The organism is Mesorhizobium sp. M1338 (assembly GCF_040318045.1).
Lineage (GTDB): Bacteria > Pseudomonadota > Alphaproteobacteria > Rhizobiales > Rhizobiaceae > Mesorhizobium.
This window is the reverse complement of sequence record NZ_JAMYLL010000046.1, coordinates 1-43,417: the sequence shown is the minus strand read 5'-3', so window position 1 is coordinate 43,417 and position 43,417 is coordinate 1. Positions and strand designations below refer to the sequence as shown.

Below are 43,417 nucleotides of genomic sequence, written 5' to 3'. Positions count from 1 at the left end.
CGATTGAAACGAAAAGTGGCGGCGTGGGACGACGAATTCCTCGTAAGCGTCATCTCACGATAATTAACTCACCCGATTCCCCTGCAGGAGTATCGACGCCCCTCTCTCCCGGCACGACAGCGCCGCACGTCTGACCCAGCCTGAAAAATCCAGATCCCAATGCGCCACCACCATGCAGTCATCCATTACCGTGCGCTCGACTTCTGGATGGCGCGCGGCCGTTCTCGTCATCATCTGCCTGCAGCTTCTGGTCATCAACAACCTCTCATTTGGGCCGCGCTGGCTGGCCCCGGCGCTGGAGGCCGCCCGAAACGCAAAGTAGCCCGCCCGGCGTGAGCCGAGGCGGGCAAAAAGTGCAGCCGGAGCCAGCAGCTATTCCTCTGGCGCCGGCCTGACTCTCCGCACCACAAACTCGAACAGGACGTCCGAGATCCACATGGCGCAGACGCCGATCAGGAAGGCGGCGGCCAGCGTGGTGGTGTCGTCGGCGGGATCGGGCATCGGCAGGCCGGTGATCCTGGCATAGGAGACCGCCGGCAGCGTCAGATAGGCCGCGGCAAGCGCGCCGCAGATCGGCGAGGCCACCATTTCGCGCAGCTTGTAGCGATGCCGCGACAGCGCCCGCAGAACGCCGCCGGCAAGGCCCGCCGCGACGACCGGCCCCTTGATGCCAAGCAGGTCGAAAAGATCGTTCATCACGGCCTCCATCCACAGAGCTTCCGGCCCTTTTCGTTGTGAGCCAGGATCGCCGCCACCGACGCAGCGGAAAGGATCGCCACCTCTGCCTGTGTCGGCCGGATGGGATGCCCGGCCGCGCAGAACGACCCGCCTGATGTGGTGCAGCCGGCCAGCGTGAGCGAGAGCGCTATGATTTTGACCATCTGCCCAGCCTCCCCCGGTTGTCGTCCAGCGTCCGGCCGGCGACGGCGTCGTCGATCTTCTGGGCTTCGGTGCGGGCCGCGGCGTCGGCGGCATCCTGCCTGGCCTTCTGGCTGGCCTTGCCCTTGGCGTAGGCAGTCCAGAGACCGGCGAGCGCGGCACCTATTGCAAGGAGATATGGCCAGACCTGGCCAAGCAGTGCGAGCGTTCCCATCTCATGTCTCCTTGGCCGGCGGCGCGACCATACCGCGCGGACCGTCACGCACGGCGTTGATGACGATCTTGGCAAGGGCGATAGCGCCGCTGATCTGAAGCGCGGTGCGATCGGTGACGCCGAACATCGTCCAGTCGAAGCCGACCAGGGCGCCACCGCAAATGATGGCGATCAGCGTGTTGAGGAGATTGTGCAGCGCGTTGGTGTTGAACCATGCCATCAAAAGATGCTCCCGAAAAAACCGGTGACGTGGTGCCAGAAGGCCGCGAGCGCTCCGGCCATGAGGACGAGAATGCCGGCCGCGGCCGCCGTCTTGCCGCCGGATGGCCGTGAAGGCGGCCCGGGCTGATCCGTCGGCGCCCCATTAGCGGACGTTTCGACCCTGGGTGGCTGCGATGACGGAACAGGCGCGGATGCGGCCACCGGTGCCGCGGGACGTTGCGCCGACATCAGCAGGGCTTGAGCTCGCACCGACTTGATGCGATCGGACCAGCCGCGCCCGAATGTTGCCCATGTCGGCAGCCGTTTGAGAAACGCCAGCCGCGCATCGCAAAGCGCATCGATGATGACGCCGGCCGGCTTTGCCTCGACTGCCGCGAGGGTCGCCGGTCCGATCCGGCCGTCCTGGGCAACGCCCACGGCCGCCTGCAAATATTTCGCCGCCCGGCCAGGCCCGCTGTTCACCGCGAAATCGAACACGGCAAAGTCGACGCCGTCAGGCAGTTCGGCGCCGAGCGCGGCGTCCCAGTAGAAGCGGCGGTAGATCGTGGCAAGCTGCGCGTCGCCGATGCTGCGGAGGTCCGCCTTTGTCGCGTCGGCCTTCACGTAGCGTCGGAAGTTCGCGAGCGTGACACCCTTCATGGTGGCGCCGCCGGGATCGGCCGGATTGTCCGACCAACCGCCTTCCGATTTGAGGACGAGCGCAAGCGCCCGCGCGAAGTTGCGGTCCATGGAGATGGTTCCTTTCGGATCGGTTTTTGCCAGGCTGGGAGGGTGGACACGATGGTTCGATTTGCTCACGACATGTCCCGGCCAGGGATGGACCGGAGGATCATGGCGTTGATTGGCGCAGCCATACTGGTGGACATGGCCGTGGTGTTCTGGTCAGGACGCAAATCCTGAGGAGAGGGGCAAGATGACGGACAACGTCGAAGGTGCGATCACCGACGCCTGCAAAATCGCAGCGGCCGGACGCAACCTGCCGGGCTCGTAGTGAGGCGCATCGCAGCAATATCTTTCGTGCTTGTTGTTCTCGCGCTATGCGCCACGGCCTCAGCCATCTACTCAAGGCTGAAGGACGGGCTTTCCGTAGCCTGTTTCATCGCTTGGAATGATTTCGGCTGCCGTTGCGATCGGATCGGTATCCGGGCTCATTTGGCAGTTTACGCAGTCTCAAATGCGACCTTCGCTGGACGGGTTCTTTTGGCTCGCTCCTCGTGCTGCCAATTTCGGTGACCCTTTATGCCTCAGCTGCGTGGACGGTCGCCTGGTACTTTCTTGGCTGGCAATGACGATCCGCACGCATCGAGCACAACAGAGCAGGTGCTGCACGCAAGCCCTCGTCACTGCCCGGCCGCCGTCCGATTTGAGAACGGTCGCAAGAGCCGGCGCGGGTTGGTCCATGGTGATGGTTCCTTGAAGATTGAATATGTTCTGCGGGGCCGATAGAGGATTTCACGGTCGAAGAGATGCGACACGAGAAAGCAGCCCACAGCACCTCAATCGATGCGCAGAGCGATGCTCAAGCGGTGATTAGGCTAGACCGAAGGGCAGCGCGAGAACTGAGCAAGCCGTGGATATGAGTTAGGCGCCTTGCCAACGACTGGACGAGTGAGTTTCACTACGCGGATCGGTCTGCCGAAAAAACCGGCGCGGCGCGGTTATACGGGCATACAGCGTCACGAGCACCACCGGCAGCAAAAGCATCGGCATCATGGCGACTCGGTTGTAGTAAGGTAGTCCGCTCGCCAACATGTATATAACAGTCATGAGGACACAATACTTTCCCAAGCGCTCATCAGACTTCTTTGCCGCCCTCTTAATCAATAAGACACTGGCGATGCATTGGACTAACGAATAGGCAAAAAACAGCGCCTTGAACCCTATTCGATAGCTCATAAACATGTCGGAGGAGTACTGAGTGTATAGGCCAGCCTGCGCCAAAATCGGAGTAATTATTACATTCGAAATATCAGGAACAAAATCTGTAATGTAACCCGCGAAAATCAAGGTAACTGCGCCAACGATCAATTTTCCTGAACGTGGAACAAAATCTGCCAAGACATAGATCGCAACGAATAGAGCAGCGCTATAGTGGCTGCCGATCGCCAAGGCGGCAAAGAGGATGGCTCGGTATTTCTTGCCGTCATTAATCGCGAGGAAGAACGCGAGAATGAAGATAAGCGAAAACCCTTGACGCAACGTGTTTTGGCCCAGTTGCTCGAACCATGGCAGCATGATCAGGCCGACAGCCGATATCGCACCAAGGACTACGCTATCGCTTTGTCTGACCGAGTAAAGATAGTAGACTGAGACCATGACCATGCTGTTGGCTAGCATGCTGTCAGAAATCGAAAACCCTAGGTTGGCGTATAGCCAATGCATGGCGATGAACACAGGTTCATGCGCCACAGCCGTCATATAGACTAGGAACGTTGCTCTTGTCGCATAGGCGAAATCTCTCGAGTAGGCGACGATATCACCTTCCAAGGCATACGAGGCATAATTCGCATAGTCGGTTCGAGAAACCGCGAAGAAGAGCACCGGGGCAAGAAAGAGCAACTTTGGGAACCAGAATTGGCGAATGGGCCGCATTCGAAACGCCTTTTCGATTCTTGGCGACACGTGCAATAAACACCTTCATTATTGTCATGTGAAACGCAAGATGCCGACGCCCTCCAAATTAAGTTGCCGGCCAGCGCTACGTGGGCCCGCCAAACATGGTCCTCGTGGTGATCGCCAAGCACGCCGCCCGTGGATCAACGTTGAAAGCACCTTCGGTGCTTGCCGACCGGCGGTCCCGATTGCGGGCGTCAAAACTCAATGAACTCAACTGTCACGCAAAGCCCTATCAGAGTTCTGCCTGCGCCGACTGAATTTGAGTTGACGAATATGACGTCGCCCGGCTCCAGGTCAGCGCCGGCTGAGTTGGCAGCAACAGCGCCGTCGCGCATGACGAGCGCCGTCAGCCCTGTTGCGCTGGTATCAATGGTCGACACGTTTGCCGAAGCACCTGCCCGGAAGCGTCGCAAGATCAGATTCCGATAATTGGCCGCATCGGCGGCAGCATCGGCAGTCGCTTGGTAGCTGGCCCGAACAACCCGGCCACGGCGACGCGCTACGAACACGCCCTTGTTTATCAACCCGGTTGCAGCATAATCGCCTAGCTGAGCGGCGATGCTTTCGCCGAATATGTACTTCTGCGCGTCACCTTGGAGTGTAACCACTCCCTTGACGTGATTGGTTTTCCCCCATCTAAGGGAATATGGATAAAGCAGATATTCCCACTTCACCGCGCCACCAAATGGCCGCCAAACCACAGTGCCATCGGCGATCCTATGATCCGTCCCAGCCGGACCACCTGCAACCGCCGAAGTGCCTGCCGTCACGCAGATGAAATACGCGTCACCGTTCGATCGCAATGCATCCACAGTGTAAACGGTCGACGCCGCCCACACCGCAATCGATGCCGAGCCGTCATCTGCGACAGAAAGCGCCGTTCCGGTTGGCCCGCCACTGCTGGCCGATTTCCCCTCGGCTGTCGCGCGATAGAAATTCCCGCCGTTGGTCACAATAGCGTTGCGCTTGTAGATCGTGTCACCAGCCCAAGCCGCTATGGCGGTGCTGTCGCCGTTCAACACCACGTTACCGCCGATATCGCACTCGTCGACGGAAGCGCGTCCGGCACGAGTGGCAAGCCCTGTGATTGTTAGATCCGTAAGTGCACCACCAAGCGTGTTGTTTCCCCGCGTTATCAGCCGCCTAACCTTTGCCTGTGAAGGTGTCGAAATATTCAGGCCGCCTTTGTCAGATGCCTCAATGCGTAGTCCGTCGATATCGACATCGAGATCAGACCAGGCGATCTGATCGGCATTCGACGCGGCCGAAATGCAGTTCACGGCATGGTTGAAGCCGCATTGCGCCCGGCGGGAGGTGATGTCCTTGAGCTTCAGGTTGACCGCCTCGCGAATATCGAAGTAGCCGTGATCGTCGAGCACAATGTTTTGCAGGGTAATGTCCTGCACCGGGGCCGCACCGGCATGATTCCCTGCCGACCAATCCCACCCGATGTAAAAAGCCGGAGTGGCCGCTGAGCCGACCGCCGAACCCGAGATGTTTGACAGAAGGATGCGCTTCCCAACCTGGAAATTCCTGACAATCGTGCCTGCAACATATTCCGCAAACGTATCGGGCGTCGTCGTTTTGTAGTTTATTGTGACGATGTTTCCAGTGTTGTTGACTGAAAAATCACCGATCGAAGCATCGACTTGATCGTTGACGTCGATGCACTGGTTCACGCGCGCGGTCGACTTGAACACTCCATTGCGGATGACAACACGTTGGCTGGCACCGTCGAGATCGATCGCTTCCGAGAAATCTTCGAAAAGGAAATTCGTCATCACGAAGCCATCGACATAGCGAACATTGAAGCCGCCCGTCACCTTCTGATGACGATGTCCGTCAACCTGCACATTTTTGCTGTTCTGGATGTGGGCGTAGTAGCCACGCCGGTTGCCGCTGGAACCGCTCTTAGTATCCAGAAACCTCAGTCCGTCGACGCCGACCGCATAGACAAAGCGTTGGTTGCTGTTCGTTGCATCGGAATTATTTTCAGGGTCGAAGGTAAGACTGTCAAACGTAATGTTCTTCCGGGCGCCGACGATCATGTTCTTGTCGGTCGAGAAGACCGGCTGGACATCCGCCGCGATAGCGCTGGCCCGGCTCACACCGTGCAATACCGCCTCATGGCCATTGAAAGTGACGTTGTCCGCAGTTAGAGCGACCGCACGATAGACGTTCACCGTAGGGAAATTGCCGAAGGTGAAAGGCGAGACTGAACCTGGCACCATCTTGTAGGAACCGGCTGGCAACCTGACCCCGCCCAGCGCCAGGTCGTGTGCCGCTTGCACGGCCGGCGCATCGTCATTGGAGTTATTCTTACGAGCGCCTTTCTGTGAAGCAAGCGGCGTGTCTGCCAACGTATACCCCGCCAGCGTCACGCCATCGCTCAAGGTGATCACCAGATCCCCGGCCGAGGTGGCGTTCCTGCGGTAAACGGCGCCACTGCCCGCAACCTGATGGCTGTCGTAGAACGCGGTGCGGATGTAGGTCGGGGCGATAACCGGCGAAAACGCTTGGGCCGCTGCAAGCGTCGCGAATTGCGGATCGATCACCGTTGTCATGGCCTCGGCCGCGACATTGGCCGCCGCCTGGGTCTGGTCGATGATGCCCTGCGTGGCGTCCCGAATATCGCCGACGATGTCATCGGACTGATAGAAGCTGAGGACGATGCTGCTGGTTCCAATGACGGGGTCCAGCGTCTGGAAGGCAAAGCTGCCCTCACCCCGTCAACGACTTTCTGAGAAAAAATTCCTATCTCGGTCGACCCCCCTGCCCGACCGGGGCCCGCAAGCCGTGGAATTCTCCGGCCGGCTGGCCATGAGCCGGCATCCGTGAAATCATTAGCGGAAGCTTATGGAATGATTCCCGTCGCGCGGCCTTGTGGGAGAGGACGATGGACAGACCAGCCATGGCATCCGTGTTCAGGATGCGGCATGCATCGGCCACGGTTTCCGGGGTGCGCAGCACCGGCCAGGGCCAGGCCGATCCGGTCATCCGCGTGCGTTCGCTCGGCGAAGCGATCCGCTTCGTCGCCCACGCCTACCCCCAATACGACATCAGCGCCGTCGCCATCAGCTGCGGCGATCCTTCGGTCACGCGCCTCGGCAGCCTGGAGGTGAAGGCGCTGTGGCGCGAATATGGCGAGCGCCTGACGCAGGAATAGACGGGTTCCGCGCCGCCTTCCGGATCGGAAACGCCGCTGGCGCGTTTCAACTGCGATCAATGGAGGGAAAATCGCCATGAACGTCGCCAACCTGCAACTCGAAGGCCTGCTCATGGCCGTCGCATCGATCAACCACGTCCTGGTTCGAAAAGGCATACTGACGGCCGAGGAGATCGACATCGCCTTGCGCAAGGCCGAGGCCAGCGAAACCAGCCAGGAGCGATCCGAAGGCATGTCGGCGTCCAGCCGCGATGCCGTCAACTTTCCGATACGGCTGCTGGAGCTCGCCAACCAGTGCCAGCCGGAGGCCGACATGCCCTCCTTTTCAAAACTGGCCCGCATGGTTGGCAAGGTGAAGGAGCCCTACAACGACCAGATGTGATCCTTCGCCTCAAGCCCTACCCGGCCATCCCAGATTGAGCGAAAGCACCTTGCCCGGCCCATGCACGGCGGCAAACAGCAATCCGGCCAGGAAGGAAAAATGGTCGACGAAGAAGCCGAACTCGGCCTGGTTGCCGGCCCAGTGGCTGGGTCCGTGGAACGCAAGGCCGAGGAACAGCACATAGGCGGCGGCCGCCAGGGCGGCTTGCGAGAAGAAGGCGCCGGTCAGGAAACACAGCACCAGGGCGACTTCCAGGATCGCCGCGCACCAGGCCAGGAACAGCGGAAACGGGAAGCCGGCGGCGGCGATGTAGCCGGCGGTCGCCTCCATGCCCATGAACTTGAAGGTCACGGCCATCAGGAAGACGGCGGCGAAGATCAAGCGGGCGATGAGAAGTGCCGCGGTCTGCCACGGCGATTGGGTGATTTGCGACTGTGTGATTTGCGACGGCATGGTCGTTCTCCAGGTTTGCAATGGGTTCCGACCCAAGGACGCGCGACCGACGCCAGGTCCGACACCCCCAGGCAGATTTTTGTCTGGAAGCCCACTTATCCGAGGTGCCTCTTTGAATCCATGCACCGTGCCGGCAAAACCGATTTTCGGTTTGCCGGCCGATCTCGCCGCGATGCGCCTTAAGCCGGCCTGAGGGCGGATTCGGCGCCGACGGTCCTTCCAGCATCCCGCAAATCATGAAACTTGTTGGTAACCGCGAAAATGCTATAGTTAGCTGGGGCTAATGCACAGGTATACCGGTGCAGTTATTCGGGGTGGGGTTGAAGTGGGCACAAGCGTCGGGTTCAGAAAAAAATCCCGTGGCGTCCGGTCGACGGCGCTGCAATGCAGCGGCTGCGGTGGCGCCGGCCAGGTCTTCCAGTGTCCGCGCTGGACGAGTTCCAACGGCCATTGCTGCCCCGCCGGTACGCACCAGCGCGGCTGCCCCGGCGTCAGCGCAGCATGCACCGAGTGCGACGGCGAGCGCTCGTCCGACGCCGGCCCCAGGCGCTCCTCGGCCTGATGCCAGGCGGTCGAAAACCGCCCGGCCTTATTGTCGTGCTTGTGGAACCCGCGGCGCCGATCTGTGTTATGTCCTGTTGATCGCGGGATCGGGCGCAGACGGCCGCGCGTTTCCCCGACAACAGAAAGCGAGGCCCGAGATGGCTGACGACAAGTCGAAGACGAAACAGGACCGCAAGCTGGTCTCGAGCGAAGAGCCCTACGAGGTCGCCGCCTTTGCCCGCAAATACGGCATTCCGCCAAGCGAGGCGCAGACCATCATCAAACGCTACGGTCCATCGCGCAAGAAGCTCGACGCCCATATGGCGGCCCGCGGCTAAAGCATGGCCGGACGGATCGGGATGGGGCTCGTCTCGGATGAGCCGATGGACGAGCATCTGTCCCGCCTGGCCGGCAGCGCCGCGGGCTGACAGAAACGGAGGTCACGACCATGTCCGACACCATACGCAGGACCGGCAGTTGCCTGTGCGGCGGCGTGCAGTTCTCGGTCATGGGAGCGCCGCTCCGCATTGGGCTTTGCCATTGCAAGGATTGCCGCAAGGCCGGCGGGTCGGCCTATTCGGCCTTTGCCATCTGGCCGCGCGAGGCCTTCGAGACCACCGGCCTCATCAGCAGCTACGGCACGCGCAGCTTTTGCCCGACCTGCGGCGGCCGCGTCGCCTGGGTCGACGACAACGAGGCCGAGGTGGCGATCGGCAGCCTCGACATCGCGCCGACCGATCTCGTGCCCGAATATGAATTGTGGACCTCGAGGCGCGAGACCTGGCTGCATGCCTTGCCCGGCACCGAACAGTTCGAGCATGACCGGCCGGTGGCCCAAGACGCCGAAGCGCCGACGCCGAGGGCGCTGTCGGACATCGATGCGGTTGAGTGAAATTTGATTTTGCCGGGCAGGGAACCCACCCCTGCTGGCGGCGTTATCCGGCGCCCCCATGACGGAGACGACCGTTGAACGACAAGATGTTTCCCCGACCCATCCGCCTGAAATTCGCCCCCGAGCGTGAGCGCGTCGTCCGCAGCGCCTGGGAAGGCCTGGAATGTCTCGGCGACTGGCCGGCCGGCCAGGGCCAGCGCTACCGGGCGGCGCTGCGCAGCTGTCGCGATGCATTGGATGGCTGGACGCCGCCGGAAAAGGCGATGTGGGCGATGATCGACGCCGCGCGCGAAGCAAAACTCCTCCAGTAGCGGGAAACAGGACATGTCCGATTTGATGCTGCCCACGCCGATACGGATCAAGCCGCATGGCTCGGACACGATCCGCGACGTCGCCACACTGAAGGATGCCAGCGAAATCCTCATCGACTGGCCGCAGGCAAAACGCGGCCCGTTTTACCAGGCCGCGCGCGAAAAGGTCGAGGCAGCGTTGGAAAGCAATGCCGGTGCCGCCGAGGCGCAGGAGGCGTTCGTTGCGCTCTGCAGCCACGCCGGCGTGCTGGTTCGGTAGAGGTGCGTCGAGGCTCGGCCGGTCCCAGAAGGTCGGTTGATCGAGACCGGGAAACTTGCCACGGCGAAACCGTCGCGGGTCTCCGGCGGACGAGACTGCCGGCGAGCCCTGCCTCTATTGCTTCGGCGGCTGGGGCGGCACGTCGCCGGGCTTGATCACCGGCGTCTTGCCTTCGTCGGGCGCCGGCGCGGCCATTCCCTGATCCCCCGTGGGGGGCGGTTTCAGCACACCGCCGCAATCGGTGAGCTTCTCCGTCAAATTGCCGCTGTCGGGCTGCTGCCCGGGCTGCTGTTTTGCACCTTGCTCCGTCTGCGCACGGCAATTGTCGGTCGCTGTGCTGTCGTCCTGCTGGTCGGTCTGGGCAGCCGCCGGTGCCGCCAGCGCCAGCATCAGGCCGCATGGTACGATCGCGAGAATTCTCATCCCGGGTCTCCGTTCCTGTGATGGCCGCCCGCGGCGGCCTTCCCTTCACAGGGACAACGCATGTCGAGGAAAAAGGTTGGCCGCTTCCCCGCGGGGGCGTGTTGCAACCAAATCCGTTCGCCGGCCGTTGCGCGTGCCGGAGGCGACCATGTTCGATGACTTTAAAAGTGGGGAGATCGACACCGGCGATGCCGTCATATTCTCGCTGCGTGCCGGCAGCGGGCCGCCGCTGCTGTTGCTGCACGGCTTTCCGCAAACGCATCTGATGTGGCGCGACATCGCGCCCATGCTGGCCAGCCGGTTCAGCGTCGTCTGCGCCGATCTGCGCGGCTATGGCGGCAGTTCCTGTCCGGCGTCGGCTCCCGATCACGCGCCCTATGCCAAGCGCGCCATGGCCGCCGACATGGTAGCGCTGATGGCAAAGCTTGGCTTCCCGAGCTTCATGGTCGCCGGCCATGATCGCGGCGGGCGTGTCGCCTACCGGATGGCGCTCGATCATCCAGACAGCATCGACAAGCTTGCCGTGCTCGACATCGTGCCCACGGCCGATGCCTGGGATCGGGCCGACGACAGGCTGGCGCTGGGCTACTGGCCATGGTCGTTGCTGGCACAGCCCGAGCCATTGCCGGAAAAAATCCTGGCGGGTGCCGCCGAGGCGATCGTCGACAATGCGCTCAGCGGCTGGGGCTCATCGCCCTCGGTGTTTCCACCCGAGGTGCGGCGGGCCTATATCGATGCCTTGCGCGCGCCTTCCCACATCCATGCCATCTGCGAGGAATACCGGGCGGCGGCCATGCTCGACCGTGAGCATGACCGTTCGGACAAGGCCACCGGCCGGCGCATCCGCTGCCTATTGCTGGCGCTGTGGAGCGGCCAGGGCGCGCTCGCGGACTGGTATGCCGGTGAAGGCGGGCCGCTGGCGCTGTGGCGCGGCTGGGCCGATGACGTGCGCGGCCAGGCGATGCCGGGCGGACATTTCTTTCCCGAGGAGAACCCGCCGCAGACCGCCGAGGCGCTGGCAAGTTTCTTCGGGGGCATTTCGCAGCGGTCGGGTTTACCTTCGCCCTCGCTTTGATGGGGCCGAAGCCGCGCCCCGTGCTGAATAGACCTCAAGGGCTGAAAGACGGCTCGGTGTCGGCAGCAGGGATTTCGGCGCCGAGCGGCGGAACGACGATCGATTCCAGCGGCGCCGTCAGCGACCAGCTGAGATGGCCCGGGCCGCGTTCCAGGACCGCCGAGCCGTTCAGCGACTGCGGCGCGACCCGCTCCAGGACGACGGTGCCGAAACCCTTGCGCGTGCCATCGTCCCGCCGGCTCCCTTCATACACCGGCATCGTCTCGTCCCAGACGAGATGGATTTCCCGCTTTCCCGGAACACCGTTGGCGATCTGCCAGGTGATCTCAAGCCGCCCGGCATCGCCTGCCAGCGCGCCATATTTGGAAGAGTTGGTGCCGAGCTCGTGAAACGCCATGCCGAGATTTTGCACGGCGTTCGGCTGCAGGGTCAAAAGCGGTCCGGAGAGCGATACCTGCTCCTCGCGGCCGAATGGCTTGAGCTGCTCCTGGACCAGGTCGAAGAGGCTGGCACCCGCCCAATCCGAGTTGACCAGCAGGTCGTGCGACCGCGACAGCGCCATGATGCGGGAGCGGATCAGCTCTTCGAACTCGCGCGGATCGGTCGAGCGTTTGCTCGTCTCCCTGATCATCGAGAGGATCACCGCGAACTGGTTCTTGACGCGATGGTTCACCTCGCGCAGCAAAAGCCGGATCCGGCGCTCGCTCTCCCTGGTCGCGGTGATGTCGCGGGCGATCTTCGAAGCACCGATGATCTCGCCCGATGCGTTCCTGATCGGCGAGATGGTGAGCGAGACGGCAATAAATCCACCATCCTTGCGTCGCCGGATCGTCTCATAGCTGGCCACGACTTCGCCATTGCGAACCCGGCCGATGATGTCGGCTTCCTCATCCCTGAGATGATCGGGAATGAGCATCAGCACCGATCGGCCGACAGCCTCCCCGGCGGCGTAGCCGAACATGCGCTGAGCCGCTCCGTTCCAACTGGTGATGATACTGTTCAGGTCCTTGCTGATGATGGCGTCGAAGGACGAATCGACGATCGCCGCCAGCCTTGCGTCGGCGGCGATTTCAATCGGGCCATCGATGTTTGCCAATTCCGTCATTGCCCCACCTTCCCCTAACCGCCTGGCGTCCCACACCGCTCTCGCAACCATGCGTCAGGCTTGCAGACGGATTTCCGCCGTGCCCTGCAATGCATGGCGGACATTTTGGTTGCAATGGGAAGGCAACATTCCGCATCGCGGCCGAAGCTGCTCGTCGAAACCGGGGCTGGCAGCTCGCCTCGGCCGTTCCAAATTCCGCGAGAGGTCAATCAGGGATGGCCCGTGCGGCCAGGTTCGATACCGGGCTCGTCTGGCGGAGCAACGGGCGATGGATCGGCCGAGGCGTCCCTTTGCGGGCAATCCTCGTAGCGGTGGTCGCGGCCGCCACAGAAGGAACAGCACATGGCTTCACGATCCTCGTTTCCGGGCCACCATTGCGGCGTCTCGTGGGGCTTCCGGCCGTCCATCCCCAGCAATGCGCGACGCGCCATTTGGTTGCCCCGCAAAGAAACGGCCAGTTGGCCGTTGCGGAACCACCGGCCGGGATGCGAGTTTCGCGTGATACGTCAGCTCGAGGGAACCGCCATGCCGATGCGCCGAATTGCTTTGATGACGGCAGCGATCCTGCTTGCCGCGACCGGCCTCGCCGAGGCCCGGCCCGACACCCGCACGATGAGCTGCGAGCAGCTCCGGCGGCTGATCCAGAGCCACCGCGCCGTGGTGCTGAGCACCGGCCCCAACACCTATGACCGCTACGTCAGGCAGTTCGGCAACGAATGCGACTGGCCGGAGGTGCCGATGTCGGCCTATGTCCCAACCCGTGACGGCCGCTGCCCGGCCTACCGCTGCGAGGAGCCTGTCAACAACTTCCCGAACTGATGCCGGCCACGCGCCTTTGCCGCGGCACTGCGTTGATCCCGGCGCGCGAACCGGCTACGGGTGTTGGCGCAGTTGCATCTTCCCGCTTCGTCTAATGGTAGGACAGCGCCCTTTGAAGGCGTGAATCGTGGTTCGAGCCCATGAGCGGGAACCAGCAATCAAGAACTTGGCGGGCCTTAACCGCACAGAGCAGATCGATTACATCGAAGCTGCGCGCATGAGACCGCTCCATCCGGCTTATTAGCAGATGCTTGTATTTCTTCTGAAGCAGGATCATCATCAAGCGGTTAGCGACCTGAAGGGGTGACGCGCCATGCAACTGAGTTGCTTTGACCAGGTTGGGGGCATCCTTGCATCAACGATGTTCCTCGACATCACGGCGGTTTTCATAATTTTGGCCGCCTTTGCCGCTGTACGGCTGGTTGCAATGTCGGGCGAAGGTTCTATCCAACAGCTCCAGACGGTGTAGCCCGCGAGGTGCTTCCCACCTGGAGAGGTATATGGCCGCGAGAAAGGCGATAGCGGTTAAGGACTGGTCTTGCGGCATGAGCGACGAGCTTGGCCGTGTGGTCCTGACCATCAACCCGACCGACGGTGAGCCAATCCTGGTTTTGATGACAATTTTCCAGGCGGCGAAAATGGCCGGGGAATTGCGATCCCCGAAACGCGTGCCCTTCTCACCTCGGTAACACCACGCCCGCGGGAAAGTGGCGATAGCAGCACCTTTCGATGACGTGAACCGTGGTTCGAGCCTATGGAACCAAAATCAATCACACACTCCAGTCCGGTTCGGGTCCGCTGACGTTTTTTAGCGACAGCGAAACCAAGGTCGCACGCCCACGTTGAGGCTCGTTCAACATGGGAGCTCAGGCAATGGATCCGGCAAGCGGGGCTGTGATGCTTTTGCTTTCGTGCGGCACCGGCGACGCCGCCATGTGCAAACCTATGGAAACGGCGCCTGCCCTTTACGCATCCCTCGATCAATGCCGGGCGTCTTTGGCCGGCAGGCTGGCAAGCTCGCCCAACGGCGAGATCGTCGGCCGGTGCCAGGCAATCGACGCGATCGCCACGGCTTCTCCACCGGCGGACTACACTACGGTCGTCGTCACGCGAGGAATAGATGCCGTGACGAGTTATGTCGTGCCACGCGGGGCGAAATGAACGGATAGCACTGAGCTAGCCGACCAACCTGGCTATTGGCTGACGGTTTGCGAGGCAACGAGGACAAAACTCGCCGGGGCGGCCCCAACGCCCTCCCCGGCGAGCCTGTTGCCCCGCTACGATGAACAATGGAGCAATTCCTGCTGTACGAATTCGGGCGCCACTAAGTTGCATCTGTTCCCCGAAACCATTTCGCGGAGCCCGCGTTGACGACCGGGGTCCGACACAGGAGAGACCACATGACCGTCAACTGCCGCATATCGATCGACAACCGACCTGAAGCCACCGATGCAATTTTCCAGGCGGTTCCCCGGATTGGCGAAAGCGTTTCCCTGTCGATCGATGGAAATACACAGGATCTGCGGGTATCACGTGTCGTGCATGTGACCAATGGCACGCTGGAGGGTGCCGCGATCATCGTCGAAGTGACGACCAACATTCTCTAGGCCAACATCCGCCACCAAGACGTCGGCCGGCGGCCCGTTGCTTCTTGCCAGGCGCCGGATCGCAAAAGTTGCGGTCAACCGCCGTGGTCTGCGGCGCCGTTGCCATCGGAGCTGCGCAGGATGCCGAAATCCTGCGACTTAACCCCTTGCTCCGCCGTCAGGAACCCGTCCGAGGCAAGGCCGCGCCGCAACAGTTCCCTGACCGCGGCCGAGCGGCTCGGCATGCGCTTGTCGTAGCGCCAGTTTTCCAGCGCGGCCAGTTCATCGGCCGTCAGCATGATTTGCAGTCGTTCGGGGCGTTCCAATTCAGCCATGGCGCTTTCCTCGCTCAGGACCAAGAATACGTTGAGTTAGTATTAACTCACTTGGCTAATAAATAGGATAAGCCTCATAATGCGTCAAGACCCTGCTATGGATGGTTCGCGCACCAGGCGCATGATGAGGATTCGGCGCTGGCCACGCAATTGCATAACTCTACTAACTGATTGATTTTTTTGGATAATATTTAATTTGTGAATTGCCATGGCGGAGTCCTTGCCGCATGGTGGAATCTGAACAGAAAACCGTTCCGGTTGGGAGGTTTCGATGCGGTATGATTACTCGACGCGCCTGCGCGATGACGTCAGTTCAGCAGTCCTGATGGCATTCAAGACGGCCGGCATCGTCAACATCACGGCGGTGGCGGAACGGGTCAGGGTCAGGAATCTGGCCGAGAACGTCGCCCTTGAGGACGTCGAATACCTCGTCCTGCAGGCAGCCCAACTCATTGGCGTCGCAATCGAATTCGACGGCCTCAGCTCTGTCGACGGCGTCGCTGGGACGTTCGTGGATGGCCAGGCCGGCGACGATGGCGAGCGCGTGATCGATAGACCTCTTCCGGCTTCCCGGCAGTAGGGCAATTTTGGTTGAACACATTGTCCCACGCAAAGGCAGGGCGTCCTCCTCAAGAGGCCGCCCTGTTGTCCATGTTAATGGTCCTTGCGCTTGCTTCCGTCAGGCGGAGGCAGCGACTTGTGAGGCAAAGTCGCGATATGGGCGCAGTGGGCGGCCCAGAAGCGCGGTCAGGCGATCGACGTCGCCAGCCTCGGGCAGCATTCCGTCGGTCAAGAACCGCTCGCCCATCAAGCGCATGTCGTAGGCCATCCAGGCAGGCAAGAACTGCTTGAGGTTTTGCTCGAAGCCCTCTGTATCATCGCCGCCGTAGCTGATCGGACGGGCGAGCACGTCCGACCAGATCGCGGCGATATCCGCCCCGGTCAGCGTCTGCGGACCGACGAGGTTGATCCGATCGAGCGCAAGTGGCTCCGCAGCCCGTTCGCGGCGCAGCAGCTCAAGGGCGGCGATCTCGGCGATATCACGCACGTCGATCATGGCGAGCCCCTTGCCGCCGATCGGCATCGTGTAGGCGCCGTAGCCGGTGATGGCGGCTTCGATCATCAGATCGTTCTGGATGAAGTAGGCCGGGCGCAAGATCGTAGCCTTGAAGTCCATCTGCTCGATCATTCGCTCGACGCCGAACTTGCCGGCGAAATGCGGCACGTTCGCATAGACGTCGGCATGGATCACCGAAAGATAGACGATCCGCTCGATGCCAGCCGACCGGGCGACGTTCAGCGCCACCAAGGCCTGCGTGAATTCGTCCGGCACCACGGCGTTCAAAAGGAACAGGGTGGAAATGCCGGACATGGCTTTGCGCAGCGAATCGACGTCGAGAAAGTCGCCCTGCGCGACCGATACGCCCGCCGGGAAGCTTGCTTTCGAGGGATCGCGGACGAGAGCACGGACATCGGCGCCGCGCTGGACGAGGTGTTCGACGACTTGGCGGCCAACATTGCCTGTGGCGCCGGTGACGAGAATGGTCATGGAAATTTCTCCTGTTGGATTGCTTGACACGCCCAATATGTGTGGCTCACTAGCAGTCCAATAGACGGAAATTCTGGACGCAGCGTCCCACTGGTGGAACGATCATGGATCTCCTTGCCCTCGCCGACTTCAACCTCGTTGCCCGCCATGGTGGCTTCGGCAAAGCGGCAAGGGCCACCGGCCGGCCCAAGGCAACGCTGTCTCGGCGCGTCGGCGACTTGGAAAGCAGTCTTGATCTGCGCCTGTTCGAACGAGGTGCGCGCAACCTGAAGCTCACCGAGGAAGGGCGGGCACTCTTCGAGCGGACGGGGACCTTGCTCGCCGAACTGGACGAGACGGCCGCGGCGATCGCCTCGGGCGGTCAGAGACCCAAGGGCAGATTAAGGATCAGCGCACCTCTCCATTTTTCTCAGACCGCGATGGGGAGGATCGCCGCGGGGTTTACCCTCAAACATCCGGAGGTAAGGCTTGAGGTCACGACGGAGGACCGCCCTGTCGACATGATCGAGGAAGGCTACGACCTGGTGATCCGGGTCAATCCGGATCCCGACGAAAGCCTGGTCGGACGGGCGTTTCTCCGCGACCGCCTGGTCGTTGTGGCGAGCCCACACCTTCCTCGCACGACCGGTGGACGGGCCGCTCCTGGCGTTGCGCGTGGCACAGGCGAACGGCAAACATGGCACGTGAAGACACAAGGTGGCCGGTCGACGATTACGATCGAACCTGTCCTCGCTTTGTCAACGCTGATCATGGTGCGGGATGCGGTGCGAGCCGGCGTCGGTGTTGGACGTCTCCCAATTTCGCTGGTGAGCCACGACTTGGCTGACGGCACACTGGTGAATTGGGGGGACATCGACGGCCCCGAGATCGCTCTCTGGACGCTCTACCCATCTCGGCGGCTGCTCAGCGCACGCGTGTCGGCGTTCCTGGACTTTCTGAAACAGGCCTTTCCAAATGGGACGCCGGACGAACTGGCCGCCTATATTGGCAGGTGGTGACTGAAGCCGCTTTCGCCGGCAACAGTTGGGGCGACGGAACACAAGCCGAAGGCGAACAAACCGGGTGTCGATGCGGATGGTCGTTGGAGAACGGATGTTTCGGACTCTCACGGCAGAGTGATTGGCACCGACGAAACCTTGGGCCGCCAAAGGCGTTTATCGCTTCAGGCCTGTCGAGGTTCCAATGCAGACTGCATGGTTTTCCAAACCCGTGGCGGTGTCGGTCGGTGTCACCGGTTCCATCCACCATTTGTCCAATACACAGCAAGCCATTGAATTGCTCACGACACATTGGCGTGACGCCGGCAGCCCAAAACATCAATCGGCGTTGCGCGCCTGCCGCCGGGCGACGAGTGGTGACGTGTCCTCCGACATCGCCCGGGAGGCTTTCGTCGAGGCCGCCCGCGAGGCGCATATCCTGATCGAGTAGTCTGGCCGCCCGTGTCTGTTCTTGACACGGAAACCCGCCCCTCGCATATTTTGCGATAGCCGGAGCCAGCGTTGCCGGCCAGTTCAAAGCATCGTTCAAGCGATTGGAGGAAGTGATGAACGACAGGCGTTTCAACCACCCCGTTTTCGTCAAGGACGGTCAGATGATCGTCCAGGAAATCACCTGCCTCGACGAGGCCCTCGACTTTCTCGACGAATGGCCGAGCAACCGCCGCGGCCCGATCTTCGATACCGCCCGGCGCGCCTGCCATCGCGCCTTTGACGGGCTGTTGCCGCCGTCGGTTGCCCGGGAAGCCTTCGCCGGCTGGGCAAGATCGGCGCGCATCCTGGAGGAAATCTCGAGCGTCCTGCCCTGGATGACCGGGCAGCGATCCGGGCGTGGCGGTATTTCGGCCTGAGCGGCTGGTTTCAGGAATATCGCCCGGCGAACCGATTGTCGGAGGCGCCGGGATAGGCAGCGTGACCCATGGCCGGCGATTGTGGCGGCCAGCCCGCCTGTTAAGAATGGAGCGGACGCGCCTATAGTCGTGGCGAGCTGCACCGGAGAGCGCACCAATGACCCTGAAAACACGCAAGCTCGGCAGTCAGGGGCTGCAGGTCTCTGCCATCGGCCTCGGCTGCATGGGCATGAGCCAATCCTATGGCCCGGCCGATGAGGCCCAATCCATCGCAACGCTGCACCGCGCCATCGAGCTCGGCTGCACCTTCCTCGACACCGCCGAGGTCTATGGCCCCTACACCAACGAGGCCCTGCTCGGCCGGGCGTTGAAGGGCAAGCGCGACCAGGTGACGATCGCCACCAAATTCGGCTTCCGCATAGAAAACGGCAAGCAGGTCGGAACCGATAGCCGGCCCGGGCACATCCGCGAGGCCGTGGAAGCCTCGCTCGGCCGACTCGCCACCGACCATATCGACCTCATCTACCAGCACCGCGTCGACCCGGCGGTGCCGATGGAGGATGTCGCGGGCGCCGTTGGTGAACTGGTCGCGCAAGGCAAGGTGCGCTTCTTCGGCCTGTCCGAGGCGGGTGTGGCCAACATCCGCCGGGCGCATGCCGTGCATCCGGTGTCGGCGGTGCAGAGCGAGTACTCGCTGTGGGAGCGCAATCTGGAGCCGGAGATCATCCCGCTGCTGGGTGAACTCGGCATCGGCCTGGTGCCGTTCTCGCCGCTCGGCCGCGGTTTTCTCACCGGCGAGGTCAAGCGCGCGGAGGACTATGCCGAGGGCGACTACCGCCGCAACGATCCGCGCTACCAGGGCGAAAACTACGACGCCAATGTCGAGGCGGCGGCCAAGGTGCGCGACATCGCGGCTGCCCGGGGCGTCAAGCCCGGCCAGGTCGCGCTGGCCTGGCTGCTGCGGAAGGGCAGCGGTTTCGACATCGACATCGTGCCGATCCCCGGCACCAAGCGGATCAGATATCTGGAGGAGAACGTCGCCGCCGAATCCCTGAAACTCGACGCCACCGAAATGGCCGCGCTCGACGACGCCCTGGCGCCCGGGAAAATCGCTGGCCCGCGCTACACCGAGCGCGGCATGGCGATGGTCGATCGGTAGAGCGGGCGATCCCGAAACGGGAACTGGATACCTGCTCTTTCGCCATCGGTGCCGGGCTTGCCGGACCCATTGCCGAACGAGGCGACGGCGACCCTAGCTCGCCGCCGCCGCCGGCACCTTCCTGGGCGCGGGCCGCTGCCGGCGCATGCGGCGTTTGGCGATGAGCTTGAGGGCAACCGGCGGCTCGTTTGACAGTGCGCCCAGTACGGCATCGACCATGCCATGCGCCACGAAATCCGCGTTGATGTCCTGGGCCAGCCTGGCGGCCGTTTCCTTGTCCTCGGCGGCGGTCTCCGACCAGAACACGATTCCCACCCGAAGGGCGGCCTTCGCGCGCTTCAGCCGCCGAACCAGAAAGCGGGCGTGCTTGACGGAATCGCGGTTCAGGAAGCCGACCACGACGGAGTCGATGGTTTCGAGCTCGATGCGGCGGATGTTGGCGGGTTCCATCTCGGCAAAGCCGGCCGTTGCTACCGTCGCGCCCTGGACCTCCAGCACCTGCGCCAGCATCGCGGCAGTGGCATCGTCGAGTTCGCCGCGCCCGCCGGCGCAAAGCACCGATATGCCGGCGCCATCGGGCAGATCGGTCTCGTTCTCGCCGGCGGCATCGCCATGGTCGCCCGCCTCCTCGGCCACGTGCGGGTCCTCCTCCTCGCCTGCCTCCTCCTGTGCGCTGTCGTCGAGGTTGGCCACCAGCGTCAGGGCGCTGGCCGCCACCTGCCGCCGTTGCAGGTCGCCCATGACGCCGCGCACCCGGTCGCGCTCGCCCAGCAGGAGCGCCGGAATGGCGACCTTGTCGTAGAATTCGACAAGATATTTCTCCTCCAGCATCTCCTCGGCGTGGTCGGTGGCTTCTTCCGGATCTCCGGCCAGCAGCCGCTGGTATAGTCGCGCATGGGGTTCGAGCACCGGCTCGTTGCCGAACAGCACGTCGAGGAATTCAAACTGCGGCACGTGCCTGCCCAGCACCACCAGGCAGACGGTGAGCGGCGTCGACAGGATCAGCCCGAGCGGTCCCCAGAGCCACGTCCAGAAGATCGCCGCGACGATGATCGCCAGCGGCGACAGTCCCGTTCGCGAACCGTAAAGCCAAGGTTCGATGACATTGCCGGTTATCAGTTCCATCACCACGAACAGGGCGGCCGTCCACAGCACGAGCGACCAGCCGGGCGCCACGGCCAGCGCCAGGAACAGCGGCAGCAGCATGCCTATGGCCGGGCCGATATAGGGAACGAAACGCAGCGCCAGCGCCAGCAGTCCCCACAGCAGGGCATTGGGAATGCCGAGGATCCAGAGCCCGATCGCGATCGGTATCGCGTAGACGATGTTGACCACCAATTGCATCAGCAGGTAGAGGCCCACCCGCTTGCCGGCATCCTGAAGCGCCTCCGTGGTGCGGTGGAGGTCGCCGTAACCGACAAGCCTGATGAAGCGGTCGCGCAAGTCCTCGCGCTCGAGCAGCATGAAGATGACGACGACGATGATCAGCCCGGCCGATCCGAGCGGGCTGATCAGCGGGCCGACTATGTTCTGCAGGACTTCGAGCGGCCTTTCGCGCGAGACGATCTCGACGGGCACCGGCTCACGCGGCGGCTTTTCCGGGGTGACGGCCGGCAGCGTAGCGTCCTGCCGGTCGATTTCCTGGCCGACACGCTCGACCACCTGGCTCAATCTGGCAAGGATCCCTCCCCCGACCCCGGTTTCCTTGAGCGAACGGATCTTGGTCAGGATGTTGGTCTGGTAGACGGGGATGTTCTGCGCCAGTTCGCTGACCTGCGTGGCGACGATGAAGGAGAACAGGCCAAGCGCCGCGAAAGCGCCCAGCACGCTGGCGACGACAGCCGCAATCCGGGGTATGCCGACCTTTTTGAGCGCCGCGACAAGCGGCGCGAGCGCGAAGGTGAGCAGCAGCGCGATCGCGATCGGCAGGAAGACCTCGCGCCCGAAATACAGTGCCGCCACCGTCGTGACGGTGGTTGCCACATTGGGCAATGAGGTTCGAGGGTGAGGCGTGGCGGCCGAAAGCATGTCCTCCGACCCATGAGCCGGAGACGCCGTGCCGTTTCGACGATTGGCCACTCGATCTTCCCCCTGCCAACCGTCATGATCTGATATATCGAGCCGGCATGCAACTTTCTCGGCGTTCCCGTGCCTGCGCCGGGATGGCGAGATCGAATGCTGTTTGTCAGCGTTCCGATTTTCGACGCGATGAGATCGGCTCGCTCGACATCGTGTTCGGCGAGCGGCCGCTGGTAGCAGACAAGCGGCGCCATCCAGCACAATCGATAGGGGGCGGACAGACCCGCTGCCGCCTCATAGATCTTCAAGCATTCGTTCAGCCGAACTCGACGCCGTGCGCGATGTTCGCCAGCCGGGCATCGGCCTTCAGTGCAGAAACGCTCCTCGCAGCCACGCGAAGAAACCGGATCTTGCGGACATTGCCGCGCGGACACGGGATGCGGCCCATCGTGCCGTCATCGTGGCGCCGACATGGCAGTGGCAGACGATTCCGTGGAGCTGCCAATCGGTCAGTTCGAAGAAGCGCTTGGCCTCACCGTAGGTATCCTCCTTCAAGCCCAGCGCGCGAAAGATCGGATCTTCGAAAGCAACTGTGATTGGTGATCCCGCGGAACGCATTCTTTCGCGCACCTCCACGGATTGGTACTCGGTCCCCGTCAGCGCCCCTAGGCACCTGTTGGGATTTTGCTCCAGAAGCTGCGCCCAGCGTTCGAGGCGTTCGCCTCGGGTCGCGACAAGATAGGTTGCCTCGGCGTGGACGTCGGCAACGGCATTCAGTTGGTCAACGGTTTGATGCTTCACGGACGCCTCCTATTCAGTGGCTGAATTCGCTCCAGCCTTGAATGGAATTATGGCGCTCCGTGAGGTCGGCAAGACCCGGAAATGCACGGTAGGACGATTCATTTTTGACGACCTGGCTCCATTCCGCGGCACGGCTCGCGAGAGCGCGTCCGGGTCGTGACCGAAACCGCACCGGAACCAACCGCAAGCACGACCGTTCTGCCCGCATCAGATCTGGTCGAGACGCCGTCAAAGACGCTGAGGACACCTGGATGTCGGGTTGTTCGACATCCCCCCGGATGTCGACCACCCATCAAGCCCCACGCAGGAGTTATTTCATGGCCATTCTGCCTAACCCCGACCCAACGCCTGTTCCAGTACCCACGCCGCCGCCGCTTCCCGAACCGAAGCCCATGCGCGAGCCGGATCCGGACAGGCTTCCGGATGAAGACCCTGTCCCCAATCCGGATGAAAACGACGTGCCGCCCAAGCGCATGGCCCCGGTGGCCTGGAAGGAGCATTGAGCACCGTTCCAGATAGACGCCGCGGATGACGTCGGTGTAGCGCAGCGTCACGCCAGCGATCTCGGCGGTGCGGGCAATGGGCTGTGCGCCAGGGTTATCGCAGCACGGTCGGAGAACCCGAAGCTGGCGATGCGGCTGCTCAGCGCCCTAGCCGGTTCACTTGGCGCCGTCCGGCTTTTTGTTGAAAATCGTGAGCAGATCCACCGGCAGCGGAAACACCACTGTCGACGAGCGCTCGCCCGCGATGTCGTGCAGGGCCTCGAAATAGCGCAGCTGCATGGCTTGCGGCTCGGCCGCCAGCATCTTGCCGGCCTCGACCAGCTTTGCCGCCGCCTGCTGCTCGCCATCGGCATTGATCACCTTGGCACGCCGCAGCCGCTCGGCTTCGGCCTGCTTGGCGATGGCGCGGACCATGCTTTCGTTGAGGTCGACATGCTTGATCTCGACATTGGAGACCTTGATACCCCAGGCATCGGTGCGCTGGTCGAGAATCTCCTGGATGTCGCTGTTGAGCTTGTCGCGCTCGGCCAGCATCTCGTCGAGCTCGTGCTTGCCGAGCACCGAGCGCAGCGTGGTCTGCGCAAGCTGGTTGGTGGCGGCCATGAAATCCTCGACCTGGATGATTGCCCGCTCGGCGTCGACGATGCGGAAATAGAGCACGGCGTTGACCTTCACCGAGACGTTGTCGCGCGAGATCACGTCCTGCGGCGGCACGTCCTGCACCACCACGCGCAGGTCGACCCGCACCATCTGCTGGACGAAGGGAACGAGGAGGATGAGGCCGGGGCCCTTCACCCCGGTGAAGCGGCCGAGCGTGAAGACCACGCCGCGCTGATATTCCCGCAGGATGCGAATGGTCGCGGAGAGGAACATCAGCACGAGGAGGGCGAGTATCAGATAGGCCACATAACCGATGATCATTGCCTTGCTCCATTGTTCCTGCGCCGGACCGTCAGCATGAGACCCCTCACATCGGCCACCTCGACGCTGTCGCCAGGGGCGAGCGGTTCGTCGGCTTTCGCCCGCCAGCGCTCACCCTGGGCCAGCACATGGCCCTCGCGTCCCGACCAGTCGAGTATCTTGGCCGGCAGTCCGTGCATGGCCTGCGCGCCGACACGCGGCAGGCGCTTGCGTGCCGCCCACAGATAGCTGCCGGCCAGCAGCGCCAGGCCAAGCGTCAGCGCGGCGGCGGTGCCGATGACCGCCCATGACATCTCGAAGCCGGGACCCTCGACCTTGAGCAGCATGGCGGCGCCGAGCAGGAAGGCGGCCACGCCACCAAGCCCAAGCACCACGGTCGGATTGAAGGCCTCGATGACGAGGAAGGCGAGGCCAAGCAGCATCAGGGCAAGGCCGGCATAGCTGATCGGCAACAGGTTGAGGGCATAGAGCCCGAGCAGAAGGCAGATGGTGCCGATCACGCCGGGTGCCACCGCGCCGGGGCTGGTGAATTCGAAGACGAGGCCGTAGAAGCCGGCCAGCATCAGGATGACGGCGATGTTGGGATCGGTGATGACGGCGAGAAGCCGGATCAGCCAGCCGGGCTCCAGCGTCTCGACCGGGAGGCCCTTGGTCGCCAGCACCTGTTTCTTGCCGGCCACCTCGACCATGCGGCCGTCGGCAAGCTGCAGCAGTTCGGCCGTGTCATGGGCGACGAGGTCGACGACATGTGCCTGAAGCGCCGCGTTGGCGGAAAGGCTGGCCGCCTCGCGCACGGCCTTTTCACCCCAGTCGGCATTGCGTCCGCGCAGTTCGGCGAGCGAGCGGATCAAGGCAACCGCGTCGTTCGTCATCTTGGTCATCATGGCGTCGCCCGCCGGCGGTCCGGTGGCGTCCTTCTGGTCGCCCTTGTTCTGGTCGCCGCCACCGGGAAGAGACGGCAGCCCGCCAAGCTCGACCGGTGTGGCAGCGCCCAGATTGGTGCCGGGCGCCATCGCCGCGACATGGGTCGCATAGAGGATGTAGGTTCCGGCACTTGCCGCATGCGCCCCGGCGGGCGCGACATAGCCGATGACGGGAACGGGCGAGGCAAGGATATCGGCGATCATCTCGCGCATCGAGGTGACCAGCCCGCCTGGTGTGTCGATCTCGAGGATGAGAACCTCGGCGTGCCGCTCGGTGGCGTTCGCCAACGCTTCCTTGAGCTGCCTTGCGCTCGCCGGGCCGATGGCGCCGTCCATCTCGACGCGCAACGCCACCCTCTCCGCCGCCTCCCCGGTTACCAAGGAAGAGGGACTGGCGACCGCGGCGGCCATGAGGGCCGCGGCAACAACCGCCATCCGCGCGAGGTTCACGCTCAAAACTCCCCGGGCGGGATATGGGGCCCGATCCCACCGAAATCCATGGCGCGGTACAGACTGCAAGCCGACGAACCCGGCTCCGCGCGGCCTGGACGGCAAACGCATGGGGCGCATAAATTCAAATCCGGAGGAGCCCGCCGCTCGCGCGCCGGACCCCCACCCTTTTACCGGTCACGCATGCGCGTGCGGATGACGGAAGTCCCAGACGGCCCAACCTGATACGGCAACCACCAGCACGCCGAGACCGACGTGGGTGGCCATCGCGTACCCGTTCGCCATGAAGTCGAGAAACCAGGGCGAAACGATCAGCCAGAGCCCGAGAACGACACTAACCCATTCCTCCCACTCGGCGAATGCGGCAAGCGTCGCCAAAGCCATGACGCCCAGCACGACGCCAACAATCCAGGCGTTCCATGCGGGAGCGGTTTCAGCAGCGAAGCCGATTATCCAAGGTGAGATGAACAGGCAGATGGCAAGGACCAGATTAAGCCAGTCCTGGCTCTTCTTTCCTTCCATCAGTGTATTAGCCATGACAACCTCCACAGATGAAGCTTGACCAAAGCGTTAAGTTCGCGTGCAACGCACGCTCAATGATTGATGTAACTACGCTTCACATGGCCTTCAAGACCTGGCCAGAGACGGCCCCGGCAAGGCGTAGACCGCGCCACTCCGCTCCCGAACGGGATCAACGCGCCGCATGCCTTGCCAGCGCATGCTCGATCAGCACGTCGATGATCTGGCTGTAGCCAATGCCTGATGCCGCCAGCGCCTTGGCGTACATCGAGATGTCGGTGAAACCGGGAATGGTGTTGACCTCGTTGACCAGCAGGCTGCCGTCGGCGCGCAGGAAGAAGTCGACGCGCGCCATGGCTTCACAGCCGAGCGCCTGAAAAGCCTGCCGCGCGATCTCTCTCGCTTTGTCGGCAACCGAGGCCGGGACATCGGCGGGCACCTTGACCACCGCGCCGTCGGCATCGAGATATTTGGCCTCATAAGTGTAGAAGCCATGCTTGCCGGCCGGAATGATCTCGCCGGGCAGCGACACCGTCAGCGTGCCGTCGGCCCGCTCCAGCACCGAGAACTCGATCTCGCGGCCTTCGACGAACTCCTCCACCAAAACCTTGCTGTCATGCCGGAAAGCCGCCTCGACGGCCGCGGTGAAGCTGGCGCTGTCGGTTGCCTTGCTGACCCCGAAGGACGAGCCCTGGCGCGCCGGCTTGACGCACACCGGCTGGCCAAGCTTGGCCGCGACTTCCGTAAAGGCCACCGACTCGCCGCGCCGCAAGGTCAGCGAGCGGGCAACGGCAAGGCCGGCCTCGCGCATCAGCCGCTTGGCAATCTCCTTGTCCATGGCGGCCGCCGAAGCGAGGATGCCGCAGCCGACATAGGCGACATCGGCGACTTCGGCATAACCCTGCACCGACCCGTCCTCGCCGAACGGTCCGTGCAGCACGGGAAAGACGACGTCGACCGGAGGCAGGTCGGGCTGCGTTCCATCCCGCGATACGGCGACCAGCCTGCCCTTGCCGCCGGGTAAAAGCGCGACCTCGATGCCGTCCTCGGATGCCGGAGCCCCTGCCCCGTCGCCGGCGGCCGACTGTTGCAGCAGCCACCTGCCGCTGCGGGAAACGGCGATCGGCACGATGTCGTAGCGCGTCCGGTCGATCGCCTTCAGCACATTGGCGGCCGAAAGGCGCGACACGTCATGCTCGGCCGAACGTCCGCCATAGAGGATGGCAACCCTTGTCTTGGCGGTCATCGAAATCCCTCAACTCTCAAAAGTTCAAATGGCGACGGCAATGCCACGATTGGCAAAGAAGCGATCGAAATCGGCTGGCGCCAACACTGCGTTTGCCTGTGTGGCGCTGGTATGGCCGGACGGATTGTGGAAGCGGAAATCCTTGGCGGAAGCCGCCGTGACCAGCACCAGATGCCCGCCCTTCGATGGCGGCTCGCGCTCGGGCCAGCGGATGGAGCTGCTGACCGACGCGATGAAGAAACGCGATCGAGAAAGGATCGCCGGAATGTCCCCTGTCGCGACATTGGTCATCACCTCGGCGCGCAGGCCGAAGACCTCATCCACGAAGCTGACGAAGGGCGCGTAGATCAGCCCCTTGATCGATCCCTCGTTGACGACATAGCCACCATATCCAGTGCATTGCCTGGCGAGTTCGATCGTTGGCACGATCTCGCCGCGCGTCGCCAGGATCATCTTCAGGCAGGCCATGCCGCAGATGTTGGCGGCCCAGGCCGCGTATTCGTCCAGCGTTTTCGCGCCCGACCCCTGCCACAGCGGATCGCGCCGCAGCGCCACTTCGGCGCCATCGGCGAGCACGTCCTTGGTCATGTCCGGCGTTTCCCACTGGCTGAAAAACGGCACGGTTTCAGGCAGTGGACTCACGCGGTCTCCTCGGGCGGCTGGTTCCATCTCGAATACGAGGATACGAGATGGATGAAAAGCCGCTTGGGCCTGTTTCGCTCTACGAGCCGCGCGGCGTCGTTTACTCGGCCTTGGTCCAGCCGAAAACCAGCCAGGCATATTTGGATCTTTCGTCGGGTTCGGCGGTGTAGGTCATCTGCATGTCGCCGTCCTTGGCGTAGATATCCAGCCTTATCCAGCTTGAGCCACGCCGAACTGTTGCTGAAGGACCAGGTCCCGCACCAGACGCAGGCCCCCGACGTTGGATCACCGGGCTGATGGAAATTGTAGCGGCCGTCCGCCGTGATCTCCAGATAGTCGAAGGCGCCGTAAAACGCGGTCACTGTCTGCTGGAACTCATTGGCGGCCGCCTCTTGTTCCGGCGTGGGCGCATCCTTCATGTCGCGCGGCGGCCGGATGGCTCCACCGTTCAGTTTCCATTTGCCGACAAAATCCTTCTGGGTCGGAAGATACTCCTCCTGAGCCTGCGCCGACTGGATATGAGCAACGGATAATATACCGCCCAGACCCATACCCCCGGTCACCAATAGAAGTGCGGCGGCATGGAGCGCCCTTGTTGAGTTTTGCATAAAAAATAGTCTCCACGATGGGTAATGGGAGTTTTATTCAAAGGTTTGTGGCGCGCGTTGCTTCGATGCCGATTCCCGTCCGCCATTTGCACGGTTAGCACCGGGGCCACCAAATTGGCAACGCAAAGCGGCATCTCTCCAGCATCGCCCATGGCACCCCGGTCCGGCACCAACTCGGATGAGCACCGAAGCGCCCAAAGCCGTCGCTTGCGGACTGGATTCAGGTGAATATCGGCACAGCCTAGAAGGTGATCTTCACCGAAGCGGTGCTGCGCGTGTGCGGACCGTGATGAACGGCCTCGATGTTGTTGCCGTCCGGATCGAGCAGGAAGGCGGCGTAATAGCCGGGGTGATAGGGCCGTTCCCCCGGCGCGCCATTGTCCGTGCCGCCGCCGGCGAGCCCGGCCTTGTAGAAGGCCTCGACCATGGCGTGGTCCTTCGCCTGGAACGCAAGATGATGGCGGCCGGTGAGTTTTCCCAACGCCGCCCGGCTGTCGGCACTGGAGATGAACAGTTCGTCGGCCCAGAAATAGCCCTCGCCGGCACCACCGATCGGGATATCGAGCACCTGCAAGACCGCTTCGTAGAAGCGCCGGCTGGCCGGGAGATCCCTGACCACCAGCTGGATATGGTCGATGAGCCGGCCGCGATGCAATTCCTGGGTTTCCATGAAAACTCCTCCTCGTGAGGCTTTCGAATTTAGGTTCGGACAAGACGCCGTCAATGCGGACGCGTTACCGTCACCCGCCGCAAGTCCACTGATCCACCTTTCAAACAAAAAGCCCGCCGGGAGGGGATCCGGCGGGCCTTTGGAAAGCCGACACAAGAGGCTTTCCACTGTCTGCGGGGGTCAGACATGGTGAGAACTCCGATGTACCACAGAGGTTCCACCGGAACGAAAAAAGCCCGCCGGCGGCGGAAGCCTATTCCTTCAGGATGGCCGCCAGCCTTGGGACGCCCTCACTCACCGCGCGCCGGTCGGCGAGCGTGAAGGACAGCCGCAGCGTGTTGCGCCCGGTGCCGTCGGCGAAGAACGCGTTGCCGGGCACGAAGGCGACGCGCGCCTCCTCGACCGATCGCGCCAGCAACGCGGTGGCGTCGGACCCTTCGGGCAGCGTCATCCAGACGAACATACCGCCTTCCGGACGGCTCCAGGTCACGCCTTCAGGCATGTGGGCTTCCAGTGCAGCGAGCAGGCCATCGCGGCGCTCGCGATAGGCGCCGATGAGTTTTTCGACCTGGCCGTCGAACACGGCCTCGGCGACGCGGTGCATCACCACCTGGTTGATCGACGGGCTGTGCAGGTCCGAGGCCTGCTTCATCAGCACCAGCTTCTCGACGATATGGCGCGGCGCGCACACCCAGCCGACACGCATGCCCGGCGACAGGATCTTCGAGAACGAGCCGCAATAGAGCGTACGCGCCTTGTCGATGCCGCCGGAGCGCGCGCAGTCGAGCGCCAGGATCGGCGGCTCGCCTTCGCCGTCATAGCGCAGCGCGCGATAGGCGGCATCCTCGATGACGGCGATGTCGAGTTCGCCGGCAAGGTCGAGCACCGCCTCGCGCTGCTTTCGGTTCAGCGTGTTGCCGGTCGGGTTGGCGAAATCCGGCACAAGATAGGCGAACTTGGCCTTGCCGCCATTCGCGGCGGCCGCCGCGCGATAGGCGTCGGGCGTCATGTTGCCGCCGTCCGGGGTCAGCCGGTCGTAGCGCGGCTCATAGGCGTTGAAGGCCTGCAGCGCGCCGAGATAGGTCGGCCAGGTCACCAATGCCGTATCGCCCGGCGAGAGGAACAGTTTGCCGAGATAATCCAGCGCCTGCTGCGAGCCGGAGGTGATGAAGATGTTGGCTTCGTCGCAGGCAACGCCGAGCTTGCCCATCTGCCCGGCCAGCCAGCGCCGCAACGGCGGATAGCCTTCCGAGACCTGGTATTGCAGCGCCGCTCCCGCCTCCGAGCCACCCAGCACATCGGCATAGGCATCGCGGATCGCCTCGGCCGGAAACAGCGCCGGATCGGGAATGCCGCCGGCAAACGAGATGATGTCGGGCTGGTCGAGCAGCTTCAGCAGTTCACGGATTTCGGACGCCTTCATCCGCGACGAGCGCGAAGCCAACAGGTTCATCAAAGTCACGACACGCCTCCCCGGACGCTGCAATATAGGTCAACTTGGCTGACCTATATCCTCTATTGTCCGCCAATTGAAGTGTGCCTGAAAGATTTCCCGCATGCGCCAGCCGCTGGCGCTCCGGAATCGCGCCGGGCATCACAAGGCTTTCTTGTAACCGAGATGGCTGCCGGTGAAGCCGAGGTCCTTGAAGGGATCGACATAACCCCGCGCCAGCGGCAACGAGGCGTCCTCGGCAAGGTACTTGAGTTGCCATCGGAATTACCGACCAACGCAGCGCCGCCCCTCATTGTCCTGCCGGACATTTCTCCCCGTTAGTGACGGGGAGAAATGGGCAGCTGCGATGTCGGCACTATTCCGCAACGCTGGCGATTGGCGAAGCCATCGATGACGGCGTCGTTCTCCCCGTCACCATACGGGGAGAAGATGCCGGCAGGCTGATGAGGGGCAGCGCAAGGGTCCAGGCCTCAATCCCCGTCCGAGGGCGCTGCCTTGCCGCACTGCGCCAGCACCTTGCCGATGGCAGCACTGGAGCCTTTCAGCAGAAAACTGGTCTGGCCGTATTTGGCCGCACCGACCGACACATCGCCCTTCCCGCGCAGCAGGTCCAGCAGCGGATCGGCTTTCGTCAAATTGACCACGAAGTAGTTGTACATGGCCTCTAACTGCAGCGTCCTGGTCACCGTCTTGCCGTCGGCCTTGAACTCGAACGAACCACTGATACCAGGCTCCAGCTGCTGGCCGGTGGCGCCGAGATCGTAGCTCAGCACCGGCGTGTCGAAACAGATCAGCATCAGATGCGCGTCGCCTTTCGGCCCGCCGCAGACCGAGGCGGTGAGCACGCTGCCGCCTTCGTCCTCCTCCATCTTGGCAGCCCAGCCGCCGCAGGAAGCGGCAAACGCCGGCTGCGCGGCGTGCAAGACCGCCACCGCACCGGCGATGATGAGATATTTCATGACTTCCCCCTCGCACATTTGCCGCCGCACCCGCCGGCATCCTATAGGAAAAGCCATCCGGTGGCATCGCCTGTTGCGGCGTCCGGCCCGATTGTGCGGAGAGCGGTGTTGAAAACCTGTGTTCGTCTGTGTCTGCCGCTGGTCGCCCTGCTGGCCTCACCGCTGGCCGCCCATGCCGACTGGAAGCCGGTCGAAAAGGTCGAGACGTACGCCATATCGGGCCAGTCCGGGCCGGAACTCTACCGCTCGATCGGCGACAACGGTCCGAAGCTCGGCATCACCCGCGCCATCGCCCACACCAATTTCAAGCTGACCTGGACCCGGGATTACCAAGCACGGGCCGGCGCCTGCGTGCTGGCGACGGCGCGGCCGAAGCTCATCATCACCTACACCTTGCCAAGCCCCTCGGCGCCGCTGCCGCCGGCCATCCAGAAGAACTGGGAGGTTTTCATCGCCGGTGTCAGCGCGCACGAGAAGGTGCATGGCGCTGATATCATCGACATGGTGCGCAAGATCGAGGCGGCGACCGTCGGCCTCAGCGTTGCCGACGATCCCAAATGCAGCAAGATCCGCACCGAGATGACCAGACGCCTGTCCGCCTTGTCACAAGCGCAGCGGCAGGCGAGCCGCGATTTCGACCGCGTCGAGTTCGGTCAGGGCGGCAACCTGCAAAAGCTCATTCTTGCTTTGGTGAATGGCGGCTGACGCGCGTGACCAAGGTGTTGCCAGCGAATTGAACCCTCGCTGTCGGGCTGCCGGCCGCCAAGATCCTCCATTTCGAGGAATGATCGAAAGGCGCAACCGTGGCCTGGGCTTTCTGGCCGACGTCTTTTGCTCTACGAAAGCCCCCTCTCCGGCCGCTTCGGGGCCACCTCTCCCCACTTCCGTGGGGCGAGGAACCTCAATGCGTATCCGCGCTCGCCCTCAGCTCCGCCCGCTTCTCGTCCGACAGCACAGCCAGATCCAGTACCTTCTGCAATTCGGCCGCATGGTGGAAGGACGGTTCGGCCTGCACGCCGGTTCGCACCGCATCGGCGAAACGCTGGTAGTTGGTCGGTACCGTGCCGGCGTCGAGCTCTTCCCATATGGCGTTCTCGACATTGTCGCCGACGCAGGCCTTGAGCGCCGAGCCGTCGAGATTGTGCACCACCTCGAGGCCGCCTTTGTCGCCATAGATGCGCAGGCGCAGCTCGTTGAGATGGCCTGATGCCCAGCGGCTGGCATGCACCACGCCGAAGGCACCATTGGAAAAATCCAGCGTCATGGCGAAGCTGTCGTTGGCGTCGAGCCCGTAGTCGCCGATGCGGTTGCCAGGTGCCTTGTCGAAGCTGCGCAGCCGGCAGAAGACATGGTCGATGTCGAGAGCCGCACCATAGCTGGCGAAATCGAGGATGTGGATGCCGACATCGCCGAGCACGCCGTTCGAGCCGTGGCCCCGCGACAGGCGCCAGAGCCATTTCGGATCGGTGCGCCAGTCGCCCCAGAATTTCGACACCAGCCAGCTTTGCAGATAGGACGCCTCAACATGCCTGACCGTGCCGATTTCGCCCGCCCGCACCATCTGGCGGGCCTTCTGCAGCGCGGCGACGTTGCGATAGGTGAGGTTCACCATGTTGACGATGCCGGCGGCCTCGGCGGCCTCGGCCATCTCGGTCGCCTTGCCGAAGTTTTCGGCCAGCGGCTTCTCGCACAGCACCGGCTTGCCGGCGGCGATCAGCGCCATGGTGGTCGGGTGGTGGATGCGGTCGGGCGTGACATTGGCCACCGCGTCGAAGGCACCCCATTTCAGCGCCTCCTCCAGCGAGGTGAAGCGGTTGGCGATCTTGAAGCTGTCGGCGAAGTCGCCGACGCGCGCCGGATCGACATCGACGGCGCCGACGATGTCGACGCCTTCGATGGCACTGAAGCGACGGGCATGTTCCTGCGCCATCCAGCCGGTGCCGAGTATCAAAAGCCGCATTTATTGCTCCCTGGAGATATCGGAACCCCCCGCCCGATCGACGCCCTCAAATAGCGCGGATGATGCCGCCGTCGACCCGGATGTTCTGGCCGGTGATGTAGCCGGCGCCTTCGGAGGCCAGGAAGGCGATAGTGGCGGCGATCTCTTCGGAGGTCCCGTAGCGCTGCATCGGTACGCTGTCGCGGCGCTCCTCGGTGGCCGGCAGGCTGTCGATCCAGCCGGGCAGGACGTTGTTCATGCGCACATTGTCGGCGGCATAAGTGTTGGAGAAGATCTTGGTGTAGGCGGCAAGCCCGGCGCGGAACACCGCCGAGGTCGGGAACATCGGGCTCGGCTCGACCACCCAGGCCGTCGAGATGTTGATGATGGCGCCGCCCTTCTGCTTGACCATCTGCGGTGCCACGATGCGCACCGGCCGGATGACGTTCAACAGATAGACATCCATGCCGGTGTGCCACTGCTCGTCCGTGATTTCGAGGATCGGCGCACGTGGCCCGTGGCCGCCGCTGTTGACCAGCACGTCGATGCGGCCATAGCGCTCGAGCGTCAGGTCGACCAGGCGCTGCAGATCGTCATTCGACTGGTTGGAGCCGGTGACGCCGAGCCCGCCCAGCTCCTTGGCCAGCGCCTCGCCCTTGCCGGACGAGGAAAGAATGGCGACCTTGAAGCCGTCCGCCGCCAGGCGCTTGGCCGCCGCCGCACCCATGCCGCTGCCGCCGGCCACGACCACAGCTACTTTTTCTACACTCATCGGGTTTTCCTTTTCGGGTTGGCGGGCACCGCAAGCGGTGTTTTCGGGAGTTGGGCGCTGATATAGCTGGTTTTCCGCACCGGTTCGAACCAGAATGCCTGAAAACAACCTGTAGAAAAACTCCTGCATGCCCGAAGCCTTCCTCAGCCTGCCGCCGTTGAACGCACTGCGCGCCTTCGAAGCCTCGGCGCGTCATCTCAACTTCCGCATCGCGGCCGAGGAGCTCAACGTCACGCAAGGAGCGGTGGCCCAGCACATTCGCGGGCTGGAGGCTGATCTCGGCACAAAACTGTTCGAGCGGCTGCCGCGCGGCTTGGCGCTGACCGATGAGGGCCGCGCCTATATCCCCAACATCCGCCGCGCCTTCGACCTGATCTCGGAGGCGACGCTGCTGCTTCGTCCCGAGCCGGCGCGGCTGGCGATCAGCGTGACGCCAAGCTTCGCCACCAAATGGCTGATCCCCAGGCTGCAGGATTTTGTGACGCACAATCCGCTGGTCGATCTGCGCGTCCTGGCCAGCGAAAGCCTGTCGAGCTTCCAGGCGGACGGCGTCGACATTGCGGTCAGGCAAGGCCGTCCGCCCTTCGGCGCCGGCCTGATCGTCGACCTGTTGTTTCCCCAGCAGATTGTCGCCGTCTGCAGCCCGGCCTTGCTTCCGGCAGGTGCGACCGAAATCGCCGCGGCTGAAATCCAGCATCACGTCCTGCTGCACGACGCGCACAATCTGTGGCCGGAATTCATGGAAAAAGCGGTCGGCCTGAAGATGACGACGGAGCTGAAACGCATGCGCTTCAACCAGACGGGCCTGGCTATCGACGCGGCCATCGCCGGCCAGGGCATAGCACTGGCCAGCCGCTTTCTCGTCGCCGCCGACCTCGCCGCCGGCCGGTTGGTCCAGCCCGTCAGCGGCGAAATGCGCGGCACGCAGGATTTTTATGTCGTGATGCCGAGAAAACAGCGGCACCCCGAGCCGACGCAAGCCGTGCGGCAATGGCTGCTGGATGCGGGGGAGCGGCCGCCGGTCTAGATCGGCAGCAAGGCGTCGGGCTTCACATTGGCGATCGAGGCGTAGGTGTGCGTCTCCCGCACCCCGGGAAGCGGCAGGATGACCCGCTGCAGAAAATCCTGGAACATCGCCATGTCGGCGATACGCGCCTTGACCAGATAGTCGAAACCGCCGACCACCATGTGGCACTCGATGATCTCGGGCGCCCGCAGAACAGCCTCCGCGAAGCGGTCGAAGACATGCGGTGCCGTGTGGTCGAGCCGCACCTCGATGAAGACGAGTTGTGCCTGCCCGATCCGGGCCGGGTCGAGGACGGCACGCACCGCGCGGAGGAACCCTTCGGCGAACAGCCGCTTGACACGCTGCGCCGCCCCGGTCGGCGACAGGCCGACTCGCCGTGCCAGATCGAGCGTCGTGCGGCGGCCGTCCTCCTGCAACAAACGCAGCAGCGAGCGGTCGATACGGTCGAGATTTTCCATTTCAGTATTCACACCTTTCGGCCTTCGAGGGCGTGATAGTCACGCCAAAATAGCAAAAACAGCATATTTTATCACGCTGCCAGATGGCAATACCGTTGACGGGCAACGCAACCCGATCAAGGCAAGACCCATGACATCAGCCCTATCGATTTCCCGCAGCGCCCAGGCCAAGGGCGACACGCCGGTGCTCATCCTGAACGAGGCCGAGGTGAAAACCTGCATCGACCCGCGCCAGCTTCTCGACGCCTTGGCCGACGGCTTCAAGGCGCTGTCCGGCGGCAAGGTGGCCAGTCCGGCACGGCCGCAGCTCGACATTCCGCAAGCCGGCTATTCGCTGTCTATGCCGGCCTGGATGGCGGGCATGCATCTGACGGTGAAGATCGTCAACGTGTTCGAGGGCAACATCGCCAAAGGTATCCCCAGTCACCTCGCCACCATCCATCTGTTCGACCCGCGGAGCGGCATGCCGGTCTGCATCATGGACGGCACTTATGTCACCGCCGTGCGTACCTCCGGCTCGGCCGTGCTCTCGGTGCGCGAACTTGCTCGCCGCGACGCCAAGGTCGCGACAGTCGTGGGGGCCGGCGTGCAGTCCGGCCAGCATCTCAATCTTCTTCCGCTGGTGCGCGACTTCGCCGAGATCCGTGTCGTCTCGAAGGAATTCGCGGATGCACAGGCGCTTGCCGCGCAGCACCCAGGTGTAGTCGCCGTCGCCGATATCGAGGCCGCGGTGCGCTCGTCGGACGTCGTCTGCCTGGCGACGCATTCCTATGCGCCGGTGATCTCGGCCGACTGGGTGCGGCCCGGCAGCCATGTCTCGTCGGTCGGCGTCGCACCGCCCGGCGGCGAACTGCCGGTCGAGCTTATCGGAAGGGCCAGCCTGTTCGTCGAGACCAGGGAGGCCTTTGCCCCGACACCGGTCGGCTCCTGCGAACTCGCCGGCCTCGATCCGCAAACCGGAACCGAGCTCGGCGAAATGCTGCTCGGGCTGCGACCGGGGCGGGTCGGCGCCGACCAGGTCACCGTCTACAAGGCCATGGGGGTCGCCATGGAAGATATGGTGGCCGCCGACCTCGCCTACCGCGAGGCGATACGGCGAGGAATGGGGCGGGTTGTTGAGCTGTAGGGTACTGCCCGCTTAATTGTCGAAGCCAGCGCCGCTCCTCATTTCCCTGCCGGGCATTTCTCGCCGTAGAACGGGGAGAAAGAAGCTCTTTCCGCAACGCTGGCGATTGGCGAAATCGGCCATGACAGCGTCCTCGTTCACGGGGAGAAGATGCCGGCCGCCAGACAAGGGGCGGCGCAATGTTCGGGCCAGACCGCAGGTATTTCAGAAACTTTCCACACTCCGGCTTGAGCGCTGGCACCAACCAGGCAGCCCGCTCAGTCTTCCTCGGTCCAGATCAGCCGCAACAGGCGCAGCAGCGTTGCTCGCTCCTTTTTCGTCAGCCTGTGCAGGAACCGGTCCTCGTGCCGGCGAACCTGTTGCCGCCATCCCGGCATCGCCTCCCTGGCGGCCTGCGTCAGGTTGAGCACCTGCACGCGTTTGTCCCCGGCATGATCGTCGCGCTCGACCAGCCCGCGTTCTTCCAGTTCGGAGAGCAGCGGCGCCATGTTGGCGCTCTTCATGCCGAGCAGGCGGCAGAGTTCGGCGGCGCGGATGCCGGGCTTCTCGTCGATCAGCGCCAGCATGCCGTAGGTGACCGGGCGCAGCGCCGCATCAGACAACTCGACGGCGAAATCGTTGAGCGCGAGCGCCGAGGCACGTCTGAGATTGTAGCCGATCTGCGCGTCCAGCGCGTCTTCGGCCTTTGCACTTGGCGCGCTGCGACCGGGGTGAAGTCGGGTATCATCCATGCTGCAACCGATCGCCGCGATCATAGCCCTTGTCAAGCGAAAAAGACTATGCGACATAGCAAACATAAAAGCTATGCCACATAGCAATTTATGCTGATGACAAAGCGGAACGGGAGGACATCACCATGACCGAAGAGACCGTAGCCTTCGACGTCGAGAACGGCATCGCCTGGGTGCGCTTCAACCGGCCGGACAAGCGCAACTGCATGAACCCGGCGCTCAACCGGAGAATGATGGAGGTTCTCGACGAGCTTGAATTCCGCGACGATGTCGGCGTGCTGGTGCTGTCCGGCGAGGGCAGCGCCTGGTCCGCGGGCATGGACCTCAAGGAATATTTTCGCGAGACCGAAGCCAAGGGCCTTGCCGCCATCCGCAAGGCGCAGTCTGAAGCGTATGGCTGGTGGCGGCGCTTGCGCTGGTATGGCAAGCCGACCATCGCCATGGTCAATGGCTGGTGTTTCGGCGGCGGCTATGGCCCGCTTTTTGCCTGCGATCTCGCCTTTGCAGCCGACGAGGCGCAGTTCGCTCTGTCCGAAATCAACTGGGGCATCCTGCCCGGCGGCGGCGCCACGAAGGTGGTGGTCGACCTCTTGTCGATGCGCGACGCCATGTACCACGCGCTGACCGGTGAGCTCATCGACGGCAGGAAGGCCGCGGCCTGGAAGCTGGTCAATGAAAGCCTGCCGCTGGCCGACCTCAAGGCGCGCGTCACCGAGGTTGCGAACGTCCTGCTGAAGAAAAACCCGATTGCCCTGAAGGCGACCAAGGACGCCATCCGCCGCGTCGCCGAGATGACCTACGACAACGCCGAGGATTATCTGGTACGGGCACAGGAGGCGGCCAATTCCCACGACAATGACGGCCGCAAGGAAGGCATCCGCCAGTTCATCGACGAGAAGAGCTACAAGCCGGGTCTCGGTGCCTACGACAAGGCGCGATAAACCACCGACGCAATCTGGGAGGAGATGCAAATGCCGGCCTGGACGACGCCAGATCCCGTGGCCCTGCACGCCGGGACGCAGCCGGATCGTCTTGCCTGTGTCGACCTGGCAACCGGCCGGCGCTGGACCTATGCGGCACTCGACGAAGCCATCCAGCGTGCTGTCGGCGTCCTCGAAACCGGCCATGGCATCGAACAGGGACAACGGATCGCCACGCTTGCCCGCAACAGTGCCGACCTGGCTATCCTGCAGCAGGCCGCGATGCGGCTCGGCGCCATCTTCATGCCGCTCAACTGGCGGCTCGCCAGAGCCGAACAGCAGGCGATCCTGGCCGATTGCGATCCGATCCTGCTGCTGCATGACACCGTCCTTGAAATGACGCTGCCCGAGGGCTGCACGCCAATCGAAGTCGCTGCCTTCGCGGCGGCGGTCGAGGAACACCCGCCCGCACCGCGCCGTCCCTTGCCGGCCAGCGATGCGCCGTCGATCATCCTCTACACTTCGGGCACATCCGGCCAGCCGAAAGGAGTTGTTATCACCGAGGCGAACGCCTTTGCCACCGCGGTCAATTTCGGCGTGCTGGGGCGGGTCGGCAATGCCAGCGTCTTCCTCTGCGACGCGCCGATGTTCCATGTCATCGGCCTCATCACCAGCCTGCGCCCGACGCTGCTGCAGGGCGGTACGGTGCTGATCTCGCCCAGCTTCGACGCCGGCGTCACCAACCGTCGTCTCGCCGATCCCACGCTTGGCGTCACCCATTATTTCTGCGTGCCGCGGATGGCCAGGATGCTGCGCGACCATCCCGATTTTGCGCCTTCGAATTGGACGTCGCTGACCGCCATCTTCACCGGCGGCGCGCCCAATCCCGCCGCCGACATCCTCTGGTGGCTGGCTCAAGGCGTGCGCATGGCCGACGGCTTCGGCATGACGGAAGCCGGCACGGTGCTTGGCATGCCGGTCGAGGCCGACCGCATCGCCGGCAAGGCGGGCGCGTCGGGCCTGGCTGGACCGACGATCGGCCTGCGCATCGTCGACGACGCTGGCCGTGACGTCGCTGCCGGCGAACCGGGCGAGATATGGCTGTCCGGCCCCAGCATCACACCTGGCTACTGGAACCGGCCGGAAGAGACGGCACGCGCCTTTACCGCCAACGGCTGGTTCCGTACCGGCGACATCGGGCGGCAGGATGAGGAAGGCTTCGTCACCCTCGTCGACCGCCGCAAGGACATGTTCATCTCCGGTGGGGAGAACGTCTATCCGGCCGAAATCGAGATGGTGCTGCTCGACCATCCCGACATTGCCGAGGCAGCGGTGATCGGCGTCGCCGACGAGCGTTGGGGCGAAGTCGGGCGCGCCTTTGTCGTGGTCAAGTCAGGTTGCGTGCTCGATCCGGCTGATCTGGCAAGCCACTGCGGCGCCCGCATCGCCCGCTACAAGGTGCCGAAAGAATTCCTGCTCACCGATGCGCTGCCGCGCACCGCATCCGGCAAGATCCAGAAACACATTTTGCGCGGCTGGACAGCACCGGCCGGCGGGCATTGAAGCTGCCGATCTCCCTCCTTGTGGGGAGATTGGCGGCGTCACCGGCCGCGCCCTCCCAAGGCCTCCTCTGCAACATTCGACGGCATTTGAATAAAACCCGCCTGTGGATATTTACCCCGCATTCCGCCAGGCCCGGCAAGATGGACATTAGGGCGGGATCATGGAGGGAACCATTGACCAGCGATTTTTCAGCCGCCCGCATCCACCTCGAACGTGCCTATCACTATCTGCAAGGCAATGACGAGACGAGCCGCGCTGCCTGTGACGCCCTGGATCTGTTGATCGAAGCGGTGGCGGAAGCACAGCACAGGCGACCCGAGGCTGGCGTGCTGGAGTTTCCGAAATCGACCGCGCGGCGAACCGCGTAGAATGTGTTGAGACTCAGGTCAGGCCGGCCGGCCTGACCTGAAACGCGGCGGATCACGAAGCCTTGCGGGCCACCACCACCACGGTCGCGCGCGAAACAATCTGCTCCAGCGGCTCTGGCCGATGCAGCAAGAATCCCTGGCCGTAGGCGACGCCCATGTCGCCCAGCATCGTCAGCGTGTCCTGCCGTTCGATCTTCTCGCCGACCACGTCGCAGCCGAGGCTGCGGGCGATGCTGGTGATGGCCAGCACGATTTCGCGGTCGAAGCGGCTTTGCGTGATGTGCTCGATGAAGGAACCGTCGATCTTGATCGTATCGACGGGGAAGCGCCTGAGATATTCGAACGAGCTCATGCCGGCGCCGAAATCGTCCAGGCTGACCCGGCAGTGCCGCTCGCGCGCCTTGCGCACGAACTGTTCGGCGGCGTCGAAATTGGTGACGGCGGCGGTTTCGGTAATCTCGAAGCCGATGCCCGAATGCGGCGCCCCGGTCTCCTCGATGACGCTGTCGACGAACGCCCACAGCTGCGGATCGCTCAGCGTCTGCGCCGACAGGTTGAAGCCGAGCGTCAGCGCGCCCGAGCGCAAGGCGGCACCATGCCGCGACAGCGCGGTGCGGATGATCCAGCGGTCGAGCCGCGACGCGATGCCGAAGCGCTCGGCCACCGGAATGAACTCACCGGGCGGCACCAGCCGGCCGTTGCGTGCGACGAGCCTGGCCAACACTTCGACATGGCGGCTTTCCTGCCAGGGCCGGCCCAGCAAATGGATTTCCTGGCCGAACAGTTTCAGCCGCCCGTCTTCCATGGCATCGACCGTGTCGGCGGCGACGCGTGCGGCATTCAGCCCGCCCGATCCTGCTTCCGCTGCCGCGGAGAACACCGCGAAACGGTTGCGTCCGGCAGCCTTGGCCGCGTAGCAGGCGTCGTCGGCGCAAGCGAGCGCGTCGGCCACCGTGATGTTGGCGTCGTCGACGAAGGCGATACCGATCGAGGCCGCCAGTTTGCGCGTCGACGCGGCCAGGCCGAGATCCGCCTCGCGCACCGCGCCAAGCACGGCAGTGGCGATCCTCTCGGCCAGCGCGGCATCGCAATACGGCACCAGCAGCGCGAATTCATCGCCGCCCAGCCGCGCCGCGTGCGCGCCCGGCGGAAGGCAGCCGCGGATACCGGCGGCAACGCTCTTCAGCGCCAGGTCGCCGGCGGCGTGGCCGGCAAAATCGTTCAGCGCCTTGAAGTAGTCGAGATCGACATAGAACACCGCCAGCGGCGCACCCGCCGCGATATGGTCGGCGAGCAGCCGGTCGAAGGCGGAGCGGTTACACAGACCGGTCAGCGCGTCGTGACGGGCGGCATAGGCGAGTTCCTGCTCGCGCAGCTTGTCCTCGGTGATGTCGCGCACCGTGCCGAGGATCTGGCCTGCGGCACCCGCGCCGGCGATGGAGCGCACCAGCGATTCGACATGCCGGACCTGGCCGTCCCGCCGGATGATACGGTATTGCGAGGCCGTGACACCGTCCGAGCCGGGCGGCGGCAGGTGAGCCTGCTCGGTGGCCTCCTTGTCGTCGGGATGCAGATAGCTGTGCCAGAGGTCGGCCGTCACCTCGTCGGTGTCGGCGACGAGGCCGAATATGTCCCTGGTGCGGGCGTCCCAATAGCTCCTGTTGGTGGCGATGTCATAGTGCCAGATGCCGGTGCCGCTGGCGGCGAGCGCCAGGCGGAAGCGCACATTGACCTGCTCGAGCTCGGCTTCGGCCGCCTTCTGCTTGGTGATGTCGGTCTGCACGCCCATCAGCCTGAGCGGTTTTCCGGTCGCGTCGCGCTCGACGACGCCGCCACGATCGAGCACCCACACCCAGTGGCCCTGCTTGTGCTTCAGCCGCAGCTCGGTCTCGATGGCATCGGTCTGTCCCGCAATGTGGCGGTCGCCGCTGGCCAGCGCCCGCTCGCGATCGTCGGGATGGGTCAGCCGCAGCCACAGGTCGCTGGTGTCGGCAAGCTCGCTCTCGTCATAGCCCAGCATCCCCGCCCAGGTCGCGGAATAGAAGCAGTCACCGGTGCGAAGATCCCAGTCCCAGACGCCGAGATGGGCGCGTTCCAAGGCCTTGACCCAGAACGTTCCATTGCGACTTTTCTTGTCCCGACCAGCCATCGTCTGTTTCGCTCATCCCCACCGCGGGGCAATCTGCGACAAAACCAGAGAAGAAAGCGTTACTTGGGCTGAGGCAGGCGGTTTCGTGCCTCCTGACCTGCCACCCCTGCCCTCCCGCCTTTCGATTGGCCGGCAAGAACCGGAGTTTTGCGCCCGCCGGATCGTCCTAGTCATGGCTCCAGGTCGTCGGCCAATCCGATGATCGCGTTGCAGAGACAAAGAGGACCTCCCAATGACCAGCCAAGAAGACAACAAGGCCGTCGTCGTCAGATGGTTCACCAACTTCTGGGGTGAAACATGCGATCTCTCAGTGGTCGACGACATCGCCGCGCCCGACATGCTGTTGAAATATTCGCTGCACGAGCCGCGCCGCGGCCGCGACGACATCAAGGCCTTCATGACCGACTTCCGCGCCGCCTTCCCGGACCTCAACTTCTGGGCCACGGCCGACCTGATTGCAGAGGGCGATTATGTCGTCGGCCAGTGGGAGGGCGGCGGCACGCACACCGGCCCGGCTTTCAGCGATTTCCTCGTGGGTTCGCTGCCCGCCGCCACCGGCCGCACCATGCGCTTCACCGGCATCACCGTGCTGAAGGTTGTCGACGGCAGGATCGTCGAGGAGATCGGCCTCGATGACGGCGTCGCCGCCCTCACCCAACTCGGCCTGATCAAGACCGCCTGATCGAACCGCATGATTGAACGTGGGGCCAACCCCCCCCCGCGCGGGGCCCCAATAGAACGTGATGGGTGCTTGTCGCCAAAAAAGCAGCGCCCCCGGGGCCATACCCGGCCGTGGCGGCGCCACAAAATAGGGAA

Annotated in this window: 52 protein-coding genes, 1 tRNA gene and 1 pseudogene; 26 read left to right on the top strand and 28 right to left on the bottom strand. The window is 63.5% G+C overall.

Translation table 11 applies throughout. From position 1 onward, the window contains the following. Positions 1-172 precede the first annotated feature (172 nt). Positions 173-322, top strand: coding sequence for a hypothetical protein (locus tag NKH19_RS27265; protein ID WP_352882812.1), 150 nt, complete (start codon positions 173-175; stop codon positions 320-322). 50 nt (positions 323-372) lie between these two features. Here NKH19_RS27265 and NKH19_RS27260 read toward each other — a convergent pair whose 3' ends face one another. The 7 genes from NKH19_RS27260 to NKH19_RS27230 all read right to left on the bottom strand — a co-directional run bounded on the left by NKH19_RS27260 (position 373) and on the right by NKH19_RS27230 (position 6,495). After that, entirely contained in the window at positions 373-696 is a 324-nt protein-coding gene (locus NKH19_RS27260; protein ID WP_352983131.1) for a hypothetical protein, read from the bottom strand. After that, positions 696-881: a hypothetical protein gene (locus NKH19_RS27255; protein WP_352882794.1), complete on the bottom strand. Its 186-nt coding sequence runs from the start codon at positions 879-881 to the stop codon at positions 696-698. Before NKH19_RS27255 ends, NKH19_RS27260 begins: the two co-directional genes overlap by 1 nt. Further along, positions 866-1,093 (bottom strand): hypothetical protein, encoded by a 228-nt coding sequence (locus tag NKH19_RS27250; protein ID WP_352971001.1) that lies wholly within the window; start codon positions 1,091-1,093, stop codon positions 866-868. Before NKH19_RS27250 ends, NKH19_RS27255 begins: the two co-directional genes overlap by 16 nt. A 1-nt stretch (position 1,094) precedes the next feature. Then, complete coding sequence (locus NKH19_RS27245) at positions 1,095-1,313, bottom strand: hypothetical protein (RefSeq protein WP_352882792.1); 219 nt, start codon at positions 1,311-1,313, stop codon at positions 1,095-1,097. Next, entirely contained in the window at positions 1,313-2,044 is a 732-nt protein-coding gene (locus NKH19_RS27240; RefSeq protein ID WP_352983129.1) for a glycoside hydrolase family 108 protein, read from the bottom strand. Before NKH19_RS27240 ends, NKH19_RS27245 begins: the two co-directional genes overlap by 1 nt. An 852-nt stretch (positions 2,045-2,896) precedes the next feature. Continuing rightward, on the bottom strand, positions 2,897-3,907 hold the full coding sequence (locus NKH19_RS27235; protein WP_352882790.1) for an EpsG family protein: 1,011 nt from the start codon (positions 3,905-3,907) through the stop codon (positions 2,897-2,899). A 218-nt stretch (positions 3,908-4,125) separates the two neighbouring features. Further along, entirely contained in the window at positions 4,126-6,495 is a 2,370-nt protein-coding gene (locus NKH19_RS27230) for a hypothetical protein (RefSeq protein WP_352983127.1), read from the bottom strand. On the opposite strand from NKH19_RS27230, the gene NKH19_RS27225 reads away from it, so the two are divergent. The 3 genes from NKH19_RS27225 (at position 6,472) to NKH19_RS27215 (ending at position 7,479) form a co-directional block, all read left to right on the top strand. Next, on the top strand, positions 6,472-6,675 hold the full coding sequence (locus NKH19_RS27225; protein ID WP_352983125.1) for a hypothetical protein: 204 nt from the start codon (positions 6,472-6,474) through the stop codon (positions 6,673-6,675). The two genes, NKH19_RS27230 and NKH19_RS27225, sit on opposite strands and share 24 nt — an antisense overlap. Before the next feature lie 152 nt (positions 6,676-6,827). Further along, positions 6,828-7,097 (top strand): hypothetical protein, encoded by a 270-nt coding sequence (locus NKH19_RS27220; protein ID WP_352872648.1) that lies wholly within the window; start codon positions 6,828-6,830, stop codon positions 7,095-7,097. Between the two features lie 76 nt (positions 7,098-7,173). Beyond that, positions 7,174-7,479 (top strand): hypothetical protein, encoded by a 306-nt coding sequence (locus NKH19_RS27215; RefSeq protein WP_352872647.1) that lies wholly within the window; start codon positions 7,174-7,176, stop codon positions 7,477-7,479. 9 nt (positions 7,480-7,488) lie between these two features. On the opposite strand, the gene NKH19_RS27210 is transcribed toward NKH19_RS27215, so the two are convergent. Beyond that, the gene (locus tag NKH19_RS27210) at positions 7,489-7,932 is read right to left on the bottom strand and encodes a DoxX family protein (protein ID WP_352872646.1); all 444 of its coding nucleotides are present in this window, start codon (positions 7,930-7,932) and stop codon (positions 7,489-7,491) included. A 701-nt stretch (positions 7,933-8,633) separates the two neighbouring features. Here NKH19_RS27210 and NKH19_RS27205 point away from each other — a divergent pair. From NKH19_RS27205 to NKH19_RS27190, 4 genes are all read left to right on the top strand, one after another. Continuing rightward, entirely contained in the window at positions 8,634-8,813 is a 180-nt protein-coding gene (locus NKH19_RS27205) for a DUF3606 domain-containing protein (RefSeq protein ID WP_024501602.1), read from the top strand. A 110-nt stretch (positions 8,814-8,923) separates the two neighbouring features. Further along, positions 8,924-9,367, top strand: a complete 444-nt coding sequence (locus NKH19_RS27200; RefSeq protein WP_352872644.1) for a GFA family protein — start codon at positions 8,924-8,926, stop codon at positions 9,365-9,367. A gap of 74 nt (positions 9,368-9,441) precedes the next feature. Further along, complete coding sequence (locus NKH19_RS27195) at positions 9,442-9,678, top strand: DUF982 domain-containing protein (RefSeq protein WP_352872643.1); 237 nt, start codon at positions 9,442-9,444, stop codon at positions 9,676-9,678. Positions 9,679-9,691: 13 nt separating this feature from the next. Next, on the top strand, positions 9,692-9,937 hold the full coding sequence (locus tag NKH19_RS27190; RefSeq protein ID WP_352872642.1) for a DUF982 domain-containing protein: 246 nt from the start codon (positions 9,692-9,694) through the stop codon (positions 9,935-9,937). A gap of 114 nt (positions 9,938-10,051) precedes the next feature. Here the strand turns inward: NKH19_RS27190 and NKH19_RS27185 are convergent, their stop codons facing one another. After that, on the bottom strand, positions 10,052-10,360 hold the full coding sequence (locus NKH19_RS27185) for a hypothetical protein (RefSeq protein ID WP_352872641.1): 309 nt from the start codon (positions 10,358-10,360) through the stop codon (positions 10,052-10,054). Positions 10,361-10,508: 148 nt separating this feature from the next. Between NKH19_RS27185 and NKH19_RS27180 the strand changes: the two genes are divergently transcribed. Continuing rightward, positions 10,509-11,435, top strand: a complete 927-nt coding sequence (locus NKH19_RS27180) for an alpha/beta fold hydrolase (RefSeq protein WP_352872640.1) — start codon at positions 10,509-10,511, stop codon at positions 11,433-11,435. Between the two features lie 34 nt (positions 11,436-11,469). On the opposite strand, the gene NKH19_RS27175 is transcribed toward NKH19_RS27180, so the two are convergent. Further along, a complete protein-coding gene (locus NKH19_RS27175) occupies positions 11,470-12,540 on the bottom strand; it encodes a sensor histidine kinase (protein ID WP_352872638.1) in 1,071 nt (356 codons plus the stop codon). A gap of 525 nt (positions 12,541-13,065) precedes the next feature. Here NKH19_RS27175 and NKH19_RS27170 point away from each other — a divergent pair. The 4 genes from NKH19_RS27170 to NKH19_RS27155 all read left to right on the top strand — a co-directional run bounded on the left by NKH19_RS27170 (position 13,066) and on the right by NKH19_RS27155 (position 14,966). Next, complete coding sequence (locus NKH19_RS27170; protein ID WP_352872636.1) at positions 13,066-13,359, top strand: hypothetical protein; 294 nt, start codon at positions 13,066-13,068, stop codon at positions 13,357-13,359. A gap of 80 nt (positions 13,360-13,439) precedes the next feature. Then, positions 13,440-13,513 (top strand) — tRNA-Gln (locus NKH19_RS27165). Positions 13,514-13,859: 346 nt separating this feature from the next. Beyond that, positions 13,860-14,048 (top strand): hypothetical protein, encoded by a 189-nt coding sequence (locus NKH19_RS27160; protein ID WP_352872634.1) that lies wholly within the window; start codon positions 13,860-13,862, stop codon positions 14,046-14,048. Positions 14,049-14,759: 711 nt separating this feature from the next. Then, positions 14,760-14,966: a hypothetical protein gene (locus tag NKH19_RS27155; RefSeq protein ID WP_352872632.1), complete on the top strand. Its 207-nt coding sequence runs from the start codon at positions 14,760-14,762 to the stop codon at positions 14,964-14,966. A 74-nt stretch (positions 14,967-15,040) separates the two neighbouring features. Here the strand turns inward: NKH19_RS27155 and NKH19_RS27150 are convergent, their stop codons facing one another. Beyond that, a complete protein-coding gene (locus NKH19_RS27150) occupies positions 15,041-15,280 on the bottom strand; it encodes a hypothetical protein (RefSeq protein ID WP_352872630.1) in 240 nt (79 codons plus the stop codon). A 271-nt stretch (positions 15,281-15,551) separates the two neighbouring features. On the opposite strand from NKH19_RS27150, the gene NKH19_RS27145 reads away from it, so the two are divergent. Next, positions 15,552-15,860, top strand: coding sequence for a hypothetical protein (locus NKH19_RS27145; protein WP_352872629.1), 309 nt, complete (start codon positions 15,552-15,554; stop codon positions 15,858-15,860). 99 nt (positions 15,861-15,959) lie between these two features. On the opposite strand, the gene NKH19_RS27140 is transcribed toward NKH19_RS27145, so the two are convergent. After that, the gene (locus NKH19_RS27140) at positions 15,960-16,829 is read right to left on the bottom strand and encodes an SDR family oxidoreductase (protein WP_352872628.1); all 870 of its coding nucleotides are present in this window, start codon (positions 16,827-16,829) and stop codon (positions 15,960-15,962) included. A 104-nt stretch (positions 16,830-16,933) separates the two neighbouring features. On the opposite strand from NKH19_RS27140, the gene NKH19_RS27135 reads away from it, so the two are divergent. From NKH19_RS27135 to NKH19_RS27120, 4 genes are all read left to right on the top strand, one after another. Further along, complete coding sequence (locus NKH19_RS27135) at positions 16,934-17,827, top strand: LysR family transcriptional regulator (RefSeq protein WP_352872627.1); 894 nt, start codon at positions 16,934-16,936, stop codon at positions 17,825-17,827. Between the two features lie 184 nt (positions 17,828-18,011). Beyond that, complete coding sequence (locus tag NKH19_RS27130) at positions 18,012-18,257, top strand: DUF982 domain-containing protein (protein WP_352883064.1); 246 nt, start codon at positions 18,012-18,014, stop codon at positions 18,255-18,257. A gap of 115 nt (positions 18,258-18,372) precedes the next feature. Next, the gene (locus tag NKH19_RS27125; protein ID WP_352872624.1) at positions 18,373-18,675 is read left to right on the top strand and encodes a DUF982 domain-containing protein; all 303 of its coding nucleotides are present in this window, start codon (positions 18,373-18,375) and stop codon (positions 18,673-18,675) included. Between the two features lie 157 nt (positions 18,676-18,832). Next, on the top strand, positions 18,833-19,834 hold the full coding sequence (locus NKH19_RS27120; RefSeq protein ID WP_352872622.1) for an aldo/keto reductase: 1,002 nt from the start codon (positions 18,833-18,835) through the stop codon (positions 19,832-19,834). Between the two features lie 93 nt (positions 19,835-19,927). On the opposite strand, the gene NKH19_RS27115 is transcribed toward NKH19_RS27120, so the two are convergent. Further along, positions 19,928-21,862, bottom strand: coding sequence for an AI-2E family transporter (locus NKH19_RS27115; RefSeq protein ID WP_352872659.1), 1,935 nt, complete (start codon positions 21,860-21,862; stop codon positions 19,928-19,930). Positions 21,863-22,219: 357 nt separating this feature from the next. Next, entirely contained in the window at positions 22,220-22,654 is a 435-nt protein-coding gene (locus NKH19_RS27110) for a hypothetical protein (protein ID WP_352872621.1), read from the bottom strand. Positions 22,655-22,971: 317 nt separating this feature from the next. Here NKH19_RS27110 and NKH19_RS27105 point away from each other — a divergent pair, with 317 nt between their 5' ends. Next, positions 22,972-23,157 carry a hypothetical protein gene (locus NKH19_RS27105; protein ID WP_352872661.1) on the top strand — a complete coding sequence of 62 codons (186 nt, stop codon included), beginning with the start codon at positions 22,972-22,974 and terminating at the stop codon, positions 23,155-23,157. A gap of 156 nt (positions 23,158-23,313) precedes the next feature. Here NKH19_RS27105 and NKH19_RS27100 read toward each other — a convergent pair whose 3' ends face one another. The 9 genes and pseudogenes from NKH19_RS27100 to NKH19_RS27060 form a co-directional block, all read right to left on the bottom strand. Further along, positions 23,314-24,078 carry a slipin family protein gene (locus NKH19_RS27100; RefSeq protein ID WP_352872620.1) on the bottom strand — a complete coding sequence of 255 codons (765 nt, stop codon included), beginning with the start codon at positions 24,076-24,078 and terminating at the stop codon, positions 23,314-23,316. Continuing rightward, positions 24,075-25,451, bottom strand: coding sequence for an NfeD family protein (locus NKH19_RS27095; RefSeq protein ID WP_352872619.1), 1,377 nt, complete (start codon positions 25,449-25,451; stop codon positions 24,075-24,077). Before NKH19_RS27095 ends, NKH19_RS27100 begins: the two co-directional genes overlap by 4 nt. Positions 25,452-25,628: 177 nt before the next feature. Then, positions 25,629-25,988, bottom strand: coding sequence for an SPW repeat protein (locus tag NKH19_RS27090; RefSeq protein ID WP_352872618.1), 360 nt, complete (start codon positions 25,986-25,988; stop codon positions 25,629-25,631). Positions 25,989-26,142: 154 nt separating this feature from the next. Continuing rightward, entirely contained in the window at positions 26,143-27,216 is a 1,074-nt protein-coding gene (locus NKH19_RS27085; protein WP_352983119.1) for a D-alanine--D-alanine ligase family protein, read from the bottom strand. Between the two features lie 24 nt (positions 27,217-27,240). After that, complete coding sequence (locus NKH19_RS27080; RefSeq protein WP_352872616.1) at positions 27,241-27,885, bottom strand: C39 family peptidase; 645 nt, start codon at positions 27,883-27,885, stop codon at positions 27,241-27,243. Positions 27,886-27,958: 73 nt separating this feature from the next. Next, positions 27,959-28,466: pseudogene (locus tag NKH19_RS27075) on the bottom strand (hypothetical protein). A 241-nt stretch (positions 28,467-28,707) separates the two neighbouring features. Continuing rightward, positions 28,708-29,136 carry a VOC family protein gene (locus tag NKH19_RS27070; protein WP_352872615.1) on the bottom strand — a complete coding sequence of 143 codons (429 nt, stop codon included), beginning with the start codon at positions 29,134-29,136 and terminating at the stop codon, positions 28,708-28,710. Between the two features lie 253 nt (positions 29,137-29,389). Beyond that, on the bottom strand, positions 29,390-30,589 hold the full coding sequence (locus NKH19_RS27065) for an aminotransferase-like domain-containing protein (RefSeq protein WP_352872658.1): 1,200 nt from the start codon (positions 30,587-30,589) through the stop codon (positions 29,390-29,392). Positions 30,590-31,059: 470 nt separating this feature from the next. Beyond that, positions 31,060-31,548, bottom strand: coding sequence for a hypothetical protein (locus NKH19_RS27060; RefSeq protein ID WP_352872614.1), 489 nt, complete (start codon positions 31,546-31,548; stop codon positions 31,060-31,062). Between the two features lie 108 nt (positions 31,549-31,656). On the opposite strand from NKH19_RS27060, the gene NKH19_RS27055 reads away from it, so the two are divergent. After that, positions 31,657-32,253 carry a DUF922 domain-containing Zn-dependent protease gene (locus NKH19_RS27055; RefSeq protein WP_352872613.1) on the top strand — a complete coding sequence of 199 codons (597 nt, stop codon included), beginning with the start codon at positions 31,657-31,659 and terminating at the stop codon, positions 32,251-32,253. 196 nt (positions 32,254-32,449) lie between these two features. On the opposite strand, the gene NKH19_RS27050 is transcribed toward NKH19_RS27055, so the two are convergent. Together NKH19_RS27050 and NKH19_RS27045 are read right to left on the bottom strand one after the other, a co-directional pair. After that, the gene (locus NKH19_RS27050) at positions 32,450-33,508 is read right to left on the bottom strand and encodes a Gfo/Idh/MocA family protein (protein WP_352872612.1); all 1,059 of its coding nucleotides are present in this window, start codon (positions 33,506-33,508) and stop codon (positions 32,450-32,452) included. A 46-nt stretch (positions 33,509-33,554) separates the two neighbouring features. Beyond that, positions 33,555-34,259: an SDR family oxidoreductase gene (locus NKH19_RS27045; RefSeq protein WP_027046408.1), complete on the bottom strand. Its 705-nt coding sequence runs from the start codon at positions 34,257-34,259 to the stop codon at positions 33,555-33,557. Between the two features lie 127 nt (positions 34,260-34,386). Between NKH19_RS27045 and gcvA the strand changes: the two genes are divergently transcribed. Then, the gene (gene gcvA, locus NKH19_RS27040) at positions 34,387-35,286 is read left to right on the top strand and encodes a transcriptional regulator GcvA (RefSeq protein ID WP_352872611.1); all 900 of its coding nucleotides are present in this window, start codon (positions 34,387-34,389) and stop codon (positions 35,284-35,286) included. Here the strand turns inward: gcvA and NKH19_RS27035 are convergent. Continuing rightward, the gene (locus NKH19_RS27035) at positions 35,283-35,744 is read right to left on the bottom strand and encodes an Lrp/AsnC ligand binding domain-containing protein (RefSeq protein ID WP_352983117.1); all 462 of its coding nucleotides are present in this window, start codon (positions 35,742-35,744) and stop codon (positions 35,283-35,285) included. The two genes, gcvA and NKH19_RS27035, sit on opposite strands and share 4 nt — an antisense overlap. Positions 35,745-35,874: 130 nt before the next feature. Here NKH19_RS27035 and NKH19_RS27030 point away from each other — a divergent pair, with 130 nt between their 5' ends. Continuing rightward, positions 35,875-36,870 (top strand): ornithine cyclodeaminase family protein, encoded by a 996-nt coding sequence (locus NKH19_RS27030; RefSeq protein WP_352872609.1) that lies wholly within the window; start codon positions 35,875-35,877, stop codon positions 36,868-36,870. A 257-nt stretch (positions 36,871-37,127) separates the two neighbouring features. On the opposite strand, the gene NKH19_RS27025 is transcribed toward NKH19_RS27030, so the two are convergent. Further along, positions 37,128-37,601 carry a MarR family winged helix-turn-helix transcriptional regulator gene (locus NKH19_RS27025; RefSeq protein WP_352872608.1) on the bottom strand — a complete coding sequence of 158 codons (474 nt, stop codon included), beginning with the start codon at positions 37,599-37,601 and terminating at the stop codon, positions 37,128-37,130. Between the two features lie 125 nt (positions 37,602-37,726). On the opposite strand from NKH19_RS27025, the gene NKH19_RS27020 reads away from it, so the two are divergent. From NKH19_RS27020 to NKH19_RS27010, 3 genes are all read left to right on the top strand, one after another. Next, on the top strand, positions 37,727-38,542 hold the full coding sequence (locus NKH19_RS27020) for a p-hydroxycinnamoyl CoA hydratase/lyase (RefSeq protein WP_352872606.1): 816 nt from the start codon (positions 37,727-37,729) through the stop codon (positions 38,540-38,542). Positions 38,543-38,566: 24 nt separating this feature from the next. Then, positions 38,567-40,084: an AMP-binding protein gene (locus NKH19_RS27015; protein ID WP_502911045.1), complete on the top strand. Its 1,518-nt coding sequence runs from the start codon at positions 38,567-38,569 to the stop codon at positions 40,082-40,084. A gap of 173 nt (positions 40,085-40,257) precedes the next feature. Continuing rightward, complete coding sequence (locus NKH19_RS27010; RefSeq protein ID WP_352872604.1) at positions 40,258-40,452, top strand: hypothetical protein; 195 nt, start codon at positions 40,258-40,260, stop codon at positions 40,450-40,452. 52 nt (positions 40,453-40,504) lie between these two features. Here the strand turns inward: NKH19_RS27010 and NKH19_RS27005 are convergent, their stop codons facing one another. Next, a complete protein-coding gene (locus tag NKH19_RS27005) occupies positions 40,505-42,601 on the bottom strand; it encodes an EAL domain-containing protein (protein ID WP_352872603.1) in 2,097 nt (698 codons plus the stop codon). Between the two features lie 232 nt (positions 42,602-42,833). Between NKH19_RS27005 and NKH19_RS27000 the strand changes: the two genes are divergently transcribed. Further along, on the top strand, positions 42,834-43,283 hold the full coding sequence (locus tag NKH19_RS27000) for an ester cyclase (RefSeq protein ID WP_352872602.1): 450 nt from the start codon (positions 42,834-42,836) through the stop codon (positions 43,281-43,283). Positions 43,284-43,417 lie beyond the last annotated feature (134 nt).

Coding starts and splice junctions, on each gene's coding strand:
- NKH19_RS27050 (WP_352872612.1), bottom strand. CDS start 33,508: ATGCGGCTTTTGATACTCGGCACCGGCTGGATGGCGCAGGAACATGCC.
- NKH19_RS27145 (WP_352872629.1), top strand. CDS start 15,552: ATGCGGTATGATTACTCGACGCGCCTGCGCGATGACGTCAGTTCAGCA.
- NKH19_RS27155 (WP_352872632.1), top strand. CDS start 14,760: ATGACCGTCAACTGCCGCATATCGATCGACAACCGACCTGAAGCCACC.
- NKH19_RS27130 (WP_352883064.1), top strand. CDS start 18,012: ATGCAGACTGCATGGTTTTCCAAACCCGTGGCGGTGTCGGTCGGTGTC.
- NKH19_RS27105 (WP_352872661.1), top strand. CDS start 22,972: ATGGCCATTCTGCCTAACCCCGACCCAACGCCTGTTCCAGTACCCACG.
- NKH19_RS27070 (WP_352872615.1), bottom strand. CDS start 29,136: ATGGAAACCCAGGAATTGCATCGCGGCCGGCTCATCGACCATATCCAG.
- NKH19_RS27045 (WP_027046408.1), bottom strand. CDS start 34,259: ATGAGTGTAGAAAAAGTAGCTGTGGTCGTGGCCGGCGGCAGCGGCATG.
- NKH19_RS27030 (WP_352872609.1), top strand. CDS start 35,875: ATGACATCAGCCCTATCGATTTCCCGCAGCGCCCAGGCCAAGGGCGAC.
- NKH19_RS27150 (WP_352872630.1), bottom strand. CDS start 15,280: ATGGCTGAATTGGAACGCCCCGAACGACTGCAAATCATGCTGACGGCC.
- NKH19_RS27210 (WP_352872646.1), bottom strand. CDS start 7,932: ATGCCGTCGCAAATCACACAGTCGCAAATCACCCAATCGCCGTGGCAG.
- NKH19_RS27185 (WP_352872641.1), bottom strand. CDS start 10,360: ATGAGAATTCTCGCGATCGTACCATGCGGCCTGATGCTGGCGCTGGCG.
- NKH19_RS27200 (WP_352872644.1), top strand. CDS start 8,924: ATGTCCGACACCATACGCAGGACCGGCAGTTGCCTGTGCGGCGGCGTG.
- NKH19_RS27085 (WP_352983119.1), bottom strand. CDS start 27,216: ATGACCGCCAAGACAAGGGTTGCCATCCTCTATGGCGGACGTTCGGCC.
- NKH19_RS27205 (WP_024501602.1), top strand. CDS start 8,634: ATGGCTGACGACAAGTCGAAGACGAAACAGGACCGCAAGCTGGTCTCG.
- gcvA (WP_352872611.1), top strand. CDS start 34,387: ATGCCCGAAGCCTTCCTCAGCCTGCCGCCGTTGAACGCACTGCGCGCC.
- NKH19_RS27245 (WP_352882792.1), bottom strand. CDS start 1,313: ATGGCATGGTTCAACACCAACGCGCTGCACAATCTCCTCAACACGCTG.
- NKH19_RS27180 (WP_352872640.1), top strand. CDS start 10,509: ATGTTCGATGACTTTAAAAGTGGGGAGATCGACACCGGCGATGCCGTC.
- NKH19_RS27020 (WP_352872606.1), top strand. CDS start 37,727: ATGACCGAAGAGACCGTAGCCTTCGACGTCGAGAACGGCATCGCCTGG.
- NKH19_RS27120 (WP_352872622.1), top strand. CDS start 18,833: ATGACCCTGAAAACACGCAAGCTCGGCAGTCAGGGGCTGCAGGTCTCT.
- NKH19_RS27090 (WP_352872618.1), bottom strand. CDS start 25,988: ATGGCTAATACACTGATGGAAGGAAAGAAGAGCCAGGACTGGCTTAAT.
- NKH19_RS27115 (WP_352872659.1), bottom strand. CDS start 21,862: ATGCTTTCGGCCGCCACGCCTCACCCTCGAACCTCATTGCCCAATGTG.
- NKH19_RS27065 (WP_352872658.1), bottom strand. CDS start 30,589: ATGAACCTGTTGGCTTCGCGCTCGTCGCGGATGAAGGCGTCCGAAATC.
- NKH19_RS27000 (WP_352872602.1), top strand. CDS start 42,834: ATGACCAGCCAAGAAGACAACAAGGCCGTCGTCGTCAGATGGTTCACC.
- NKH19_RS27240 (WP_352983129.1), bottom strand. CDS start 2,044: ATGGACCGCAACTTCGCGCGGGCGCTTGCGCTCGTCCTCAAATCGGAA.
- NKH19_RS27025 (WP_352872608.1), bottom strand. CDS start 37,601: ATGGATGATACCCGACTTCACCCCGGTCGCAGCGCGCCAAGTGCAAAG.
- NKH19_RS27015 (WP_502911045.1), top strand. CDS start 38,567: ATGCAAATGCCGGCCTGGACGACGCCAGATCCCGTGGCCCTGCACGCC.
- NKH19_RS27230 (WP_352983127.1), bottom strand. CDS start 6,495: ATGACAACGGTGATCGATCCGCAATTCGCGACGCTTGCAGCGGCCCAA.
- NKH19_RS27140 (WP_352872628.1), bottom strand. CDS start 16,829: ATGACCATTCTCGTCACCGGCGCCACAGGCAATGTTGGCCGCCAAGTC.
- NKH19_RS27060 (WP_352872614.1), bottom strand. CDS start 31,548: ATGAAATATCTCATCATCGCCGGTGCGGTGGCGGTCTTGCACGCCGCG.
- NKH19_RS27160 (WP_352872634.1), top strand. CDS start 13,860: ATGGCCGCGAGAAAGGCGATAGCGGTTAAGGACTGGTCTTGCGGCATG.
- NKH19_RS27250 (WP_352971001.1), bottom strand. CDS start 1,093: ATGGGAACGCTCGCACTGCTTGGCCAGGTCTGGCCATATCTCCTTGCA.
- NKH19_RS27080 (WP_352872616.1), bottom strand. CDS start 27,885: ATGGAACCAGCCGCCCGAGGAGACCGCGTGAGTCCACTGCCTGAAACC.
- NKH19_RS27100 (WP_352872620.1), bottom strand. CDS start 24,078: ATGATCATCGGTTATGTGGCCTATCTGATACTCGCCCTCCTCGTGCTG.
- NKH19_RS27265 (WP_352882812.1), top strand. CDS start 173: ATGCAGTCATCCATTACCGTGCGCTCGACTTCTGGATGGCGCGCGGCC.
- NKH19_RS27260 (WP_352983131.1), bottom strand. CDS start 696: ATGAACGATCTTTTCGACCTGCTTGGCATCAAGGGGCCGGTCGTCGCG.
- NKH19_RS27175 (WP_352872638.1), bottom strand. CDS start 12,540: ATGACGGAATTGGCAAACATCGATGGCCCGATTGAAATCGCCGCCGAC.
- NKH19_RS27215 (WP_352872647.1), top strand. CDS start 7,174: ATGAACGTCGCCAACCTGCAACTCGAAGGCCTGCTCATGGCCGTCGCA.
- NKH19_RS27170 (WP_352872636.1), top strand. CDS start 13,066: ATGCCGATGCGCCGAATTGCTTTGATGACGGCAGCGATCCTGCTTGCC.
- NKH19_RS27220 (WP_352872648.1), top strand. CDS start 6,828: ATGGACAGACCAGCCATGGCATCCGTGTTCAGGATGCGGCATGCATCG.
- NKH19_RS27190 (WP_352872642.1), top strand. CDS start 9,692: ATGTCCGATTTGATGCTGCCCACGCCGATACGGATCAAGCCGCATGGC.
- NKH19_RS27255 (WP_352882794.1), bottom strand. CDS start 881: ATGGTCAAAATCATAGCGCTCTCGCTCACGCTGGCCGGCTGCACCACA.
- NKH19_RS27005 (WP_352872603.1), bottom strand. CDS start 42,601: ATGGCTGGTCGGGACAAGAAAAGTCGCAATGGAACGTTCTGGGTCAAG.
- NKH19_RS27235 (WP_352882790.1), bottom strand. CDS start 3,907: ATGCGGCCCATTCGCCAATTCTGGTTCCCAAAGTTGCTCTTTCTTGCC.
- NKH19_RS27135 (WP_352872627.1), top strand. CDS start 16,934: ATGGATCTCCTTGCCCTCGCCGACTTCAACCTCGTTGCCCGCCATGGT.
- NKH19_RS27125 (WP_352872624.1), top strand. CDS start 18,373: ATGAACGACAGGCGTTTCAACCACCCCGTTTTCGTCAAGGACGGTCAG.
- NKH19_RS27035 (WP_352983117.1), bottom strand. CDS start 35,744: ATGGAAAATCTCGACCGTATCGACCGCTCGCTGCTGCGTTTGTTGCAG.